The sequence below is a fragment of the Pseudofrankia saprophytica genome (assembly GCF_000235425.2).
Taxonomy (GTDB): Bacteria; Actinomycetota; Actinomycetes; order Frankiales; family Frankiaceae; genus Pseudofrankia; species Pseudofrankia saprophytica.
Window position 1 is genome coordinate 1,868,856 of sequence record NZ_KI912266.1, and the last position, 56,737, is coordinate 1,925,592.

Annotated in this window: 48 protein-coding genes and 1 tRNA gene (2 of these 49 only partly in view); 26 read left to right on the forward strand and 23 right to left on the reverse strand. The window is 72.2% G+C overall.

Translation table 11 applies throughout. The annotated features are described in order from the left end of the window. From FRCN3DRAFT_RS0207880 to FRCN3DRAFT_RS0207890, 3 genes are all read right to left on the reverse strand, one after another. A protein-coding gene (locus tag FRCN3DRAFT_RS0207880) for an NUDIX hydrolase (RefSeq protein ID WP_007512407.1) crosses the window boundary here: on the reverse strand, positions 1–789 show its 5' portion. The gene continues 126 nt to the left of window position 1, outside the view; 789 of the gene's 915 nt are visible here — the first part of the coding sequence; it begins with the start codon at positions 787–789; the stop codon falls past the left edge of the window. Further along, positions 786–1,511: an endonuclease III gene (gene nth / locus FRCN3DRAFT_RS0207885; RefSeq protein WP_007512406.1), complete on the reverse strand. Its 726-nt coding sequence runs from the start codon at positions 1,509–1,511 to the stop codon at positions 786–788. The genes FRCN3DRAFT_RS0207880 and nth overlap by 4 nt, the downstream gene beginning before the upstream one ends. Positions 1,512–1,636: 125 nt before the next feature. Continuing rightward, entirely contained in the window at positions 1,637–1,873 is a 237-nt protein-coding gene (locus FRCN3DRAFT_RS0207890) for a hypothetical protein (protein ID WP_007512404.1), read from the reverse strand. 251 nt (positions 1,874–2,124) lie between these two features. On the opposite strand from FRCN3DRAFT_RS0207890, the gene FRCN3DRAFT_RS0207895 reads away from it, so the two are divergent. Beyond that, positions 2,125–2,814 carry a Crp/Fnr family transcriptional regulator gene (locus FRCN3DRAFT_RS0207895; RefSeq protein WP_007512403.1) on the forward strand — a complete coding sequence of 230 codons (690 nt, stop codon included), beginning with the start codon at positions 2,125–2,127 and terminating at the stop codon, positions 2,812–2,814. A 13-nt stretch (positions 2,815–2,827) separates the two neighbouring features. Here the strand turns inward: FRCN3DRAFT_RS0207895 and FRCN3DRAFT_RS43260 are convergent, their stop codons facing one another. From FRCN3DRAFT_RS43260 to sp36, 5 genes are all read right to left on the reverse strand, one after another. Beyond that, on the reverse strand, positions 2,828–6,643 hold the full coding sequence (locus FRCN3DRAFT_RS43260; RefSeq protein WP_007512401.1) for an ATP-binding protein: 3,816 nt from the start codon (positions 6,641–6,643) through the stop codon (positions 2,828–2,830). Between the two features lie 421 nt (positions 6,644–7,064). After that, positions 7,065–7,952, reverse strand: coding sequence for an MBL fold metallo-hydrolase (locus FRCN3DRAFT_RS0207905; protein ID WP_007512400.1), 888 nt, complete (start codon positions 7,950–7,952; stop codon positions 7,065–7,067). Then, positions 7,949–9,022: an NUDIX hydrolase gene (locus FRCN3DRAFT_RS0207910; protein WP_007512398.1), complete on the reverse strand. Its 1,074-nt coding sequence runs from the start codon at positions 9,020–9,022 to the stop codon at positions 7,949–7,951. The genes FRCN3DRAFT_RS0207905 and FRCN3DRAFT_RS0207910 overlap by 4 nt, the downstream gene beginning before the upstream one ends. A 223-nt stretch (positions 9,023–9,245) precedes the next feature. Further along, complete coding sequence (locus FRCN3DRAFT_RS0207915) at positions 9,246–9,719, reverse strand: RidA family protein (protein WP_027140360.1); 474 nt, start codon at positions 9,717–9,719, stop codon at positions 9,246–9,248. Positions 9,720–9,820: 101 nt separating this feature from the next. Further along, positions 9,821–9,988 carry a Sp36 family protein gene (sp36, locus tag FRCN3DRAFT_RS52790; protein ID WP_007512395.1) on the reverse strand — a complete coding sequence of 56 codons (168 nt, stop codon included), beginning with the start codon at positions 9,986–9,988 and terminating at the stop codon, positions 9,821–9,823. Between the two features lie 335 nt (positions 9,989–10,323). Here sp36 and bagA point away from each other — a divergent pair, with 335 nt between their 5' ends. Both bagA and bagB read left to right on the forward strand, forming a co-directional pair. After that, a complete protein-coding gene (gene bagA / locus FRCN3DRAFT_RS0207925; RefSeq protein WP_035926863.1) occupies positions 10,324–11,355 on the forward strand; it encodes an ATPase BagA in 1,032 nt (343 codons plus the stop codon). Beyond that, the gene (gene bagB, locus FRCN3DRAFT_RS43265; protein ID WP_007512391.1) at positions 11,352–12,800 is read left to right on the forward strand and encodes an ArsA-related P-loop ATPase; all 1,449 of its coding nucleotides are present in this window, start codon (positions 11,352–11,354) and stop codon (positions 12,798–12,800) included. The genes bagA and bagB overlap by 4 nt, the downstream gene beginning before the upstream one ends. Positions 12,801–13,210: 410 nt before the next feature. Here bagB and FRCN3DRAFT_RS0207935 read toward each other — a convergent pair whose 3' ends face one another. Further along, positions 13,211–13,570, reverse strand: a complete 360-nt coding sequence (locus FRCN3DRAFT_RS0207935; RefSeq protein WP_007512389.1) for a WhiB family transcriptional regulator — start codon at positions 13,568–13,570, stop codon at positions 13,211–13,213. Positions 13,571–14,242: 672 nt separating this feature from the next. On the opposite strand from FRCN3DRAFT_RS0207935, the gene FRCN3DRAFT_RS0207940 reads away from it, so the two are divergent. The 3 genes from FRCN3DRAFT_RS0207940 to FRCN3DRAFT_RS53910 all read left to right on the forward strand — a co-directional run bounded on the left by FRCN3DRAFT_RS0207940 (position 14,243) and on the right by FRCN3DRAFT_RS53910 (position 18,061). Continuing rightward, positions 14,243–16,657, forward strand: a complete 2,415-nt coding sequence (locus tag FRCN3DRAFT_RS0207940; protein ID WP_007512387.1) for a transglycosylase domain-containing protein — start codon at positions 14,243–14,245, stop codon at positions 16,655–16,657. A 288-nt stretch (positions 16,658–16,945) separates the two neighbouring features. Next, positions 16,946–17,245, forward strand: a complete 300-nt coding sequence (locus FRCN3DRAFT_RS0207945; protein ID WP_007512385.1) for a hypothetical protein — start codon at positions 16,946–16,948, stop codon at positions 17,243–17,245. A gap of 360 nt (positions 17,246–17,605) precedes the next feature. Next, positions 17,606–18,061, forward strand: coding sequence for a Pycsar system effector family protein (locus FRCN3DRAFT_RS53910; protein ID WP_131803577.1), 456 nt, complete (start codon positions 17,606–17,608; stop codon positions 18,059–18,061). A gap of 289 nt (positions 18,062–18,350) precedes the next feature. Here FRCN3DRAFT_RS53910 and FRCN3DRAFT_RS0207950 read toward each other — a convergent pair. Both FRCN3DRAFT_RS0207950 and FRCN3DRAFT_RS0207955 read right to left on the reverse strand, forming a co-directional pair. Further along, positions 18,351–18,427: transfer RNA gene (locus FRCN3DRAFT_RS0207950), tRNA-Pro, on the reverse strand. A gap of 111 nt (positions 18,428–18,538) precedes the next feature. Further along, on the reverse strand, positions 18,539–19,477 hold the full coding sequence (locus FRCN3DRAFT_RS0207955) for a metallophosphoesterase (RefSeq protein WP_106410153.1): 939 nt from the start codon (positions 19,475–19,477) through the stop codon (positions 18,539–18,541). Between the two features lie 180 nt (positions 19,478–19,657). Here FRCN3DRAFT_RS0207955 and FRCN3DRAFT_RS0207960 point away from each other — a divergent pair, with 180 nt between their 5' ends. Further along, entirely contained in the window at positions 19,658–20,113 is a 456-nt protein-coding gene (locus FRCN3DRAFT_RS0207960) for a GatB/YqeY domain-containing protein (protein WP_027140361.1), read from the forward strand. A gap of 16 nt (positions 20,114–20,129) precedes the next feature. Here FRCN3DRAFT_RS0207960 and FRCN3DRAFT_RS0207965 read toward each other — a convergent pair whose 3' ends face one another. From FRCN3DRAFT_RS0207965 to FRCN3DRAFT_RS0207980, 4 genes are all read right to left on the reverse strand, one after another. Continuing rightward, entirely contained in the window at positions 20,130–20,864 is a 735-nt protein-coding gene (locus FRCN3DRAFT_RS0207965; protein WP_007512380.1) for a response regulator, read from the reverse strand. 49 nt (positions 20,865–20,913) lie between these two features. Next, positions 20,914–22,629, reverse strand: a complete 1,716-nt coding sequence (locus tag FRCN3DRAFT_RS0207970) for a sensor histidine kinase (protein WP_232793964.1) — start codon at positions 22,627–22,629, stop codon at positions 20,914–20,916. A 167-nt stretch (positions 22,630–22,796) separates the two neighbouring features. Continuing rightward, positions 22,797–23,762 carry an ABC transporter permease gene (locus tag FRCN3DRAFT_RS0207975; RefSeq protein ID WP_007512376.1) on the reverse strand — a complete coding sequence of 322 codons (966 nt, stop codon included), beginning with the start codon at positions 23,760–23,762 and terminating at the stop codon, positions 22,797–22,799. Next, positions 23,759–24,751, reverse strand: coding sequence for an ABC transporter ATP-binding protein (locus FRCN3DRAFT_RS0207980; RefSeq protein ID WP_007512374.1), 993 nt, complete (start codon positions 24,749–24,751; stop codon positions 23,759–23,761). The genes FRCN3DRAFT_RS0207975 and FRCN3DRAFT_RS0207980 overlap by 4 nt, the downstream gene beginning before the upstream one ends. 523 nt (positions 24,752–25,274) lie before the next feature. Between FRCN3DRAFT_RS0207980 and FRCN3DRAFT_RS0207985 the strand changes: the two genes are divergently transcribed. The 6 genes from FRCN3DRAFT_RS0207985 to FRCN3DRAFT_RS0208010 all read left to right on the forward strand — a co-directional run bounded on the left by FRCN3DRAFT_RS0207985 (position 25,275) and on the right by FRCN3DRAFT_RS0208010 (position 30,908). Further along, positions 25,275–26,165 (forward strand): putative protein N(5)-glutamine methyltransferase, encoded by an 891-nt coding sequence (locus FRCN3DRAFT_RS0207985; RefSeq protein ID WP_051466183.1) that lies wholly within the window; start codon positions 25,275–25,277, stop codon positions 26,163–26,165. Positions 26,166–26,331: 166 nt separating this feature from the next. After that, positions 26,332–26,994 carry a SigE family RNA polymerase sigma factor gene (locus tag FRCN3DRAFT_RS43270; RefSeq protein ID WP_007512370.1) on the forward strand — a complete coding sequence of 221 codons (663 nt, stop codon included), beginning with the start codon at positions 26,332–26,334 and terminating at the stop codon, positions 26,992–26,994. Between the two features lie 15 nt (positions 26,995–27,009). After that, positions 27,010–28,032 (forward strand): hypothetical protein, encoded by a 1,023-nt coding sequence (locus tag FRCN3DRAFT_RS0207995; RefSeq protein WP_007512369.1) that lies wholly within the window; start codon positions 27,010–27,012, stop codon positions 28,030–28,032. A 184-nt stretch (positions 28,033–28,216) separates the two neighbouring features. Beyond that, a complete protein-coding gene (locus FRCN3DRAFT_RS0208000; RefSeq protein ID WP_007512367.1) occupies positions 28,217–29,059 on the forward strand; it encodes an ABC transporter ATP-binding protein in 843 nt (280 codons plus the stop codon). A 161-nt stretch (positions 29,060–29,220) separates the two neighbouring features. Further along, complete coding sequence (locus FRCN3DRAFT_RS0208005; protein WP_232793965.1) at positions 29,221–29,871, forward strand: ABC transporter permease; 651 nt, start codon at positions 29,221–29,223, stop codon at positions 29,869–29,871. Beyond that, on the forward strand, positions 29,868–30,908 hold the full coding sequence (locus FRCN3DRAFT_RS0208010) for an ABC transporter substrate-binding protein (RefSeq protein WP_007512364.1): 1,041 nt from the start codon (positions 29,868–29,870) through the stop codon (positions 30,906–30,908). The genes FRCN3DRAFT_RS0208005 and FRCN3DRAFT_RS0208010 overlap by 4 nt, the downstream gene beginning before the upstream one ends. Positions 30,909–30,954: 46 nt before the next feature. Here the strand turns inward: FRCN3DRAFT_RS0208010 and FRCN3DRAFT_RS0208015 are convergent, their stop codons facing one another. From FRCN3DRAFT_RS0208015 to FRCN3DRAFT_RS54900, 6 genes are all read right to left on the reverse strand, one after another. After that, a complete protein-coding gene (locus FRCN3DRAFT_RS0208015) occupies positions 30,955–31,236 on the reverse strand; it encodes a hypothetical protein (RefSeq protein WP_007512362.1) in 282 nt (93 codons plus the stop codon). A 124-nt stretch (positions 31,237–31,360) separates the two neighbouring features. Continuing rightward, the gene (locus FRCN3DRAFT_RS0208020) at positions 31,361–32,011 is read right to left on the reverse strand and encodes a TetR family transcriptional regulator (protein WP_007512361.1); all 651 of its coding nucleotides are present in this window, start codon (positions 32,009–32,011) and stop codon (positions 31,361–31,363) included. A 155-nt stretch (positions 32,012–32,166) separates the two neighbouring features. Beyond that, entirely contained in the window at positions 32,167–34,407 is a 2,241-nt protein-coding gene (locus tag FRCN3DRAFT_RS0208025) for an acyl-CoA dehydrogenase family protein (protein ID WP_007512359.1), read from the reverse strand. Between the two features lie 17 nt (positions 34,408–34,424). Next, positions 34,425–35,288: an amidohydrolase family protein gene (locus tag FRCN3DRAFT_RS0208030; RefSeq protein WP_007512357.1), complete on the reverse strand. Its 864-nt coding sequence runs from the start codon at positions 35,286–35,288 to the stop codon at positions 34,425–34,427. Positions 35,289–36,045: 757 nt separating this feature from the next. Beyond that, the gene (proS, locus tag FRCN3DRAFT_RS0208035) at positions 36,046–37,452 is read right to left on the reverse strand and encodes a proline--tRNA ligase (RefSeq protein ID WP_027140363.1); all 1,407 of its coding nucleotides are present in this window, start codon (positions 37,450–37,452) and stop codon (positions 36,046–36,048) included. A gap of 124 nt (positions 37,453–37,576) precedes the next feature. After that, positions 37,577–38,020: a hypothetical protein gene (locus tag FRCN3DRAFT_RS54900; RefSeq protein ID WP_007512354.1), complete on the reverse strand. Its 444-nt coding sequence runs from the start codon at positions 38,018–38,020 to the stop codon at positions 37,577–37,579. Between the two features lie 656 nt (positions 38,021–38,676). Between FRCN3DRAFT_RS54900 and pstS the strand changes: the two genes are divergently transcribed. The 10 genes from pstS to FRCN3DRAFT_RS0208090 all read left to right on the forward strand — a co-directional run bounded on the left by pstS (position 38,677) and on the right by FRCN3DRAFT_RS0208090 (position 51,798). Beyond that, positions 38,677–39,798 carry a phosphate ABC transporter substrate-binding protein PstS gene (gene pstS / locus FRCN3DRAFT_RS0208045; protein ID WP_007512352.1) on the forward strand — a complete coding sequence of 374 codons (1,122 nt, stop codon included), beginning with the start codon at positions 38,677–38,679 and terminating at the stop codon, positions 39,796–39,798. A gap of 207 nt (positions 39,799–40,005) precedes the next feature. Next, positions 40,006–41,217 (forward strand): PstC family ABC transporter permease, encoded by a 1,212-nt coding sequence (locus tag FRCN3DRAFT_RS0208050; RefSeq protein WP_007512350.1) that lies wholly within the window; start codon positions 40,006–40,008, stop codon positions 41,215–41,217. Continuing rightward, positions 41,214–42,275 (forward strand): phosphate ABC transporter permease PstA, encoded by a 1,062-nt coding sequence (pstA, locus tag FRCN3DRAFT_RS0208055; RefSeq protein WP_007512348.1) that lies wholly within the window; start codon positions 41,214–41,216, stop codon positions 42,273–42,275. Before FRCN3DRAFT_RS0208050 ends, pstA begins: the two co-directional genes overlap by 4 nt. Positions 42,276–42,396: 121 nt before the next feature. Continuing rightward, positions 42,397–43,173 carry a phosphate ABC transporter ATP-binding protein PstB gene (gene pstB / locus FRCN3DRAFT_RS0208060; protein ID WP_007512347.1) on the forward strand — a complete coding sequence of 259 codons (777 nt, stop codon included), beginning with the start codon at positions 42,397–42,399 and terminating at the stop codon, positions 43,171–43,173. Between the two features lie 2 nt (positions 43,174–43,175). Further along, positions 43,176–44,066 carry a response regulator transcription factor gene (locus tag FRCN3DRAFT_RS0208065; protein ID WP_007512345.1) on the forward strand — a complete coding sequence of 297 codons (891 nt, stop codon included), beginning with the start codon at positions 43,176–43,178 and terminating at the stop codon, positions 44,064–44,066. Between the two features lie 180 nt (positions 44,067–44,246). Then, positions 44,247–44,708 (forward strand): hypothetical protein, encoded by a 462-nt coding sequence (locus FRCN3DRAFT_RS0208070; protein ID WP_035926886.1) that lies wholly within the window; start codon positions 44,247–44,249, stop codon positions 44,706–44,708. After that, on the forward strand, positions 44,709–46,175 hold the full coding sequence (locus tag FRCN3DRAFT_RS0208075) for a hypothetical protein (protein WP_007512341.1): 1,467 nt from the start codon (positions 44,709–44,711) through the stop codon (positions 46,173–46,175). Beyond that, positions 46,172–47,566: a VWA domain-containing protein gene (locus tag FRCN3DRAFT_RS0208080; protein ID WP_007512339.1), complete on the forward strand. Its 1,395-nt coding sequence runs from the start codon at positions 46,172–46,174 to the stop codon at positions 47,564–47,566. Before FRCN3DRAFT_RS0208075 ends, FRCN3DRAFT_RS0208080 begins: the two co-directional genes overlap by 4 nt. A 90-nt stretch (positions 47,567–47,656) precedes the next feature. Beyond that, complete coding sequence (locus tag FRCN3DRAFT_RS0208085) at positions 47,657–48,772, forward strand: ATP-binding protein (protein ID WP_007512337.1); 1,116 nt, start codon at positions 47,657–47,659, stop codon at positions 48,770–48,772. Further along, entirely contained in the window at positions 48,769–51,798 is a 3,030-nt protein-coding gene (locus FRCN3DRAFT_RS0208090) for a DUF5682 family protein (RefSeq protein ID WP_007512335.1), read from the forward strand. Before FRCN3DRAFT_RS0208085 ends, FRCN3DRAFT_RS0208090 begins: the two co-directional genes overlap by 4 nt. Here the strand turns inward: FRCN3DRAFT_RS0208090 and FRCN3DRAFT_RS0208095 are convergent. Both FRCN3DRAFT_RS0208095 and FRCN3DRAFT_RS0208100 read right to left on the reverse strand, forming a co-directional pair. After that, positions 51,776–52,729, reverse strand: a complete 954-nt coding sequence (locus FRCN3DRAFT_RS0208095) for an HhH-GPD family protein (protein WP_007512333.1) — start codon at positions 52,727–52,729, stop codon at positions 51,776–51,778. The two genes, FRCN3DRAFT_RS0208090 and FRCN3DRAFT_RS0208095, sit on opposite strands and share 23 nt — an antisense overlap. Before the next feature lie 198 nt (positions 52,730–52,927). Continuing rightward, entirely contained in the window at positions 52,928–53,410 is a 483-nt protein-coding gene (locus FRCN3DRAFT_RS0208100) for a CarD family transcriptional regulator (protein ID WP_007512332.1), read from the reverse strand. A 683-nt stretch (positions 53,411–54,093) separates the two neighbouring features. Here FRCN3DRAFT_RS0208100 and FRCN3DRAFT_RS53915 point away from each other — a divergent pair. From FRCN3DRAFT_RS53915 to radA, 3 genes are all read left to right on the forward strand, one after another. Continuing rightward, entirely contained in the window at positions 54,094–54,237 is a 144-nt protein-coding gene (locus FRCN3DRAFT_RS53915) for a hypothetical protein (RefSeq protein ID WP_157845189.1), read from the forward strand. Then, positions 54,234–54,962 carry a copper chaperone PCu(A)C domain-containing protein gene (locus tag FRCN3DRAFT_RS0208105; RefSeq protein ID WP_007512328.1) on the forward strand — a complete coding sequence of 243 codons (729 nt, stop codon included), beginning with the start codon at positions 54,234–54,236 and terminating at the stop codon, positions 54,960–54,962. Before FRCN3DRAFT_RS53915 ends, FRCN3DRAFT_RS0208105 begins: the two co-directional genes overlap by 4 nt. Positions 54,963–55,273: 311 nt before the next feature. Beyond that, positions 55,274–56,737, forward strand: the 5' portion of a protein-coding gene (gene radA / locus FRCN3DRAFT_RS0208110; RefSeq protein WP_007512326.1) for a DNA repair protein RadA. The gene runs 18 nt beyond the window's last position; the window shows 1,464 of its 1,482 coding nt (coding positions 1–1,464); the start codon lies at positions 55,274–55,276; its stop codon lies beyond the right edge, outside the window.

The following is a 56,737-nucleotide window of genomic DNA, read 5'->3' on the forward strand; positions in this document are numbered from 1 at the left end:
GTCGTGGGGGTCGATCTCGCCGGCAGCCTCGGCGTCGCCGGCCTGGGCCAGCTCGCGCGCGGCGCGGGCGATCGAGGCGTTGACGGCCGGGTCGTCGACCGGCGGGCCCTCGCCCCACGGCCGTTCCAGGCCGGCCAGGCGCAGCAGTGCGTCGAGGATGCCGGCGGTGAAGCCCCACACCGTCGTCATGCCGGCGACCCGGAACGCCGGGCTCGGCTTCCCGGTGCGCGGGTGGCGCAGCTGGACCCGCTTCGCCGGGTCGACGAGGTCCGCGACCGGTACCCGGGCGACCGTCGACGTCTCGCCGGGGTCGACCGGGTAGACCGGGCAGGGCACGCGCCACCAGGCCAGCACCGGGGTCACCAGGTAGTTGCTGTGGGGCAGGTAGAGGCGCGGCGCGGCACCGAGGATCTCGACGCCCGCCGGGTCCAGCCCGACCTCCTCGCGGGCCTCGCGCAGCGCCGTGTGGACCGCCGAGTCGTCCGTCGGGTCGGCGGCGCCGCCGGGGAAGGCTGGCTGGCCGGCGTGCTTGCGCAGGTCGGCGGACCGTTCGAGCAGCAGCATGTCCGGGCCGCGCTCGCCCTGGCCGAAAAGGATCAGCACGGCCGCGGGCCGCGCGTCCGGCGGTGGCGGTGGCCAGCCCTCCTCGCGGACCGGCAGGCCGTCGCGGGTGACCACCGCCGCGAGCGTGCGCAGCCAGCTGGGCGGGCCGCCGGCGCTCGGCCCGCCGGCGACGGGGAGGCCGGCGCTGGGGGAGCTGGCGCGCGGGAGGCCGTCGGGAGCCGTCATCTGGCCGCTTCGGCGTCGCCGCGGACCAGCCGGGCCGCGTCCGCGGCCGACGTCGGGCCCTCGCCGAACGACGGGCACAGCTTCGCGACGCCGCAGGCGCCGCAGGCCGGTCGCCTGGCGTGGCAGATCCGCCGGCCGTGAAAGATCATCCGATCGGAGGCGATCGTCCAATTCTTACGCTCGATCAGCGTGGCGAGATCGGACTCGACCTTGACCGGGTCGTCGTTGGTGGTCAGGCCAAACCGTCGGGAGAGGCGGCCGACGTGGGTGTCGACGGTGATGCCCGGCGTGTCGAAGGCGTGCCCGAGCACGACGTTGGCGGTCTTGCGGCCGACACCGGGCAGCGTGACCAGCTCGTCGAGCTTGTGTGGCACCTCGCCGTCGAACCGGTCCACCAGCGCGGCACCGAGCCCCATCAGCGAATTCGCCTTCGCACGGAAGAAGCCGGTCGGGCGCAGCTGCTGCTCGAGCTCCTCGCGGTCCGCACCCGCGTAGCTCGCGGCGGTGGGGTATCTCGCGAAGACGGCGGGGGTGACCTCGTTGACCTTCTTGTCGGTGCACTGCGCCGACAGCACGGTCGCGACCAGCAGTTCGAGCGGGTTGGTGAAGTCCAACGCGATCCGCGCGTCGGGATGCAGCTCGCCCAGGATCCGCACGATCCGCCGAGCCCGCCTGGTCCGCGCCAGCGCGGTTTCGACGGAGGCGTCGACGATGGCCGGCATGTCCTGACCCTATTCCCCCTGCTGGCGCAGCCTCGCGTTACCTGCCTCGATCGGGCGGGCGCCGCGCCGGCGAGGAGTGGTGGCTGCCTGGTGAACGGCCTGGCCGACTGGTCAGGCCATGGCGGCTAGGCCGCCCGGTGCTTGCCGGGCGGCTGGCGGCGTAGGCGCCTGCGGTAACGATCGAGGGCGGCGGCCATGCCCTGGTTGACGAAGGTGTTGACCTCGTCAGGACGGGCGTTGTCCAGGAAACCCTCGATGCCCTTGCGGGTGTCCGCGGCGTTCAGCGGGCGCTCGACCCGCTCCATCGCCAGCAGAAGCCCGAGGAGCACCACAGGGAACGCGATGGCGGCGAAGAGAAACATGACGGGTACATCGTGGACGACGCGCCCCCGCCCGCGAAACCGGGGTCGGGCGTGTCACACACCGTGGGCCGCGGCAGCGTCTAGTGACGTTGGCCACGGTCCATCCAGGCGTGTCGTCGTCCTCCTCCTACTCTTCAGCCTGGTTACTTATTGTGTTTCTTCATCGCTGATCTGGTCATTTTAGGCGGGCACGGGCACGCTCGGGGTGCCCTGGCCGTGCTCTACGCGCGCTGTCCTGGCATGCTCACCCCGTGGACGATCTGCTTGCTCGCGTTCCGCTGTTCGTCGGGTTGTCCGACCTGGACCGCCAGGCGCTCTCCAGCCACCTGGAGCGGAGGGACGTCACCCGTGGTGACGTGCTGTTCCGTGAAGGCGAGCCGGGTGACCGCGTCTTTGTGGTGCTGTCCGGCAAGGTGAAGATAGGACGCCAGTCTGCCGACGGCCGCGAGAACCTGCTGTATGTCATGGGGCCTGGGGACATCTTCGGGGAATTGTCTCTCTTCGACCCGGGTCCGCGGACCGCTACGGCCACCGCCGTGACGGACGCCTCGCTCGTGTCGCTGGAACACTCGGCGCTCCGCCCGTGGCTGCGATCCCGGCCGGATGCCGGCTCGATGCTGCTGCGGGTGCTGGCCGCCCGATTGCGCCGGACCAACGACGCCATGGCCGACATGGTGTTCACCGACGTGCCCGGCCGGGTCGCCAAGGCGCTGCTGGACCTCGCGGTGCGGTTCGGTGAGCCGGCGCAGCCCGGCAACGAGGCCGCCGGGATCCGCGTCGAGCACGGCCTGACCCAGGAGGAACTGGCCCAGCTGGTCGGGGCCTCCCGGGAGACGGTCAACAAGGCGCTCGCCGACTTCGCGACCCGGGGCTGGCTGCGCCTCGACTCCCGCGCCGTGGTCCTGCTCGACCGCGACCGGCTGGCCCGCCGCGCCCGCTGACCCCAGGCAGGGGTCAGGCGGGCGTGACCGTCGTGGCGGTGTCGGGCAGGTCGGTGTCGATCCTCGCGTGGCCGTTGTCGCCGTGCGCCGCGCCGTGCGCTTCGCCATTGGCCTCGCCGAGATGCGAGGCCCGGCCGTCGACGGTGGCGTGGTCCGGGTCGGGCAGGGCGGCCAGCAGCCGCCGGGTCTGCGCCGCCTCGCTGACCGCCTCGGTCGCCGTCGCCGCCCGCAGCGCCCGCAGGTAGGCCTCCCGACCGCCTTCCAGGTCGCCGCTTGCGACCAGCACCGTCCCGAGCGCCCGCCAGGCCAGTACCTGCGCGCGCACGTCCTCGGCGTCCACGGCGACGGCCCGGCGGGCGACCGCGAGCGCCTCATCCGGCTGCCCGGCGTCCAGCAGGGTGCCGGCCAGGTGCGCGTAGGCCTGGCGGCGGGGGAACAGCAGCGTCGCCGGCTCGCTCGCGGCCAGCGCCTCCCGCAGCAGCGCGATGGCCTCGCCCGGGCGCCCGCGCGCCCTGGCGACCTGCGCCGCCAGTACCTTCGCGCCCAGCTGGGCGTGCGGGCGCAGGTCGAGGCCGACCAGCTCGCCCATCGCGCTCTGGGCGGCCTGCTCGGCCTCGTCGACCCGCCCGGCGTCCAGCAGGGTCAGCCCGAGCATCAGCGACGCGAGCGCGCCGACCAGCGCCTGGCCGGCGGCGGCCGCCTCGGCGCACGCGCCGGCGAGGAACTCGGCGCCGGCGTCCGGCTCTCCGGCGCCCCTGGCCGCGAGCCCCTGGGCGACCTTGGTGAGGATTCGTCCCCAGCTGTCGCCCGCGCCCTCGAACAGCGTCTCCGCCCTGCCCGCGTCGGTGCGTGCCGCGCTGATGTCACCGAGCTCCGCCGCCGCGATCGCGCCGATCGTCAGGCAGACGGCCATGCCCCACCGCTCGCCCATCGACTCGGCCGCGTCCACCAGGCCGCGCGCCAGGGCCCGTGCTCGCGCGAGCTGGCCCGACAGCAACAGGACGAGCGCCTCGGTGCCGCTGCACCAGCCGATGCCGCCGGCGTCCTCGAGGCGCTCGAACACCTCCGTGGCCTGCCGCAGGCTGCGTTCGGCCTGCGGATAGTCGCCCCGAGTGGTCGCGCTCCAGGCGAGGTGCTGCAGCGCCCAGCCGACGCCGCGAGGGTCGTCGACCCGGCGGGCCAGCTCCAGTGCCTCGCGGTAGAGCTCCTCGGCCGTGCGGATCCGGGCGGCGCCGTACTCGAGGGTGCCCAGCCGCCGCAGCGCCGCGGCGGCGGCGCGGTCGTCGCCGCCCGCGCGGGCCGCGTCCAGCGCGGTGCGCAGCGCTCGAGTGGCGAGCTCCGCGCGCCCCTGCTTCTGGCGAAGCTCGCCGAGCACGGCGTAGGCGGCCGCGCGCCGTGCCGGGGCGGTGACCCGCAGCGCCGGGCGCAGGGTGCGCTCGGCCTCCTCCAGCCGGCGCAGTGAGACGAGCGCCTCGGCGTGCAGCACCCTGGCGATGTTCTCGTCGTCGGTGTCGATCACGCCGCGGCCGAGCCGGCGGGCGTCGGCGAGCTGGTCGGCGGCCGTGCGATGGTCGTCACGGGCCAGCGCCGCCCTGGCCAGGCGCAGCAGCGCCCTGAAGCCTGGCTCACGCGCCGACCAGGCCGGATCGGCCGGCGCCAGCGCCATCGAGGACGCCAGGTCGAACGCCCGTAGCGCGTGGGTCGCGACGAAGTTCGACACCTCGCGCGACGAGCCGGTCATCGCCGTGACGCCCCAGCGGGCCGCCGTCGAGTGCCGCCGCGCCCGCTCGACCTTCGGCAGCCCGGCGTAGGCGACGTCGCGCGCCATCGGGTGGACGAACCGCCACAGTTGCTCGCCCGCCCGGGGCGGCCGGACGAGCTGGCGCTCGGTGAGCCGCTCCAGCGCCGCCGCGACCTCGTTCGCCGGCCGTTCCTCGACCCACGGCAGCGCCGCGGCCGGGAAGCGGCTCCCGAGTACCGCGGCGGCCCGCAGCACCGCCTTGTCGGTCGGGTCCAGGTCGTCGATCCGAGCCGCCAGGACCGACTGCACGCCGGCCGGCAGCGCCGTTTCGGACAGCGAGCCCTCCAGCACCCAGCGGGGCCCCTCGGCCTCGGCCGGGCGAGTGGCGACGGCCGGTCCCGCGGCGGTGGCTGTCGGTCCGGTGGCTGTCGGTCCGGTGGCGGCGGCGGGCCCACCGCCGACGCCGCCGGGACCGGCCGAGAAGGCGGTTACCAGCGCCGCGACGGGCTGCCGGCGTAGCTGGTCACGGTCGATCAGCAGGTTCAGTAACTCGGCCAGGAAGAACGGGTTGCCGTGCACCCGGGTGAGCAGCGCCGCCCTGGTCTGCGAGCTGAGCGTCTCACCGCTGAGGAAGTCCGACAGCAGCGTCATCGCGGCGCCCTCGGGTAGCGGCCCGAGCGTCATCCCGCGAGCGCCCGGCAGATCCGCCAGCCGTGGGATCTCCCGGTCGAGCAACACCAGCATGATCGGGCCGATCAGCCGGCCCACCAGGCGGCGCAACGCCCCGATGAGCGGGCTGGTGGCCCACTCCAGGTCGTCGACGACGACGATCAGCGGGTGCTCGGCGGCGAGCGCGGACAGCAGCAGCCCGACGGTGTCGACGGCCAGGTCGAAGGACCGCTCGCCGGTGCTCGCCTCGCCGTGCTCCCGGCCGGCCGGGTCGCCAGGGGGCGGCTCGGCGGCGCCGGAGGCCCGCCGGTCGGTCGGGACGCCGAGCATCCCGAGCAGCCGGTCGGCGAGTCCCGCGGGCAGCCGCGCGCCGGTAAGTGGATGGTTCAGCCGTCCTACGGTGCGTCGAACCCGGTCGGCGACCCGGTCCAGGCTGTCGCCGTCGACGACGCCGCAGGCACCGCGGATCACGTCCGCCAGCGGAGCCAGGCTGCGGCCGTCGCCGTGGCGCACGGTCCGGCCCCACAGCACCTGCGCGCCGGCCTCGTCGTGGGCCTGCTTGGCCAGCTCGCCGGTGATCCGCGTCTTGCCGATGCCGGCCTCGCCAGTGATCACGGCGATGGTCGGCGAGCCGGCCTGAAGCGTCTCGGTGAACCAGGTGCGCAGCGTCGTCAGCTCCGTGTCACGCCCGACGAAGGCGGCGTCGTCACCGAGGCCGGGCCTCGCCACGTTCGACGGCCGCAGGCTCACCAGCTCATAGGCCGGCACCGGCTCGCGCTTGCCCTTCAGCGTGAGGTCCGGCAGCTCCCGCCAGGTGGCGACGGAGCGGGTGGCGGTCATGGTGTCCCGGCCGGCGTAGACGGCCCCGACCGCGGCCGCTCCGGACAGCCGGGCGGCGGTGTTCACCGTGTCGCCGACGACGGTGTACGTCATCGACGCCTGGACACCGGCGAGCACCTCGCCGGTGTTGATGCCGACCCGCAGGCCCAGCGGCGTGTCGCCGTCCTCGCTGTCCTCGACCAGGCGGCGGACCGTCTCCTGCATCGCCGCGGCGGCGCGCACCGCCCGCTCGGCGTCGTCCTCGTGCGCGGTCGGCGCGCCGAACACGGCCATGATCCCGTCGCCGGCCAGGTTGTCGACCCGGCCGCCGACGTCGTCGACCTCCTTGGCGAGCGCGGCGAGCACCAGGTCGGTGACCTCACCGACCCGCTCCGGGTCGCGGTCCTCGGCCCACGAGGTGAAGTCGGACAGGTCGCCGAACAGGACGGTGACCACGCGGCGCTCGGCGGACTCCGGCCCCGACCCGGCGAGCGAGGTGAACCGCAGCCCGCAGTGGAAGCAGTAGCGCGCGGCCGGCACCGCCGGTGTTCCGCAGCGCGGGCACCGCAGCGTCCCCGAGTGAGTCGGGACGATCACCATGGCGTCCGTCTTCCGGCTGTGCGCCGTCCGGCCTGCGACCCGGCAGAAGCCACTGGGGTCACCCGCGGCGAACGGGCTGACCCGCCTCGATCTTGGACGTCTCGCACTGGCGGTCCCCCTCTGTCCGGAAAGTCTAGTGGGCTGGGACACGGCCACCGGCCCGCGCGCCGTCGCGGCGTTGTCGGATGTCTGGCAGCGGGCGTCCCGCCGTCGTCGAACGCCAAGGCCTCGCTGCCCGGGCCTGGCGCCCGCCACCCTGCGGGCACAAGGTCCCGGGCGGCCGCGCGACGGGTCTGCCCGCTGTGATGGCGCTCACACTAACAATCTGGCGAGCCGAACTATGCCGCCGAGGCACGAAGCGCCCCGACCGCGTGGTTTCGGTGGCGATGCCGACCCGGGTACCCACGCTGGGTACCCGTGGTCAGCCCTCGTCGCGCAGGTAGTCCAGCTGGGCGCGGACCGAGAGCTCGGCGGCTGGCCAGAGCACGCGGTCGACGTCGGCGTAGACGCGTTCGACGACGTCGCGTGGGGTGGCATCGGCCGGGCCGACCCCGGCGGCGGCGAGCGCCGCCCTGACCTGCTCCAGCCGCTGCGCCCGGTGCGCCAGGTAGTAGTTCGCCGCCCCGCGGGCGTCGGCCAGCTCGGGGCCGTGCCCCGGCAGGACGGCGAGGCCCTCGGGCAGCTCGGCGAGCCGGCGCAGGCTTGCCAGGTAGTCGTCCAGCCGCCCGTCCGGGTAGGCGACCACCGTGGTGCCGCGGCCGAGGATGGTGTCGCCGGTCAGCACCGCGAGCGGCGCCCCGTCCGCCGTCGCCGTGCCGGTCGTATCGCCGAACAGCAGGAACGACAGCGAGTCGGCCGAGTGGCCCGGCGTCGCCATCACCCGCAGCTCGATGCCGGCCACCGCCACGACGTCGCCCTCGACCAGTCCCTCCGAGCCGAGGCGGTGCGCCGGGTCCAGCGCCCTGACCGGCGCGCCGGTCAGCTCGTGCAGCACCGCCGCGCCCTCGCTGTGGTCCGGGTGGCCGTGCGTCAGCAGGATCGTGGTCACCGGCCCCGCCGCGGCCAGCGCGGCCAGGTGCCCCTCGTCGTCCGGGCCGGGGTCCACGACGACGCAGCCGCCGTGGCCGGGCGCGCGCAGCAGCCAGCTGTTGGTGCCTTCGAGCGTCATCGGGCTCGGGTTGGGAGCGAGCAGCAGCGCGGCCAGCGGGTTCACCTGGCGGGGCTGGGGAGACGCCGCCAGGCTCTCGTCGCCCACCGCGCCGGTGGGGGCGGGCCGGCGGCCGCGGCTCGGCTGGGTGCCGGCGGTCATCGCCGTTCCCGTCCCACGGCCGCGGCCGGCGGATTGTCCTCGCCGCCGGCCCACGGGCCGTCGCTGGAGCCGACGGTCAGCGCCGTGATGATCGCGGCGGCGCTGACCGGGTCCGCCGGCGAGACCGGCGGTTCCCGCGGCGGGGACGCGGTGGTGGCCGGCCCGGCGGTCGGGTACTCCGGGTCGTGGGGGAGCAGGAAGTGCACGGCGTCGTCGAAGATCATGATCTTTGGCATGACTGGCGAGATCGCGCGGCCGCCCGCGGCCCCGAGCACCTCGGCGACGCTGGCGAAGCCCAGCAGGTCGGAGAGCATCCAGGCGGTCGGCGGCAGCATCGCCATCCGGCCGGCCTCGTGCCGTTCGAGAGCCTCGGCCGGGCGGATCCAGAGCATCTGGTCCGCCTCGCCGGAAAGCTCGCCGGGCACCTGGCCCGGTGGCAGGGCCGCCATGAAGAACCGGGTGTCGTAGCGGCGGGGCTCGACCTCCGGCGTGATCCAGCGAGCCCACGGCGCCAGGAGGTCCGCCCGCAGGGTGAGCCCGTGGCGCGCCAGCAGCCCGGCGAGTGTGAGCTCACGGCGCTCCATCGCCTGGCGGTCCGCCAGCCAGCCGGGTCCGGTCAGGCCGACCGAGGCCGCCTCGGGACCCGAGGCAGTCGCCGGCCCGACTTGCCCGACTTGCCCGGTCTCGCCGTCGATCGCGGGACCGGCGACCGCGGGGCCGGTGGCGTCGGCGGGGATGGCGAGCAGCACGCCGCATTCCTCGAAGGTCTCGCGCACGGCGGCCTGGACCAGCGCCCGGGCCAGCGCGGCGTCCGGCTCGAGCGCGCTCATGAGCTCGGCCAGCGGCCGGCCGACCCAGGGCACCTCGAAGCCACTGTCGGCCGGGTCCACCCGTCCACCGGGGAACGCGAACACCCCGCCGGCGAAGGCCATGGTCCGCGCGCGCTTCACCAGGAAGGCCTCCAGGCCCGCCGAGGTGTCGCGAAGCAGGACCACAGTGGAGGCGTGCCGCAGGGGCGCCGGAGGGCCGGCGTTCGCGGCCAGCACTCCGCGCGGCGAGGACAGCGGCATCGGCCGCCGCAGCCGGGTGACCAGCGCGGCCCGGGGTTCCTGCCGGATCCGGGGTCCCTGCCCGATTGGCGAAGCCGATCGGGGAGGTCTGGGAGCTTGCGGAGTCGATCTGGGAGGTCCGTGATCAACCACCTGTCCGATGGTAGAGACCCCGCCGACGACGTGCCCCTGATCTGGACCGCGCCGTGGTCCGGGGCAGGGCCGCCGGCGAACGTGGCCCGGTCTACGCCCCGTCCGGTTTGACGACGGCGACCAGCTCCACCTCGACGGGGGAGCCGAGCGGGAGCGCGGCCACGCCCACGGCGGACCGGGCATGGCGTCCGGCCGCCCCGAACACCTGGCCGATCAGGTCGGAGGCGCCGTTGATGACCGCCGGCTGGCCGGTGAAGCCCGGCGCGCTGGCGACGAACCCGACGACCTTGACGATCCGGCGGATCCGGTCCAGCCCGCCGGCCGCCTCGGCGGCGGCGGCCAGGGCGTTCAGCGCGCAGATCCTGGCCAGCCCCGCGGCCCGCTCAGGATCCACCTCGGCGCCGACGAGCCCCGTCTCGGTCAGCTTGCCGGCCACCAGCGGCAGCTGCCCCGCCGTCCACACCCAGTCACCGTCGCGCACCGCCGGCACGTAGCTGGCCTGCGGCACCGGAACCGGCGGGAGCTCGATGCCGAGCGCCTGCAGCCGGGCCGTCGGCGTGGTCACCGAGTCGTCAGTCGGGGTTCCTGCCGGATCGGCGACAGGGTCCCTGCCGGATCGGCGAAGCCGATCCGGCAGGTCGGCGATCTGGGAGGTCGGCGGGTCGGTCACGAGCTGGCCTCGCCCTTCGGCCGTTTGAAGTAGGCGACCAGGCTCTCCGGGTTGGGCCCGGAGATGACCTGCACCAGCTCCCAGCCGTCCTCGCCCCAGTTGTCGAGGATCATCTTCGTGGAGTGGATCAGCACCGGGACGGTCACGTACTCCCACTTCTGCATGCCCGGACCCTATCGGCCTCGTGATGCCGGGGGTCCCGGCAGATCGCGGGTTGGCCCAGGAAGGCTGACGGATTTCGGGCCAGTGCGGGTCCGGCAGGCCGAGAACGGCGGGGAGGGCTGTCCAGGTGGCGACCCAGGCGTCGACCCGCGGCGTCGACCCGCGCGGACGCCACGCGCCTCGCGCCGCGGCGGGCTCCTTGCCGACCAGGGTGTTTGCCGCCGGCCGACGCCGCCTGGAGGACGGGGCCGCGGTCCGGTGCCGGCCCAGTGTGATCAGGATTGTCCGACCGGGTGGCGGCGCCGAGGCGAACGACGGGGCCAGCGCGGGTACGGTCGTGGCCGTGACGGCCTCGGAACGCGACCGAAAAGGCGAGAAGCCCGCCGGCCCGTGGCGGCGCCGGCTGCATGTGGTCACCGGCAAGGGCGGGACCGGGAAGACGACCGTCGCGAGCGCGCTGGCGTTGGCGCTTGCGACCGGCGGGCAGCGGGTGCTGCTCACGGAGGTCGAGGGGCGCCAGCAGATCGCTCAGGTCTTCGACACGCCGCCCCTGCCATACCGGGAGCGGAAGGTGGCCAGTGCCCCCGGCGGCGGCGAGGTGTACGCGCTCGCCGTCGACGCGGAGGAGGCGCTGCTGGAGTACCTGGAGATGTTCTACAACCTGCGCAGCGCCGGAAAGGTGCTGGGCAAGATGGGCGCGATCGACTTCGCGACCACGATCGCTCCGGGCGTGCGCGACGTCCTGCTCACCGGCAAGATCAAGGAAGCGGTGAACCGGCCGGACGGCACCCGGCCGAGCGGGCTCGCCTATGACGCGGTCGTCCTGGACGCGCCGCCGACCGGCCGGATCACCCGGTTCCTCAACGTCGCGCGCGAGGTGGTGGGCCTGGCGAAGATGGGGCCGATCCGCTCGCAGGCCGACGGGGTGCTCGCCGTGCTGCACTCCGGGCAGACCGCCGTGCATCTGGTGACGCTGCTGGAGGAGATGCCGGTGCAGGAGACCGTCGACGCCGTCGCCGAGCTGCGCGCCGCGGACCTGCCGGTCGGCGGCGTGGTGGTGAACATGGTGCGTCCGCCGCTGCTCGGCGCCAAGGAGCTGCGCGCGGCCCGCGCGGGCACCCTCGACGGGGAGGAGCTCGCGGCCGGGATCAAGGAGGCTGGCGTCGAGCCGACGGAGGAGCTGATCGCCGAGCTCGCCAGGGAGGCCGCGCAGCACGCGGAACGGGTGGCGCTGGAGACGGCGCAACGGGTCGAGGTGGCCGCTCTCGACCGGCCCATGTACGAGCTGCCGCTGGCGACGGACGGGATGGACATGGGGATGTTGTACCGGTTCGCGGAGATGCTGCGGGCGCAGCGGATGGTCGGATGACGCCGGCCAGCACGCCGCCGGCCGCGGGAGGCGGGAAGCCCTCGCCCGGCCCGAAGACGCCACCGGGCGCGCGGGCCCAGTCCGCTCCGAAGCCCGGGCCGGCCCCGAAGTCCCAGTCGGCCCCGAAGTCCCAGTCGGCCCCCAAGTCCCAGTCGGCCCCCAAGTCCCAGTCGGCCCCCAAGTCCCAGTCGGCGTCGAGGGGAGCGAGCCTGGCCAAGGACAAGGACAAGACGCGGGCCGCCGCCGCGGCCGCCGGCCAGGCGGGGTCCAGGATCCGGGCCCGGGTCCGCCCGCAGCCGGCCGGGGTGCCGCGCCTGGACGTGGACGAGATGCTCGAGACCGAGCGGATCATCGTGTGCTGCGGGTCGGGCGGGGTGGGCAAGACGACCACTGCCGCCGCGCTGGCCCTGCGCGCCGCCGAGCGGGGACGCGCCGTCGTCGTGCTGACCATCGACCCGGCGCGGCGGCTCGCGCAGTCGATGGGCCTGACCGAGCTGGACAACTCCCCGCGCGAGGTGCTGGGCGTCGACCGGTCGGCCGGCGGGCGGCTCGACGCGATGATGCTCGACATGAAACGGACGTTCGACGAGATCGTCCTCGCGCACTCGACCCCGGAACGCGCGCAGCAGCTGCTCGAGAACCCCTTCTACCAGTCGTTGTCCAGCTCCTTCTCCGGGACGCAGGAGTACATGGCGATGGAGAAGCTCGGGCAGCTGGACGCGGCCGGCGACTGGGACCTGATCGTCGTCGACACCCCGCCGACCCGTTCCGCGCTGGACTTCCTCGACGCCCCCAGCCGGCTCGGGACGTTCCTGGACGGCCGGTTGCTGCGGCTGCTGCTCGCACCGGCAAAAGCCGGCGGCCGGGCATACGTAAAGGTGCTCGGTGTCGGTTTCGGAATGTTCACGAAGGTGCTCACCAAGGTCATCGGCGCCCAGCTGCTGACCGACGTGAGCCAGTTCGTGTCGGCGTTTGAGACCATGTTCGGCGGTTTCCGCCAGCGTGCGGAGAAGACGTACAGGCTGCTGGGCGCTCCGGGAACGTCCTTTGTGGTGGTCGCCGCGCCGGAGGTGGCGGCGCTGCGGGAGGCAAGCTATTTCGTCGACCGGTTGGAGACCGACGGGATGCCGCTGGCCGGGTTGGTGGTGAACCGCATGCACCACGGCGACGGCCGGTCGTTGACGGCGGAGCGCAGCCTGGCGGCCGCGGAGAACCTCGCCGAGCACGGGGAGCATCCGGTGGCCGCGGCCGTGCTGCGGGTGCACGCCGACCGGCTGCGGCTGGCCGAACGGGAGGCGCGGATACGGGAGCGGTTCACCTCGGCGCACCCGGACACCCCGCTCGTCGAGGTCGAGGCGCTGGCCGACGACGTTCACGACCTGATCGGTCTCCGGGAGATCGGGGACGCGCTGGCGGGTGATGAACGTCTCGCCCGAGTGGGCTGAGAGCACTACCGCAGGGGTGACTCGAACGGGCGATTGCCCAGTGAGAAAGTCCGTGCTATCGGGCCAGGCCTAGAGCCAGGGCCCGACGCGGGCGACCTGCTCCTAGGCGAGCGTGCCCGCGCGGCAATCGTCGCGGTACCTGGCCGGCCGTAGGATTTCGCGTTCCGCGTTCGCGGGGCTGCTGACCAGGGAAGATACGGGAATGCGCATCCACGTCGGCCACGGTGCGCGCCCGGCTGTGTGCCATGGGCGCGGGTGGCCGGACGATGCGGGCCACCGGAAAGGCGCCCGCGCGGCGGGCGGTAATACGAATCATGCCCATCGTGACCGAGCTTCCTCGGCGGGCATCAACCGGGATCCCGTGCGCGACGCTGCGCCGGGTTCCGGTTGGAAGGGCTGGCCGGGAGCGGCTAGCCGACAGAGCTGGCGCGGTGATCCGCCTGGGCGTCCGCGAGGAGCTTCCTCCAGGAACGGACATCCGGCCGGCGCCGCAGCAGCGCGCGGCGCTCCCGCTCGGTCATGCCACCCCAGACACCGAACTCCACGTGATTGTCCAGGGCGTCCGCCAGGCACTGTGTTCGCACCAGGCAGCCGAAGCAGCGGGTCTTCACCCGGTTCTGCGCGGCACCCTGGACGAACAACTCGTCCGGGTCGACGTCCCTGCAGGCCGCGACAGCGGTCCAGTCGCCGTCGGCGATGCTGCTGACGACACCGGTGGTACTGCCGCCACGACGAGCAGTGGTGACGGTCGGGGTTGGGCTTCTGGTCATGCCACCTGCCTTTCGAGAGAGACCGTGGTCAAGGGACCCGTGCGGGTGACGTGGCGTCGTTGGCGTCGTGCGAAACCGTACGGAGTGCCGTGGCCACGGCACAGACCCCACTCGGGTGGTTATCGGTATGACTAGTCCGGGCCATTGATGCGAACCAGACTGTAGGACCGTTGATGGCATCCGCATGTCAACCGGATGACAGCACCGTCTCGTTTGTGTCTTGCGCGTTTCTCGGTCAGACCACCTCCGGTTCACCTTCTCGCCGCGCGGCGCGTGCCCGTTCCGCGCCGCCTCGGCGGCCGTCACCGACGACGGCTCGCGCCCGACCTGCGTGGACGCGCGCAGCCTCCGGGCCGCCGACGGGCCGGGCGGTCTCCCAGCCGGGGCCGCGGGCCCCTCTGACGGCCGTTGGGCGGCCCGAGTGAGCGGCTCCACGGGGCCGGGCGCCGACAGGTGGCGGACGACGGCGCTCGTCCGCCTGCCCGCGCCAGCCATCGGCTGGGCGGGCTCACGAGGTAACCTCACCCCGCCACCTCCGGGTAGCGCGCTTGCCCTGTGGTCCGCGTATGGGTGGAACGATGCGTCCGTCGGGCGTCGCTTGGCAAGTGGTGTTAATCCGTGGGGGATCGTGCTGGGGGCGGACGGAGGTTCCGACACCATGAGGGCACGCGCGTGAGCGCCGCGGCTGCCCCCCGTCGGGGGCGCCGGGGCTGGACCTTCGCGGCCAGGAGGCTGGCCGGTGCGCTGTTCGCGAGCATCGCCGCGGGTGTGGTCGTCGCGCTCCTCGCCGTGCCGATGGTCGGACTCGTCGGGCTCACGGCGAAGAGCGGGGCCGACGATTTCCTCTCCCTCCCGGAAAACCTGACCGTCACCCCGCTCGTCGAGCCGTCGAAGATCCTGGACGCCCACGGCAGCGTCATCGCGACGCTGGTGGGCGAGCAGTATCGCGAGGTCGTTCCGCTGTCCCGGGTACCGCTGGTGATGCGAAACGCCATCGTCGACATCGAGGACGCGCGGTTCTATGAACATTCCGGCGTCGACTACCGGGGGATGGTCCGCGCCTATCTCGCCAACCGGGAAAGCGGCGAGGTCAGCCAGGGCGCCTCGACGATCACCCAGCAGTATGTGAAGAACGTTCTTCTGCAGGCGGCGGCAACTCCGGAGGAGCGCAAGGCGGCGACCGCGCAGACGGTCGACCGCAAGCTGCGCGAAGCCCGGTACGCGCTTTATCTGGAACAACACCTCAGCAAGGACGAAATTCTCGAGCGTTACCTGAACATCGCGTACTTCGGCGACGGTGCCTATGGCATCCAGGCCGCCGCGAAACGCTACTTCAACGTGGACGTCGAGAAGCTGTCGCTTCCGCAGGCGGCGCTGCTCGCCGGGCTCGTGAAGAACCCGACGGCCTACAACCCGGTGCTGCACCCGCAGACCGCCGCGGAGCGGCGCGACCTGGTTCTGGACGCCATGCTCGAGCACAAGCACGTCACCGGGGCGGACCTGATGACGGCGAAGGCGGCGCCGGTGAAGCTCGACCAGCCGCCGCACTCCGCCGACTCCTGCGCGGACTCGTACGCGCCGTTCTTCTGCGCTCAGGTCCGCCAGATGCTGCTCGACGACCGGACCTTCGCCCCGACCCAGGACGCCGCGCGCAAGCTGCTGTTCGAGGGTGGCCTGACCATCAGGACCACGCTGGACCCGATCGCCCAGGGGGCCGCGGACTCCTCCGCTCGTGAGATCGTCCCGCCGGGCAACCGGGTCTCGGCGGGCGTCGTCACCGTCCAGCCCGGCACCGGCGACGTGCTGGCGCTGACGGAGAACCGGGACTACGGCGACCCGGCCGACGGTATGTCACCGTCGACGACGGGTGACTTCGTCCATACGAAGCAGGTCTACCCGACCAACGAGACGTCCTTCTCTCCCGGTTCGACATTCAAGATGTTCGCCCTGGCAGCGGCACTGGAGAAGGGCATGCCGCTGTCGACGACGTTCAACTCGCCGGGCTGCTACCAGTCCAAGATCTGGCAGAACCCGGACCCGACGGGGAAGAACTGCTACGGCAACGCGGACCCGAACGAGGCTGGCCTCTACTCGCTGACGACCGCGACCTGGCACTCGGTGAACACCTACTACATCCAGCTCGCCGAACAGGTCGGCATCCTGAAGATCGCGGAGATGGCGCGCCGCCTCGGCGTCAGCTCCTGCCGCGTCCAGGCCCAGACGTCGAACCTGCAGTCCGACTCACCCTGCCACGCCGTCGACGGCGTGAGCTCGGGCGACGGGTCGTTCACGATCGGCTCGAACGAGATCAGCACCCTCGACCTCGCGACGGCCTATGCGACGATCGCGGCACACGGCAAGCGCTGCGACCCGCGGTTCGTCATCTCGATCACGCAGCGCGTCGGCGGCTCGGACCGGCTGCTCGACTACCACAAGCCCGCCGACTGCGACCAGGTGCTCAACCCGCAGATCGCGGACACCGTCTCCTCGGTGCTCGAGGGCGTCATCAACAGCGGCACCGCGACCGGCAACGGCCACATCGGCCGTCCGGCCGCCGGCAAGACCGGCACCGCCGAGGACTTCAGCACCGCCTCGTTCGTCGGCTTCGTTCCTCAGCTGGCCACCGCGGTCACCCTCGCGGACCCTCGCGGCCCGTCGACGCACCAGCTGCGCAACGTGCTCGGCTACCAGCACGTCTACGGCGGCGACCTGCCGACGAAGATCTGGGCACGGACGATGACCAGGACCCTCGACGGCCTGAAGCTGCCCGTCGAACAGCTACCGCCCCCGGACAACACCCAGCCGGTCGTCCCGATGGTGATCGTGCCCAACGTCACCGGCCAGACCGTCGCCGCGGCCGCTGCCGCGCTGCAGTCGCAGGGCTTCACCGTGCAGCTCCTCGGCGACCCCGCCGGCATCGTGCTGGCCACCTCGCCCCCCAGTGGCACGAGGATCCCGCTGAACCAGCCGGTGACCCTCGTCGCGTCAGGCGGCGTCGTCGCCCAGTCAACCCCCGTAAACCCAGGCAATGGCAACGGCAATGGCAACGGCCGCGGCGGCCCCTTCGGAAGTCCCTTCAACCGCTAGCGGTACCTCGCCGGATCGCCGACGACGGTGGTCCGGCGCTCGGCCGAAGCGTAGCCGGCGCGGGTTGGGAGGGGTTCGGCGTGTCGAGGCAGGTGAAATTGGGGCGGAAGGCGCGGCCGAGCCCCCAATTTCGGCTGCCTCGAAGCTGACCACCGCCCAGCTACAACGAGAAATGAGCCGAGCCGGTGACGCGCGCAGCGCGAACCACGGGATGTCGGGGCGGAGGCCCTGACTGTCGGGGTTCTAGCGGGCCAGCGCCCACACCCGGACGGAGAGAGCGGTTCCTCGTTGTCCCCGCGCCTCCTGACCGACCGGAACGCGAAGCCCTGCCGGCTCACACCCGCCGCGCGGCGCTGGCTGGGCCTGGGCAAGGGATACTCCGACTGGGGCTACGCGAAGAACGTCAAATGGAACACCTACGGCGCCATGGTGACCGTGACCTACTACTTCCAAGGCCTCACCGAGACGGTCCAGATCTACCCGAAGGGCAAGAACGGCAGCGGCATCTCGACCAACGGCTACGAGACCTACGCGAACGGCGGCGGCCGCTACCTGGCCCTCGAGACGTACCACCGCTACGGATCCTGATCGCGCTGATATCTGCTCGCGCCCGGCCGTCGATCTCTCACACGGGACGGCGATCATGGCTCTGACCTGTTGGAACGCCAATATTCGCCCGACGGGAAGCGCGTGCGACCACACATCGTCCGCGCGGTGCGACGCCTCGACGGGCGCGGGCGGCTGCGTGGCGGGTCGCCGGGTCGCCGGGTCCTGGCCATGCACGGCGTGAGCGGCTCGCCACGCCTTCGACCTTGCCAGCGGCCCGCCGCTGAACGTGTCGTCGCTGTGCTCAGGTATCGGCGCGTTCGACCACTCGGGTAGTCGGAGCAACTGGACCCCGGCGACCTGTCACCCCCGCTAGATTCGGCCAAAGGTGAGGGGGACGCAGTGGCTTCCGACATGCAAGATCGCAATCTGAACGTCGCCGAAGCGACGCTCACGGGCACGCTCGACCGATGCGACAATAAGGCGAGCTTCCTGCTCGCCCTCACGGGCGCCGCAGTTACGGTTGTGCTCTCCAACCTTCCCAAAGCGATTCATCACACAGTCGCACTGTCTATCTATATTTCTGGTATTGGCGCTTGGGCTACGGCCATCATTTTCTTGCTACTGGCAGTACGACCACATCTAAAGAATGATGACGGGGCTAGCTGGCCGCATTGGTCACGGTTATCGTCGGCCGATATTCGTGAAAGAATGACCGAAGATCGCAGGTCTGCTCGAATAAGAGTTCTGTCGCGAATGGCCCATCACAAATTCTTCTTCATTCGTTGGGCCATAGATCTCATCCTTACGGGCATCGGGCTCATGATAGTCGCCACACTATGTATAGCTGTTAGCTGACTTTAACGACACGCACCAGGTGCCTTGAATCGAGGCCCGTGCGGCACCTGGAGTTCCGAGTGCCTGGCGCTCATGGCTGGGGCGAGCGTGATCCCTTCGGCGTGCCGGCGGGAGGTTCGGGGGGCGGAGCCCCCTGAGGTCTTCCCGCCCGGAGGGCGGGTCTCGATCGGGATGAGGCACCGACGCCGACAGCGGCGGAGAGAACGCCGAGGAGCCGGACGAATGGTCTACTGCTGTACTTCGCTGCTGTACGACGATGGGGACGTGATCGTCGATCACGTCCCCATGCTGGTCGGGGTGGCGGGATTCGAACCCACGGCCTCTTCGTCCCGAACGAAGCGCGCTACCAAGCTGCGCCACACCCCGGCGCCTGACGATGGTCAGCATACCCGACGGGTGCGGGGCTGCGGCGGCCCGGTTCCGGCGAATCTGACCGGCATGATCGGTGGGCCGCCCGGCCGCGGCTCCGCCGCGGCGCTACCTGATGGCGGTGAGGGTGAGCAGGGTTGCTTCGGGGCGGCAGCCGAAGCGGATCGGGGCGAACGGGGAGGTGCCGAGGCCGGCCGAGACGTGTAGCCAGGAGGAGCGGACGGTGCCGGTTTCGGGTGCGACGTGCCAGCGGGAGAGGCCACGGGCGCGTCTGCGGTCGAGGCCGCAGTTGGTGGCGAGCGCGCCTACGAAGGGGAGGCGGATCTGGCCGCCGTGGGTGTGGCCGGACAGCGTCAGCTGTACGCCGCTCGCGGTGAACGCGTCGAGTACGCGGGGCTCGGGGGTGTGGGACAGGCCCAGGACGAGGTCGACGCCGCTGTCGGGCGTTCCGGCGACGAGGTCGGCCCGGTCGCGGCGCAGCTTGGCGTCGTCGACGCCCCGGGTGTCCAGGCGCCGGCCGCCGATCGTCAGGACCTCGTGGACGTGGGTCATGTCCCGCCAGCCCGAGTCGGTGGCGAGGTCCTTCGCGAAGCCCGACCAGTCCAGGGCCGGCCCGGTGGGCTTGGCCTCGTTGGCGCCGAGGACGTAGTGGTGTGGGCTGTGTGGGCGTGGCACGTAGTAGTCGTTGTTGCCGGGGACGAAGACGCCGGGGAACCCGTACAGCGGCGCCAGGGCCTGGCGCAGCGGGCTGGACGCGTCCGCGTGGGAGAGCACGTCGCCGGTCAGGGCGACCAGGTCGGGCATCACCCGGGCCAGCTCGCCGAGCCAGCGCAGCTTGCCGGCCTGGCGCGGCAGCACGTGCAGGTCGGACAGGTGCAGGATTCGCAACGGCGCGGAGCCCGGCGCGAGCACGGGCACCTCCCGCCTGGTCAACGTGTAGGAGTCGCGTTCATACAGCCCGTACCCGACCGTGGCAGCGCCAGCCGTTCCCAGCGCGGCCACGGCCCGCAGGGCCAAGGCTCGCCCTCCCGGCATGTCCCCTCGCATTGGTCCAGTCTCCCCCTCGCCACCGACAGGAGAACCAAGCCGGCGAGGGGAACCAGGGCGGCGAGGGGAACCAAGGCGACAGCTGGCGTGCGGACGAGGCCCGCCCCGCCTACCTTCCAACGAGCCGCGACGAGAATGCGGATGACCGAACCACTTGACAGGACCTAGGCTGCGATGACCATGAGCACTCTGAAAGAGCGACTGCGCGCCGACCTGACCACGGCGATGAAGGCCCGGGACGAGCTGCGGACGTCCACGCTGCGGCTCGCGCTCGCGGCGGTCAAGGAGGCGGAGGTCTCGGGCAAGGCGGCGCATGAGCTCTCCGAGGCCGAGGTCGAGAAGGTCCTGACCCGGGAGGTGCGCAAGCGCCGCGAGGCGTCCGAGGCCTACGCCGCGGCCGGGCGCGCCGAGCAGGCCGCCCGGGAGGGCTCCGAGGGTGACGTGCTCGCCGACTACCTGCCCAAGCAGCTCGGTGACGACGAGCTCGCCGCGATCGTCGAGAAGGCGCTGGCCGAGGGTGGTTTCGCGGGGCCGAAGGCGATTGGCCCCGCGATGAAGGCCGTCCAGGCCGTGGTGGCCGGCCGCGCCGACGGCGGCAAGGTCGCCGCCCTGGTCAAGTCCCGCCTCGCCGCGTAGGCCGGGTCGGCGGCGGTCAGTCCGGGTGGCGGGGCGGGTTCGCCGACGGGCGCACGAGGCCGGTCTCGTAGGCGAAGACGACGGCCTGGACGCGGTCGCGTAGTTCCAGCTTGGCCAGAATGCGGCCGACGTGGGTCTTGACCGTCGCCTCGGAGAGCACGAGACGAGCGGCGATCTCCGCGTTCGACAGGCCGGCGGCGACCTCGCCGAGAACGTCGCGTTCCCGGTCGGTCAGGCGGGCGACCCGGTCGGCGCCGGCGGCACGGGCGCCCGGTGCCGACCGGCCGCCGGCCGCGCCCGCGCCGCCGTCGGATTCCGGGTCCGGCAGGCGGTGCGCGAACGCGTCGAGCAGCCGTCGGGTGACGTTCGGCGCGACGACGGCGTCGCCGGCGGCTACCGTGCGGATCGCGGCGAGCAGGTCCGCCGGCGGCACGTCCTTGAGGAGGAAGCCGCTCGCCCCCGCCCGCAGGCCCGCCAGCACGTACTGGTCCAGGTCGAACGTGGTCAGGATGAGCACGCGCGACGCGCCGTCGGTGGCCACGATGCGCTTGGTCGCCTCGATGCCGTCGACGCGGGGCATCCGCACGTCCATCAACACGACGTCGGGCGCCAACTGCGCGGCGAGCCGCGCGGCCTCGGCGCCGTCGCCGGCCTCGCCGACCACGGTGATGTCCGGCTGCGAATCGAGCACCATCCGGAATCCCATCCGCAGCAGCGGCTGGTCGTCGGCGAGCAGGACTCTGATCGTCATCGTGGCTGGATGCCAGGGATCTGGCTGGTAACGGGCACCGTCACCGTCCTTACCTTCGGAGGGGCGGAGGGACATTCAGGGAAGCCGAGGGCCCGGATGGAGCCGCGTCGTCGTGATCCGGGCGGTCCGTAGCCGGTGGTCGGGTGGCGGCGATCGTCGGCTGCCGCGCCGCCGGAGCGTTGATCCGCGCGGCGACGCGCCATCCGCCGTTCGGCCCAGCGACCGGGCCGGCGACCAGGTGGCCGCCGTGGAGGGCGGCACGTTCCCGCATTCCCTCGATACCACGCCCGTACGGTCGACGAATCTCCGGAGGATCGGTGGTGGGGCGGTCCCGCCGCTCCTGTGCCCCAGTCCCAGCCTCAGCCCCGGGCTCGGCCGCACCCGCTGCCGTGGCTGGGCTGGTGTCGGTGACCTCGATGTCGACCCCATTGGGGTCGAAGTTCAGCCGAACGAGGGCCCGAGCGTGCGGTCCCGCGTGCTTCAGCACGTTGGTCAGCGATTCCTGGACGATCCGGAAGATCGTGAGTTCGGCGTCCGCGGGCAGCTCGCGCCGGTCGCCAGAGACGAGGAGGCCGACGGTGCGCCCAGCGTGGCGAACCTGGTTGACCAGGCGTTCGAGGTCGGCGACCCGCGGCTGTGGGGCCGTCGCGACCTCGCCGCCGAGGTCACTCGGACCGCCGGTGTAGTCGATGTCCTGCGCGCCGCCGTCGTCATGGCCGTCGTCGAACGTCTCGGGCGTCTCGCGCGCCTCGAACGTCTCGCGCCGGACGGCGGCCCGCGCGGCGTCATGCGGAGCCGGCGGGTGGTTGGCCGCCGCGCCGAGGTCGATGGTCGGCGGCCCGGCGGGAGCGTGGTCGTCCCGCAGGACGCCGAGCAGGCTGCGCATCTGCGCGAGCGCCTCCCGGCCCGTCGCCGACACGGATTCGACCGCGCGGACCGCGCGTAGCGCCCGCTCGTCGCCGCCCGCTGGCACCTCGGTCGTCGCACCGTGGGTCGCCGGCGCCTCGGCCGGGGCCGCGATCAGGTCGCGCAGCGTGTAGCTCGCGCCGTCCGCAAGCGCGATCATGACGGACAGGTTGTGCGCGACGATGTCATGCATCTCCCGCGCGATGCGGGCTCGTTCGCCCGCCGCGGCGAGCAGGGCCTGCTGGTCACGCTCGCGTTCGGCCCGTATGGCGCGGTCGGCGATGGAGGCGACGTATGCGCGCCGGGTGTTGGCGTTGACGCCGAGAACACCCGCGGCGATGGCGGCCGGCAGGAAGACCAGCATGACGCCGAGCCGGTCGACGTCACGGACGTGGGGAAGTCGGCCACTGAACCAGACGATCCAGATCGTGATGATCAGTGCGGCCCCTGCCGTCGCCCGCCGCCGGGACCATTTCGCCACGGTGTAGAACGCGATCAGCATCGACGAGAACGTGCCGAAGGACGGCACCCACAGCAGGATCTGCGCATAGGACGCGGCCGCGCAGACGATGAGCGCACCGACCGGGTATCGACGCCGTAGGCAGAGTGGTGCCACCGCCACGCAGGTGAGCAGCACCATTCTGGCCGACGGGCCGCTTGACAACGTGAGCGGTACCAGCGCAAAGAGACAGACCATCAGCGCGAGAGCGGTGTCGACGAGAACGGGACGGGCGCGCAGGGTGCGGCCGATCCGGCCGTACCGCATCCGGCCGAACACCACGCCGGGCACGTCGGGCACGTTCGGCTGGCTGGGCCGGCTCGTCCCACGGCTCGACGTCGCCATGAGCCTCGTCGCCATGAGCCTCATAGTGCCCCCTCCGGGCCGATTGGGGATGCCGGGACAGGACCCCCGCGAAGCCCCCGGGGCGTGCGATGACGACCTGACGGGTGTCGCCTCGCGCGCCCCGAGGGCTCCGCGGGGAAAAGCGATCCGCGGGGAAGGTGATCCGCGGGGAAGCGGTCGGATCAGACGTCGCGCCGGGTGAGGACGTAGGCCGAGGCCACGCCCAGGAGGGCGATGTAGAGGCACAGCATCACGAACGCCCTGCCTGGGGAGACCAGGTCGGTGAGGCGGGCGGGGCTCGTCGACGAGATGGCGTTACCGAGGAGCGCGGGCAGGTACCGCTGCGCGGACTCCAACCGCTCGCCGAACATCGAGAAGATGAGCGGGAGGCCGAGCACCGCGCCGAGCAGCGCCGTCACCGCGCCGGCCGTGTGGCGGATCAACGCGCCGAGGGTGAGCCCGAGCAGCGCGATGGCGGTCAGGTAGAACGCGGCGCCCAGGATCGCGCGCGCCGCGCCGTCGCTGCCGAGGGAGACGCCGACGTCGTGCGATCCGAGGATGGCCTGGCCGATGAGGAAGGACACCAGCGACGCGACGAGCATCGCCACGAACGTGACACCGGCGAGGACGGCGGCCTTCGCCCACAGCACCGGCAGCCTTCGCGGCACCAGGCCGAGCGTCGCGCGGATCATGCCGGTCGCGTACTCGCCGGTCATGGTCAGCACCCCGAGGACACCGACCGCCACCTGGGCCAGCAGGAGACCGGCGAGGGACTGGTACACCGGGTCCTGGCTGCCAGCCTGGACATCCGCGACGGTCCAGTTCTCCGACGCGGAGACGCACAGTGGGATGGCGAGCCCGATGAGCAGCAGGACAGCCAACCCCATCGTCCACTGGGTGGAACGGAGCGACCGGAGCTTCGTCCATTCGGACCGCATCACCCGCGCCTGCGTCACGTCGCCCGCGATGGCGCCGCTCGGGGCGTCGCCCGCCCTCGCCGCGCCGGACCCTCGCCTGGACCGCGCCGATGCCCCGCGCTCCAGCGTGGCCGTTCCCGGCTGCCGGCCGGGTGCCGCCGCGACCGTGGCCGGCAGGGCGGACACGGCGGACGCGCGGTCACGGGACTGGCGGTCGTGCATCTCGTTCATCGGGTTCCCTCGCTGGTCGCGGGCGCCGCGGTGTTGAACTCGACCGCGTCGCGGGTGATGTCCATGAACGCCTCCTCGAGGGAGGCAAGGCGTGGGGTGAGCTCGTACAGCGCGATCCCGTAGGCGCGGGCCAGCTCGCCGATCCGTTCCGACGGCAGGCCCGCCACCTCGATGGCGTCGGCCTCCGAGCCGGGTGCGGCCTCGAAACCACTGGCGGCCGCGGCGGAGCGCGCGCCGGCGAGGGCGGCCGAGTAGGTGACCGTCGCGCCCTCGCGGGCGGCCAGCTCGGCGAGCTCGCCCGCCTGCGGGGAGCGGACGTGCACCCGGTTGCCCGAGGCGCCGCGGACGAACTCCTCGACCGACGTCTCCTGGATGAGTCGGCCGCGGCCGACCACGATCAGGTTGGTCGCGGTCATCGCCATCTCGCTCATCAGGTGCGAGGAGAGCAGGATGGTGCGCCCCTCGGCGGCAAGGCCGCGCAGTAGGTCGCGGATCCAGCGGACGCCCTCCGGGTCGAGCCCGTTGACCGGCTCGTCGAGGACGAGCGTCCCGGGGTCGCCCAGCATCGCGGAGGCGATCCCCAGCCGCTGGCCCATGCCGAGCGAGAAGCCGCCGGCCCGCTTGCGAGCCACGTCCCGTAGCCCGACCAGGTCAATGACCTCGTCGACGCGGCCGCGCGGGATGCCGTGTGTGTGCGCCAGGGCGAGCAGATGGTCCTGGGCCGAGCGTCCCGTGTGGATCGCCCTGGATTCCAGCAGCGCGCCGACGTGGCGTGCTGGCGAGGCCAGGTCGCGGTAGCGGCGGCCGTCGACGAGCACCGTGCCCTGGGTCGGCCGGTCCAGGCCGAGAATCATTCGCATCGTCGTCGACTTGCCGGCGCCGTTCGGCCCAAGGAACCCGGTGACCACTCCGGGCCTGACCGTGAAGGAAAGGTCGTCTACGGCGACCTTCCTGCCGTAGCGCTTGGTGAGCCCGCGCGCCTCGATCATCGTCAACCTCGCGTCTGTCGTCAGGTACCGGCGGTGGTCGAGTCCCGGGTGGTCGACTGCCGGCTGGACAACCAGAACGTTAGGGATCTTCGGGCCCGCCGCCGACGCCCGCGCGGCCGATCTTTTCCGGCCGCGACGTACCGCTGACGGCGTAGGCGTACGCCTTGAGAGGTACGAGGTACGTGGCCGGACTCGCGGCCCCCGCGTGGGCGAGCGGAAACGCGCGGCCTCCGAACGCGGCGTTCGAACGCGGCTGCTCCGAACGCGGCTGCTCCGAACGCGGCTGTTCCGAACGCGGCGGCTCCGGGCATGAGCCCGTCGACCTCGGGCAGGCCGCGGTCCCGCGAGTCCGGGATAGTGTTGCGGGACCAGCAGCGACAGCCGGAGGAGGTGAGACCCATCAACGCCAGAAAAGGCTTGGTGCGTTCGCCTCGCGGCCACGCTGTTCGTCAGTAGCGGTGGCCGCGCGAGCGCCCTTCGGTGCTCCGAAAGGCTTCTGATGTCGCTTTCTCCCGCCCGTGGCGTGAGCTCGTCGAATGACGACTCATCCGTCGACAACCGCGCATCCGCCGATGAGACAGTCACAACGTCTGGCATTGTCGAGACACTGCGAGCCGCCGGCTGCGTCTTCGCGGAGGACGAGGCCGCGCTGCTCCTCACGTCCGCCGACGGGCCGGCCGATCTGGCCGACATGGTCGCCCGGCGGACCGCCGGCATCCCGCTCGAGCACATTCTCGGGTGGGCCGAGTTCTGTGGGCACCGGATCGCCGTCGAGGACGGCGTCTTCGTTCCGCGCCATCGCACCGAGTTTCTCGTCGAACTGGCGACCGGCCTCGCCAGGCAGGCCGCGGCGGCCCACCTCGCGCGGGCGGTAGGCCCGGCGGCCGACCTCGCGCGCGCGGTCGTCGTCGACCTTTGCTGCGGCTCGGGCGCCCTTGGCCTCGTCGTCGCCCGCCTCGCCGCCCAGGTCGAGCTGTACGCCGCCGACATCGATCCGGCGGCGGCGCGCTGCGCCCGCCGCAACGTCGCGCTCGCCGGCGGCCAGGTCTTTGAGGGCGATCTCTATGACCCGCTGCCGGCCGACCTGCGGGGACGCGTCGACGTCCTGATCGCCAACGCGCCGTACGTGCCCACCGAGGAAATCGCGCTGATGCCACCGGAGGCGCGGGAGTACGAGCCACTCGTCGCGCTGGACGGCGGTCCGGACGGGCTCGACGTCCTGCGGCGGGTCATCGCCGGCGCGAGCGCCTGGCTCGCCTCGGGCGGCCACCTGCTCGTCGAGACCAGCATCAGCCAGGCACCCGTGCTGGCTGGCGTCGCCGGCCGTCATGGCCTGACGGCACGCGTCGAAGGCTCCGACGACTACGAAGCGACCGTCCTCATCGTGACCAGACCCGGCGCGGCCGGCCGATAGCCGCCACCTCCCGCGACGAGGCGTCGGGACGTGAAATCAGCTGCGAGGCGGCCGGGCTGGGACGGGTTCGTGGCATGAGCCCTGGCCGAGACCGTGCAACAGGGCGGGCGGCTGGCGCGTGTCTGGGGGTGAGACCTCCAGGAGGCCACCATGACGAGTAGATCCGATGACGAGTGACGCGGACGAGTTCGCGGCGTTCGTCGCCGAGCACGGCGACGGGCTGCTCCGGTTCGCCCGGTCGATGACCGGGGACCGGCACCGCGCCGAGGACCTGGTCCAGTCGGCGTTGACCAGGACGTATGCCCGCTGGCCCAGCGCGCGCCGCCGCGATCCACTGGCCTATGTCCGGCGCGCGATGGTGAACGGCCGAATCAGTGGGTGGCGGCGCCGGTCGTCGTCCGACGTCGTCGGTGCCGTACCCGACCGGCCGGCGCCGGATCGGCCCGAGGACGACGTGGTCGAGCGCCTCCGGATGCGTTCGGCGCTGGCCGCCCTGCCCACCCGGCAACGGGCGGTGCTGGTCCTGCGCTATCTCCTGGACGCGCCGGACGGCGAGATCGCCGCGGCCCTGGGCACGAGCGAGGCGACGGTGCGCAGCCAGGCCCATCGCGGCCTCGCCAAGCTGCGCACCCACCTGGGCGACCCGCCGCGGGCCGAACTCGCGGGCGGATCCACCACCGCCACGTCCGACACCGCCAGGTCGGCTGCCGCCACCTCGACCGCCGCCGGATCCGCTGGAGAGACCCGGTTGTCAGAAACCCGATTGTCGGCGGCCCGCGACCGGGCGCCGGCACCTCATCCCCTTCGTATTCCGTACGAACCCATCTGACCGAGGACGGACCGCGTGCTAGCTCCAACCGAAGAGGCGACCGTGCGCGCCCTGCGCGCCGCGCTCGCGGACGACGACCTCGGCGCCGCCGACCCGGCGGCGCTCACCAGGCTCACCGCCCGGGCGGTGCGGCACGGACGCACGATGCGGTTCCGGCGGCGCGCGGGGGTCGCGGCGCTGCCGATCGGCGTGGCCGCCGCGGTGGGCGCGACGGTGTTGGCACCGGGCGGCGGTGCCGGCGGCCCGGTGGTTGGCCCGGCTCCGTCGTCGACCGCCGCCGAGACGCCCCCGGCCGGTCTGGGGGGCGGCGGGTCGGCCACGGATCTGTTCCTCGCGGCCAGCGTGCGGCGGCTGAGCTCGCCGGCGGGCGACGGGCCGGTGTTCTGGTGTCGCGAGATCTACCAGGCTCACGTCGTCCCGGCACCTGGCGGTCAGGCCCAGGAGAATCGCGCGGAGCAGTACTGGGCGCGGTCGGATGACGGGAAGCTGCGGGTCGTACTGACCACCGACGGGAAGACCAAAACTCACGACCTCACCGGCCTGGACGCCAAGTACGCCCTCACAGGCCTCTACAAGGCCGGGTACGAGCGCAACGGTCCCGAGGGTATGGCGGACTTCGTCCGGCTCTACACGAAGGCTGAGATCCGCGCGCTTCCGGCCGATCCCGGGAAGCTCGCCGCGATCATGGACGACGGGCTGGCTTCCGACGTGCCGGAGGCCGCTCGGGGCGCCAACCGGTTGGGCGTGGTCGTCAGCCTGATGCAGACCCCGGCGACGCCCGAGGTGCAGGCGGCCGCCTTCAAGGTGCTCGCTCAGACGCCTGGCATCACGGTGGTCGGCGCCGCGACCGACCCACTCGGACGGGTCGGAACCGCGTTCGACGCGACGCTGCCGCCCGACATGGGCGCGACCACCGCCCGCCTGATCCTCGCCGACGACGGCAAGGTGCTGAGCCTCCGGACCGACGACGTGGCCGGCGGCTCGTGGCAGTGGACGGCGTACGTCGACTGTGGCTACCGCGACGACCTCGGGCCGTGACATCAGACGGTCGCCCGGCGCGATCCGGGCGACCGTCGCCCCAGCGAGCCGTGGCGACGGCCTTTCGAGGGACGTGACCGGGACGTGATGTCGAACCCGACGGCTTGACCGGGAACGCCGCTGGTGGGTTGTATCGGCCACCGTGGCATGGCGTACGCGCGGTACATCGGTTCCGCTCGTACCGGTGCCGCCTTCTGAGCTCGCCACCGGTGGTCACCCCGCCGAAAGAGGCCAAGATCAGCACGATGCGGATGGCATCCGGCTGGCCGGTGTTACCCGCCGCTACGGCGACGTCGTCGCGGTCGAGCGGGTGGATCTGGCCGTCGCGCGCGGACGGCGGCTCGCGGTCGTCGGGCCGAGCGGCTGCGGGAAGTCCACGCTCCTCGGGCTGATCAGCGGGCTGGACGAGCCGGACGAGGGCGTCGTCGACGTGCTCGGCGCCACCGGACCCGCCGGTCGGCTCGCCCGATGTGCCCTGATGCCGCAACGCGACCTGCTGCTGCCCTGGCGGTCGGCGCTGGCCAACGCCGCGGTGTCGTTGGAGAACCGGGGAATGTCCCGCCGGGCGGCGCGAGCGGCGGTGCGGCCGCTGTTCGCCCGGTTCGGGCTGGCTGGGTTCGAGGATCATCGCCCTCGCCAGCTTTCCGGTGGCATGCGCCAGCGGGTGGCGTTCCTGCGCACCTTCGTCGCGGACAAGGAGATCCTGCTGCTGGACGAGCCGTTCGGCGCGCTCGACGCGATCACCCGCGCGGAGGCGCAGGACTGGCTGCGCTCCACCCTGGACGCCGAGCCGCGTACGGCCGTGCTGGTCACCCACGATGTGGAGGAGGCGCTGCTGCTTGGTCACGAGGTGGTCGTCCTGACGGGCCGCCCCGGCCGGGTGGCGGCTCGCCTGGCCGTCGATCTTCCCCCGGCCGGCTCCCGCCGCGAGCTGCTCGCGAGCGCCGAGTTCGTCGGGCTGCGCGACGCGGTCCTCGCCGCGCTGGAGCGGCCGCCGTCGACATCGACCGAGCAGGTGCGCTCGTGACGCCGCGCCCGGCTTCCCGGCGCGGTGCCCAGGGCCTTGGTGGATGGGGCCTTCGGCGATGGGGGCCGCCCGCGGTGGTGCTCGTCGCGGTCGTCGCCGCGTGGGAGCTGGCGACGGCCGTCCTCGGCGTCGAGGACTACATCCTGCCCGCGCCGAGTGCCGTGGCCCGTGCGCTGGTGCATCGTTGGGACTCGACGCTGGCGAGCGCCACCTGGGTGACGCTGACCGAGGTGGTGGCGGGTTTCGCGATCGCGGTCGGCGCCGGGCTGTTCATCGCCTGCGGGTTGCATTTCTCGCGGATCGCCCGGTCGGCGCTCTACCCTTGGCTGATCGGCTCGCAGACCGTGCCCGTGGTGGTGATCGCGCCGGTTCTGGCGATCATCTTCGGTTACTCGCTGACGCCGAAGCTCATCCTGGTGGCACTGCTCTGTTTCTTCCCGATCGTCGTGGGCACGCTCGACGGTCTGTCGGCCGTCGACGCCGACCTCAGGCGGACGATGCTCACCCTCTACGGCACGCGCTGGTCGATCTTTCGGCGGGTCGAGTTTCCCGCGGCACTTCCGTCGATGTTCACGGGGCTGCGGCTGTCCGCCGCGTATGCCTCGACGGCGGCGGTGTTCGGCGAGTACTCAGGCTCGTCCGACGGTCTCGGGCACGTGATGCGCCAGGCCGTTCCACAACTGCAGAGCGCGCTGGTCTTCGCTGCGATCGCCCTGCTGTCCGCCATGTCCATCGCCTTGTTCGTTCTGGTCACTGCCTTGGAGAGGGCACTGGTCGGCTGGGCTCACGAAGGGAAGAGCACCAACAGATGAGGGCTCACCGATCGACGTTCGGTCTCGGCGGCGGTGCTGGCTGCGCGCTGATGGCGGGAGTACTGGTCCTGTCCGCGTGCGGCGGCGGGAATCACGACGCGAACGGGGCATCCGCCGGCGGCGAGAAGACCCGGAAGACCACGGTCCTGCTGGACTGGGATCCCAACCCGGACCACGTCGCGCTCTACACGGCCCGCGACGCCGGCTACTTCAAGGCCGCCGGGCTCGACGTCACCCTGCAGCCGCCGTCCGACCCGTCGGACCCCACGAAGCTGGTCAGCACCGGCAGGATCGACCTGGGCATCTCCTACGAGCCGGAGACCGTGATCGCCGGTTCACAGGGCCTGGACGTGGTCGCCGTCGGGGCTCTGGTGCCCACCGCCCTGACCTCGGTCATGGCCACGGGCAAATCCCGGGTGCACGCCATCGCGGACCTCGCCGGCGCGAAGGTCGCCACCGCGGGCCTCGTCACCCAGGACGCGTTCCTGAAGACGATTCTCGCCAGCAACCACGTCGACGAAGGCTCCGTGACGAAGGTCGACGTCGGCCAGGACCTGCTCGCCGCGATGGTGACCGGCAACGTCGACGCGACCCTCGGCGGGTTCCGCAACGTCGAGGCCGTCCAGCTGGCGGCCGAGGGCCTGAACCCGACGGTCATCCCGGTGACCGAGGCCGGCGTGCCGGACTACGCCGAGCTCGTCGTCATCGCCCAGGCCAGCCGGCTGAAGAGCGATCCCGCCTACCAGAAGCTGGTACGCGACTTCCTCGGCGCGCTGGCCCGAGGCAACGCCGCCGTCCTGGCCGACCCGGCGAGCGCCGCGAAGACGATCGCCACGGTGGCCGAGGGATACGACCCCGCGGTGCTGCCGAAGATGGTCGACGCGACCGTGCCGCTGCTGCGCAACCCCGCCGGCTTCGGCCGCCAGGACACCGCTGCCTGGCAGTCGTTCGCCGACTGGATGTCCGCCGGGCATCTCATCGACAGGCCCGTGAAGGCCGCCGACGTCGTCACCAACGCCTATCTCCCCGCCAGCTGACCGGGGCCCGGGGGCGCGTGGTGGCCGGCGGCCCGCTGGCTCGAGGCTATCTTCCGTTCCCGGTGCACCGAGGGTCGTTCGGCGCGATCGCGACCGAGCCGTAGGCGGCGTCCGAGTGGTAGACGACGTACACCATGTTCGGCCCGTCGCACTTCGCGGACACGTTGCTAAAACCGTCCGGCATGTTGATGACCCGGGCCGGCTTGTCGTCGTGGCTGGCCACGGGCGCGTCCCGCCCCGGTTCCCGGGTCTTCTGCGAACAACCCGTCGCCGTGACGGCGATCGTCGCCGCGGCGAGCGGGAGCGCGACAGCCAGGCGAATCTTCATGCTGTTCCCCTCCACTGACTGCCCGTCGGTCGGGTCATCGTGGAGCGCGGCCGGGAGTCTGTGACCCCTTTTGTCTGGTTCTTGTCAACCGCGTGGTGGCCGGAGGGCTGCCGAGGTGCGGGGATCAGGCCGGTTGGGGGTTTTCGTAGGGGCCCAGGACCAGCCGGGCGACGTCCTCCAGCTGGCGGACGAGGTCGGGGAAGGTGAGGCGGCCGGCCGTCCAGGCACCGAGCCCGGAGGCCAGGGTGGCGTTCAGGGCGATTATGGCGGGCCTGGCGACGTCGGGTGGCACGTCGTCCATGAGAGCGGTGAGGACGGTGCGGTTGTCGTCGCCGAGGCCGGCCAGCTCCTCGCTCGCGAACGGGTCGCTGGAGCCTTCCACATGGGTGACGAGGCGGGCGAAGTTCGGATGCCGCTGGAAGGCCCGCAGCTCGCGGTGCAGGAACGCGGTGACGCGCGTGCAGGGGCCGGCCGGCGGGGTGCCGCTGTTGCCGCCGCGGGACTGGTCGCGGGAGACCTCGGCGCGTACCCGGTCGGTGAGCCGGCGCTGCCAGTCGGCCCAGGCGGCGGCGAGCAGATGATCCTTCGAGGAGAAGTAGCGATAGGCCGTACCGAGCGCGACCCCGGAGCGCTCGGCGACGTCCCGCATCTGCAACTGGTCCGGGGGCACCTGGTCGATCATCTCGATGACCGCGTCCGTGAGCCGACGCCGGCGGGCCAGCTGCGCCGGCGTCATCGTGCTGACCGGCTGCGGCAGGGTTTCCTCTTTCGCCACCTTTCCAGGCTACCTGGAAGCGGGTTTCATTTCGTATACCATTGGTGATCTTCGTCTACGCACCTGGCCTTGCTGCAAAGTTGTGAGGCCAGCCTCACAGTTGAAATTCCGTTCTACTGCGAGGATGGCTGTCGTGGTCGGCCGGCCGGCCCCGGTCAGCCGCGAGGGAGACCGAGGACGCGCTCGGCGATGACGTTGAGCTGGATCTCGATGGTGCCGCCGCCGATCAGGTGCGGCGGAACGCTCAGGTACTGGTGCACCGCCGCGGCGCCCGGGCCCTCGGCGCTGGCCGCCGCCGGGCCGAACCAGCGCAGGGTGCGCGTCGCGACGTCGGTGTTCAGGAAGCTCGCCGCGACCTTCGCGACGCTCGCCTCGGCGCCGGGACGAAGGCCGGACAGCGTGCGCAGCGTCCCGCGCAGGCTCATCGCGGACAGCGCGTACGCATGGGCGTACAGCGCGCCGATGTCCCGGTGGACGTCGTCGGCGCGCGCGGCGAGCTCCCCGGAGGCGGCCATCGCCGGCATGTCCAGCCTCAGCTCGCGCATCCCGCCCATGGCCACTCGCTCGTTGCCGAGCGTGGTGCGCGCCAGCGCCCAGCCCTTGTCGACCTCGCCCACCAACCGGTCGTCGGGCACGAGGACGTCGGTGAAGAAGACCTCGTTGAACAGGTAGTTGCCGTTGGCCTCGCGCAGCGGGCGCACCTCGATGCCGGGCGTGCGCATGTCGAGCAGGAAGTACGAGATGCCCCGGTGCTTGGGGGCGTCCTGGTTGGTCCGCGCGAGCAGGATTCCGTAGTCGGCCCGGTCCGCCATGGAGTTCCAGACCTTCTGGCCGTTGATCCGCCAGCCGCCCTCGGCCTTTTCCGCCCGGGTCGACAGCGCCGCCAGGTCGGAGCCGGCGCCCGGCTCGCTGAACAGCTGGCACCAGGTGATCTCGCCGCGCAGTGTCGCGGGGACGAGCGTGCGCTTCTGTTCCTCCGTGCCGTGCGCGAGGACCGTCGGCATCGCCCATTCGCCGATGACGGTCCTCGGTTGGGCCACGCCCGACCGTTCGTACTCCTGCTGGATGACGATCTGCTCGACGGGGGTGGCCGCGAGGCCGTAGGGACGCGGGTAGTGCGGCAGCACGAGCCCCTCGTCGGCGAGCCGGCGCTGGCGCTCGCCCTCGGGCAGCGCCGCCACCTCGTCGAGGATGCCGGCGATCCGAGCGCGGAACGCCGGGTCCGCCTCGGGAAGCTCGAGATCGAAGTCACGAGCCTGGCCGGAGGTGGCGACCAGGTTGCCGAGGCGGTGCTCGAACGTGGCGACCGGGCCGAGCAGGCTCTCCAGTGTCATGGCGCGCCGCCAGTACAGGTGGGTGTCGTGCTCCCACGTGTAGCCGATGCCGCCGAGCAGGGTGACGGTCTCCAGCCCGAGCTCGGTCGCGCCCGCGAGGCACAGGATCGCGGCCTCGGCGGCGGCGAGCGCGAGCTGCTCGTCGCCCTGCTCGACGGCGCGGGCCGCGTCCCAGGCGGCGGCGGTCATCGTCTCGGTTCTCACCAGCATCCGGGCGCAGCGGTGCTTGACGGCCTGGAACGAGCCGACCGGCCGGCCGAACTGCTCGCGCACCTTGACGTACTCGACGCCGGTGGTCAGCAGCCAGCGCGCGATGCCGACGGCCTCGGCGGCGAACAGCACGGCGGCCAGGACGCGCACCTGCTCCGCGTCGATCGCGACGACCTGCTCCGCGCCGACGGCGACGGCGTCCAGGTGCACCCGGGCGACCCCGCGGGTCAGGTCCACCGCGTCGGCGGGCTCGACGCGGACGCCGGGCGCGGCGGCGTCGACGACGAACCACACCTCCCCGCCGGCTGCCGCGTCAGTGGTGGCCACGGTGCCCACGGTGTTGGCGGCGGCCGTGCTGGCGGCGACGCGCGCCCCGAGCAGGAGCAGCTCGGCGCCGGCCGCGCCCAGCACCGGGACCGTCACGCCGGACACGGTGTGGCCGCCGTCGGATCCCGGCGTGGCGCGCGGGCCGGCGGCGGTGAGCGCGCTGGCGGCGCGAGCACCGGCGGCGAGCCCGGGCAACGTCCGCTTGCGCAACTCGTCGCTCGCGTTCCTGGCCAGCAGCCCGCTGGTCAGGACGGACGGCAGCAGGTGCCCGGGCAGCAGGGCGCGGGCGGTCTCCTCCAGCGCGACGGCGAGCTCCAGGTACCCGGCGCCGGCGCCGCCGTGCTCCTCGGGCAGGTGCAGCGACGTCAGGCCGAGCTCGACCAGCCCGTCCCAGCCGGGGAACGGGCCGCCGGCGGCGTAGGCATCGAGATCGGCGCGGATCGCGGCGGACGGGGCGTGGCGGGCGACGAAGCCCCGTATGGACGAGGCGAGCGCCTCATGGTCCTCGGTCAGGCCGATCGACACGACGACTCTCCTCGCGGTCAGGCGTCGAGCTTGAGGACCTTACGGGCGTTCTCGTGCAGGAACTTCGGCCAGACGTCGTCGCGGAACGGCACGTTCGGCATGTCCGTCATGATCCGCTCGAGCGAGAGGCCCATCGGGAAGTAGCCCGCATAGAGGATCTTGCCGGCGCCGCGGGTGTTGGCGAAGTCGATGATCGCCTTCGGGTAGTGCTTGGGCGCGAACGCGGACGTCGAGTAGTACAGGTTCGGCCACTTGAGCAGCAGCTTCACGGCGAGGTCCGTCCAGGGCTCGCAGCCGTGCCGGGTGACGAAGACCAGGTCGGGGAAGTCGAACATCACCTGGTCGATCAGCTCGACCCGCTGCGGCTCGAACTTCAGCCGCGGGCCGGGGACGCCAGTGCAGCAGAACACCGCGATTCCCAGCTCCACGCACTTGGCGTAGGCCGGGTACATCTTCTCGTCGTTGATCGCGACCTGCGGGAAGACTCCGGAGGGGAAGGCGCCCACCGCGCGGATGCCGAACTCCTCGTAGTCCCGCGTGATCGATCGCACCGTGCCCATCACGTCGTTCGGGTCGCCCAGGTTGCCGCTCGGGACGAACCGGTCCGGGAACTGCTTCAGCGCCAGCCGCGCGGACTCGCCGGCACAGCCGATCATGCCCTTCTCGATCCCGAAGCGGTCCATCTCGCGCAGCGTCACGCTGACCGGGTCGTCCGTGGGCAGGTCGTGCGGGACGTTCTTGAACATGTACTGCGCCGGGAACTCGAACGCCTTCGACTCGTCGTCCTTGAGCTGGCGGCGGATGAAGTCGTACTGCGAGGTACCCGGCTGCGGGAAACCGATCATCGTGTCGATGATCGGGACTCCGGTCGGAAAGGCCATCGCGCGTCCTCCACCTGCTCTCGATCAGATCTCGTCGCCCAGTCTGAAATTCGGTTTCACGAGAGTCAAGGTGTTCGGGCCGAAGCGCCGCGTCCCCTGGTGCTAGCGCCGTCGCTTCTGGTAGAAATGATGTTCTACCTGCCGCCGAGCTCGCGACGCTTGGACGTCACCAGCTTCACGTCGGGCGGGAAGGTCGTCGCTGGTTCGCTCCGTCCGGGCGGCGCGCTCCGGTCCCGTGCTCGCTTCGCTCCCACGGGACCTCCGCGCGCCGTCCTCCTCCGCTCACGGGTCCTCCGGCGACCTCCGCTGCTGCCCAACCCACTTCGCTTCGCTCGTGGGCCGGGCCTCCGCGGAGGCGCGCCTCCGGGCCAGCTCGGTTGCTTGGCGCTCGGACAGTGTGGGACCACAGGACCCTGTCGCGGGGCCACGTCGCTGCGCTCGTGGGGCGAAATTCGCTCCCGACCAACCGGTACGGGAGCGCTCAGGCTGTCACCAGTCCAGACACTCACGAGCGAAGCGAAGTGAACCTGTGGATCGGGTCGTTGTGGGTTGGTGGCGTTCAGCGGCGGGTGACCGCGCTGGGCGCGGAGGCGCGCCTCGCGGAGGCGCGGCCCCGGAGCGAAGCGAACGGGGCCGGGCCGCAGCGAGGTCGCCGGAGCGCCCGTGAGCGGAGGAGGACGCGGCGCGGAGGTCCCTTCCCGAAGCGAAGCGAGGGAAGGGACCGGAGCGCCGTGCCCGGACGGAGCGAACCAGAAACTCAGTACGAGCGGGCCACCAGGCAGACGAGGTCGTCGGTGTCGTCCGTGCCGTCCGGGAAGGTGCCGTCCGGGTTCTGGATGCAGCGGACGGTGAGGGCCTCGGCGGCCAGGCGCGCCTCGCCGTCGTCGCCGACCAGCCGCCACGGCAGGCGAGCGAAGCCGGTGGCGGCCGCCTCGACGGCCTCGTCCAGGGAGGTGACGTCGGCGGTGCGCGAGTCGCGCAGCGCCAGCGCCTGCTGGTACAGGGTGTCCTGGACGTCGTCGAGCAGCGCCGGGACCCGGCCGGCCGCCTCCGACAGCGGCACGGTCACCTTCTCGCCGGTGTCGCGGCGAGCCAGCGTGGTGTTGCCGGCGGCCAGGTCGCGGGGGCCGACCTCGACCCGGACCGGCACGCCCTTGAGCTCCCAGTCGGTGACCCGCCGGCCGAAGGACAGCCCCGGCCGGGCGTCCAGCGACACCCGCACCCCGGCCGCCCTCAGCTCGTCGGCGATCTGGGTGGCGGCGGCGACGACCTTCTCGTCGTCGCGGACCGGGAGAACGACCACCTGGGTCGCCGCGAGCCGCGGCGGGATGCGCAGTCCGCCGTCATCGCCGTGCGCCATGATCAGGCCGCCGACCATCCGGGTGGACGAGCCCCAGGAGGTCGTCCAGGCCAGGTGACGAGCGCCGTCGGCACCGAGGAAGTCGATGTCGAAGGCGCGCGCGAAGTTCTGGCCGAGCTCGTGGCTGGTGGCCATCTGCAGCGCCTTGCCGTCGCCCATCATGCCCTCGCAGGTGAGGGTGTTGATCGCCCCGGCGAACCGCTCCTTGCGGGTCTTGCGTCCGACGAAGACCGGCAGCGCCAGGGTCGACACCATGAAGTCCTGGTAGACGTCCAGCGCGATCCGGCGGGCGTAGGCGGCGGCGTCAGCCTGGTCGGCGTGCGCGGTGTGCCCCTCCTGCCAGAGGAACTCGCTCGTGCGCAGGAAGAGGCGCGGGCGCAGCTCCCAGCGGACGACGTTCGCCCACTGGTTGAGCAGCAGCGGCAGGTCGCGGTAGCTCTGCGTCCACTTGGCCATGTACTCGCCGATGACCGTCTCGCTGGTCGGGCGGACGACGATCGGCTCGTCCAGCTCCTTGCCGCCGCCGTGCGTGACGACGGCGAGCTCGGGACTGAACCCCTCGACGTGCTGGGCCTCCCGGCGCAGGTAGCTCTCCGGGATGAACAACGGGAAGTAGGCGTTCACCGCGCCGGCGGCCTTGATCCGGGCGTCGACGTCGGCCTGCATCCGTTCCCAGAGCGCATAGCCGTACGGTCGGATCACCATCGTCCCGCGGACCGGACCGTTGTCGGCCAACTCGGCCTTGGCGATCACGTCCTGATACCAGCGGGGGAAGTCCTCGGAACGAGACGTCAGCACTGCCACGCCTCCACGATATTGCCCTGGGTAGTTGTTTCGACGGCTGCCCTCGTCGGCGGTTCCGCGACGGGGCCGGCGCGGTCCCTCCGGGGGAGCCGGCGCGGGCCCGCCGCCGCCTGCCGGACCGCCGCTAGCTGGGCTGTCTGGCCGCCGGGGTGTACCGGCTCCGGTCGTCGCCACCCGATCGAGGGTGGCCGCCCGATCGAGGGCCGCCGGCCGTGGGACCGGCGTCGTGCGGCCAGACGGCCGCGCCGGCGGACGGGTGGGTGGGCTCGCGGAAGACGAGCAGGATGTCGGCGTCGGCGCGGTGGCTCACCAGGGCGGACGCGGGCGGCATGAGGACCATCGCCGCGGTGACCTCGGCGGCGGTCGCTCCCGGGGAGAGCAGCAGCCGGTACTCGGCCACATCCCCGTCGTGGACGCTGGTCACCTCGGCGAGCGAACGCGGCAGCTCGGCGAGCGGGCCCGGCTCCGGCGCGGGGTCCATGGCTTCGGACCCTCCGGCGCCGCCGAGGTCCTCGCCGCCGAGGTCCTCGGGGCCCAGGTCACCGACGTCGATGGCGGTGTCTTTCATGCACATCCTCCTTCTGCCTGGCTGACGCCAGCCGCTGGCCGCGACCGGCGGGTAGCCGAGGCCATGCGAACGCTCGCGTTCAGTTCCGGCTCCGATGCCGGGCGCGAGCCTGGACGGGGTCAGCCATCACCCATGACCCATGGCTATAGGACGAATGCTGTCAGCAACCGTGGCTTTGCTGAACAGCAATCGGACGGGACGAGCAAGGGGTGAAGGGTGATCCCCGGGCAGATGGGACATCGAGCAGCGCTCGACTGACGGTCGGTTTCGTTCCGTAGTTGTCCGACCACTTTCCTGTTGGCCTGACGCGCGAGCGTGGAGGGCTACCGGATGGTGGTGGGTTGTCGCTCCGGGATGGGGGGTGAACGGAAGGGGGCGTGGAGGAGACGGTGCGGCGGCCGGAGCCGGCGTAGTTGTCGCGTAGGCCGTCTGTGTACCAACGGGTCAAATGCCATCACGGCTCGTAGCCATGCCTGGGATCCCCGAGCCTGTTGGCTCCGGATCAACCTAAACGGGTAGCTGTTCCAGTGTGTGTCCGGTTTGCGTTCGGGTTTGTTCATTCCCGGTTCACTATGGGCCGCTTCGATGATTCACCGGTGGTCCGGACGGGACCGCTGGGGGCAGGCGCCTCGCGGCGCCACAAAGAAGGGCTACTCGTGAAGGTAGGCAAGCGCCAGTCCGCCGCCGCCGGCATCGCCGTCGCGGCACTGCTCAGCGTCGCGGCATGTGGTTCGGACGACAACGGCGACACGCCGAGCACTCCGGCCAGCGGGTCCGCATCCGCTGGGGGCGCGGCGGCGATCGACTGCGCCACCGGCAGCATCAGCGGTGGCGGCTCGTCCGCGCAGAAGAACGCGATGGACGAGTGGATCAGTGCGTACCAGGACGCCTGCAGCGGCACGACCGTCGCCTACGCGTCGTCCAGCTCCGGCACCGGCCGCCAGTCGTTCATCGACAAGCAGGTCGACTTCGCCGGCTCCGACTCCGCGATCAAGGACGACCAGAAGACGGCCGCCGCGGCCCGCTGCACCGGTGGCGAGGTCGTCGACATCCCGATGGTGGTCGGCCCGATCGCCGTCGTCTACAACCTGTCGGGCGTGAGCGACCTCAAGCTGTCGCCGGGGACCGTCGCCAAGATCTTCTCGGGTGCGATCACCAAGTGGAACGACCCGGCGATCAAGGCCGACAACGGCAGCGCGTCCCTGCCGGACACCGCCATCGCGTCGGTGCACCGCTCGGACAGCTCGGGCACCACCGACAACTTCACCAAGTTCCTGGCCGGCGCCGGCGGTTCGGACTGGACCTTCGACCACAGTTCCGACTGGAAGGCGACGGGCGGCCAGGGCTCGAAGGGCAGCGACGGCATCGCCTCGACGGTCAAGTCCACCCCGGGCGCGATCGGCTACGTCGAGCTGTCGTACGCCGAGAACTCCGGCCTGTCGACCGCCCAGCTGAAGAACGCTGCCGGTGAGTTCGTCAAGGTCAGCACGGACGGCGCCTCCAAGGGCGTCTCCACCGCCACCGCCAAGGATGGCAACGACCTGGTCCTGACCTTCGACTACAAGACCGCGACCCCGGGTGCCTACCCGGCGTACCTGGTCTCGTACGAGATCGTCTGCACCAAGGGCCTCGACCCCGCCAAGGCTGCCCTGGTGAAGTCCTTCCTGACCTACACCTCGTCCGAGGCCGGTCAGGCCTCGATCTCTGACCTGGGTTACGCGCCGCTGCCTAGCGCGGTGGCCACCAAGGTCCAGGGCGTCGTCGCCACCCTTGGCTGATCTTCGGCCTTGAGGTGACCTTCCGTCCGGATGCCCGTGGCCGTGCCGATGGCTGGTCGGGCAACGGGCATCCGGCGGGAGGACCGGGCCGGTTCGGCCCGTGCGTGTGTTGATGCGGCCGCGGCCGGGGCGTTCGGCCCGGCCGCGGCTCGCCACGTTTGTCGGTCCTGATGACAAGTCTCGGAACCAGATGATCAGGAGGGGACGATGACCACAGAACCGGCCGCCCAGACGGCCGGCCCGGCGCCGTCCGAGCCAGGGGGGACTGGCGGTGGTGAGTCCCCTCCCAATACCGATACCGATACCGCTCCACGCGCCAAGGCGAAGGTCAGCTTCGCCGACGCGGCCTTCAAGAACGTGACGCGCCTCTGCGGCTTCCTGCTGCTGGCGCTCATGGCGGCGATCGCGCTGTTCCTCGTTCTCAAGGCGACGGACGCGCTGGGCGCCAACAAGGCGAACTTCTTCACCACGCAGACGTGGTTCCCGAACGAGGCCGGCAACCCGCGGTTCGGCATCGCCGCGCTGCTGTTCGGCACGGTCGTCACGGCCGCGGTCGCGATGATCATCGCGGTGCCGGTGGCCGTCGGGATCGCCCTGTTCATCACGAACTACGCGCCCCGCCGGGTCGGTGACGCGCTGGGCTACATCGTCGACCTGCTGGCCGCCGTGCCCAGCGTCGTCTACGGCCTGTGGGGCCTGGCCATCCTCGCGCCACACATGAACGGCACCCAGAGCTGGTTGAGCCAGTACCTTCCCTGGTTCCCGTGGACTCCGCTCGGCGGGGCGATCCTGGGCCTGGCCTTCGGTCTGATCCGCCGCGCCACGGCCACGGGAAGCAACTCCGTGGGCACACCCATCACCGCGGGCGTGGTACTTGGCGTCGTCGTGTCTCTGATCGCCGGCATCGCCGACGCACCGGATGACATCGGCATCTTCAGCACCGCGAGCGGCTCGGTCGGTCGGTCGATCTTCGTGGCGGGCGTCGTTCTCGCCATCATGGTCCTGCCGATCGTCGCGGCCATCTCGCGCGAGGTCTTCAAGCAGGTCCCGATCGCGCACAAGGAAGCGGCGTTCGCGCTCGGGGCGACCCGCTGGGAGATGATCCGCACGGCGGTGCTGCCCTACGGCCAGCCCGGCGTGATCAGCGCCTCGATGCTGGGCCTCGGCCGGGCGATGGGCGAGACCATCGCGGTCGCGATGGTCCTGCCCGCGTCGTTCGGTATCTCGGTGCACCTCCTCGAACCGGCCGGAAACACGATCGCCGCGAACATCGCGAACGGCTTCGGCGACTCCAACGACACCGGCCGCGGCGCGCTGATCGCGTCCGGTCTCGTGCTGTTCATCGTCACCATGCTGGTCAACATCGCCGCGCGGGCCATCATCGCCCGCCGGGCCGAGTTCTCGGGGGCCGCGGCATGAGCACCCTGACAGTGGCACCCGAGGGCGCCCCCGCGGCCGACAAGCTGCACCTTCATGGCAACAAGCTGCCCGCCTTCGCGCTGCCGGTGATCGCCGTCGCGTCCGTCGGCATCTCCCTGTTGCTGTATTTCGCCACCCCGATGGACAGCGAGATCCAGATCCTTCTGCTCTCGCTGCTGTTCTTCGCGGCCGGCCAGACGATCGCCTCCGTAGTGGTCGAGGGCGGCCGGCGGGCCAGGGACCGGTTCGCGACGACGCTGCTCATCGGGGCCTTCCTGCTCGCGATGGTCCCGCTCGTCGCCGTGCTGGTCACGGTGATCAGCAAGGGTGCCGCTCGCCTCGACGTCGAGTTCCTCACCCACTCGATGCGGGGCGTCAGGGCTCGCGACCACGGCGGCGGCGCCTATGCGGCGATCATCGGCACCCTGGAGCAGATCGCCCTCGCGAGCCTCATCGCGGTGCCGTTCAGCGTGCTGGTCGCGATCTACCTGGTCGAGTACGGCCGCGGCCGGATCAGCCGGACGATCAGCTTCTTCGTCGACGTGCTGACCGGTCTGCCGTCGATCATCGCCGGTCTGTTCATCTACGCCTTCTACCTGATCGTCCTGGGTGCCCCGCAGACCGGATTCGCCGGTTCGCTGGCGTTGATCATCCTGATGATCCCGACGGTGGTCCGCTCCACCGAGGAGATGCTCAAGCTGGTCCCGAACGAGCTGCGCGAGGCGAGCTACGCGCTCGGGGTCGCGCGGTGGCGCACGATCCTGAAGGTCGTGGTTCCCACGGCGCTGCCGGGCATTGTGACGGGCGTCATGTTGGCCATCGCCCGAGTGGCCGGCGAGACCGCGCCGCTGCTGCTTACGGTCTTCGGGAACGACTCCATCAACAACGACCCGTTCTCGGGCCACCAGGCGGCCCTTCCGTTGTACATCTTCTCCGAGGCCGCGAAGCCGCAGAGCTGGGCCATTGACCGTGCCTGGTCGGCCGCGCTCGTCCTGATCATCATTGTCATGCTGCTGAACCTGATTGCGCGCTTCATCGCGCGCCGGACCAGGGTCTGACCGCCTCGATGAGCAACGTCTCCGCAAACCGAATCACGAGTTCCCAGGCCGGCGAAGCCGACCTGGGAGGGACCCCGTTCGCGTCGACCGAGCCCCGACGGCTCAGGTAGCAGAGGTAGCAATGGCCACCCGAATCGACATCCAGGGGCTGAACGTCTTCTACGGCAAGTTCAAGGCCGTAGCGGGCGTGAACCTCGCCATCGAGCCGAAGAACGTCACCGCGTTCATCGGCCCCTCCGGCTGCGGCAAGTCCACCGTGCTGCGCACGCTGAACCGGATGCACGAGGTCATCCCGGGCGCGAGCGTCGAGGGCAAGGTCCTGCTCGACGGCGAGGACCTGTATGGGGCCGGGGTAGACCCGGTGAACGTGCGTCGCCAGGTCGGCATGGTCTTCCAGCGGCCGAACCCGTTCCCGACGATGTCCATCTACGAGAACGTCGTCGCCGGGCTGAAGCTCAACGGCACCCGCAAGAAGTCGCTGCTCGACGAACGCGCCGAGGAGTCGCTGCGCGGCGCCAACCTGTGGGACGAGGTCAAGGACCGCCTCGGCCGCCCGGGTGCCGGCCTGTCCGGTGGCCAGCAGCAGCGGCTCTGCATCGCCCGCGCGATCGCCGTCGAGCCGCAGGTGCTGCTCATGGACGAGCCCTGCTCCGCGCTCGACCCGATCTCGACGCTGGCGATCGAGGACCTCATCGCGAAGCTGAAGAACAGCTACACGATCGTGATCGTCACCCACAACATGCAGCAGGCTTCCCGGGTGAGCGACGCGACCGCGTTCTTCTCGCTCGAGGCGACCGGCCAGCCCGGCAAGCTGATCGAGTACGACAAGACCACCAAGATCTTCACCAACCCCGGCGAGAAGCGCACCGAGGACTACATCTCCGGGCGGTTCGGCTGAGCATGCCCCAGGGTGCCGTGCAGGCCGGTCTACCTCAGGTCGGCTCGGTCCAGGTCGGTGCGGCGGCGGCCGGCGGTCTGGCGGCGCGCTCCGCGGTGGTGCTGATCGCCGACGTCGACGTGGACGACGAGCTGGTCGCGGCGTTCGGTGCCCGCGGCGCCGAGGCGCGGGTGGTCGGCGACGGGGCGCTCGCCCTGCTGGAGGCCGGCCGGCTCGGGCCGTCCACGGTGCTCGTCAGCGCCACGCTGCCGGTCCTCGACGGCATCGGCGTGGTGCGCGCGCTGCGGGCCATGCGTGGCCGCGGCGAGATGACCATCCTGCTCGGCCTCGGCCCGGAGGACCGGTCGCAGGCCGCGGCGGGACTGGAGGCGGGCGCGAGCGCGTGCGTCGCCAAGCCGTACCTGGCCAGCGAGGTCCTCGCGCTCGCGGGCCTGCCGGTGGCGGAACCCGTGGCCGTGGCGGGGAGCCCGGTCGCCGCCGTCGGCGGTCCGGGCGCGGCCGTCGGCCCAGGCGGACCGGCCGTCGCGGCCGGTCCGGTGGTCGGCTGGGTCGCCGGGCGACCGGGACCCACCGTCATCGGTGAGCATGATCCGGAGGTGCTCAGGGTCGGCCCGGTGATGCTCGACATCGGCGCGCACCAGGTGCGGGTCGACGGCGTACCGGTCGCGGTGCCGCCGCGGGAGTTCCGGCTCCTGCGCGTCCTGCTCGAGCGCGCCGGCCGGGTCGTGCCTCGCGAGAGCCTGCTCGAGCTGGTCTGGGGCACCTCGCAGATGGACTCGAACACACTCGCCGTCCACGTCCGCCGCCTGCGCCGCCGCCTCGGCGACACCGCCGACACCCCCTGGTCGATCGAGAGCGTCCGCGGCGTCGGCTACCGCTACCGCCTGCCCTAGCGATCTGCCCGGATCTGCCCGGGATCGTCCGCCGAGAACTGTCGGACCGCCGCGATACAAGTAGCGGCAGACGGGACGAGTCGTCGGGCCGGCGGAGGTCGATGCGCGGTGGGTGCTGGCGGTGCGGTGGGTGCTGGCGGTGCGCAGGGGCGTGACACGCGCCGGCGCGGTGTGGGGCGGGTGGTGCCGCCCGTCGAGCCGCGGGCGCTGGCGAAGGTGCCCTTCGTCGAGCTGGCCGACGGCCGGCTGCGGGGAGTCGTGTCGAGCGGCTCGGACATCGGGCGGGTGTACGTCTCGTCGATCGTCGCGGGGACGCACGAGTACAGCTGCGGCACGAACAACAACCGCCCGTGCGGCGGGCTGACCAGTGCCGGGCTGTGCAACCACCTGCGCGCCCTGGTCGACGCCGCGGTGCTCCAGTACGGCGGCGGGCGGGTGGCGCGGTACCTGCGCGTCGACGGCGCCGAGGACGCCATGTCCGCGGACGACGTCGTGTCACGCCTGCGGGGCCAGCGCGCCCGGCTGGAGGCGGCCTCCGTGTTCAGCGGGTTCCTGCGCCACCTCGGCTACCTGGAGCTGCCGGACGTCGCCCTGCCCGTCCCCGAGCTGGACTGGTTCCCGGCCGGGCGGGCGGTCCTGTAGATGCTCGCCACGCAGCTCCACGCGCTCGCCGGCGCCGCGCCCGCCGGGGTCGCGGAGGCGTTCGCCCTGGTCGACGGTTTCGACGACGTCCTGGTGGAGGGCCTCGGGCGGCTCGACGCGGCCCGCGGTGACGCGCTAGGTGCCCTGGCGGGCGCGGTGGCGGCGACGCCGATGGGTCCGGCCGCCCGCGACGCCGCCGAGAAGATCGTGGCGGGCTCGGTCACCGACGAGGCGCTGGTCGCGCTCGCCGGCGCGCGGGCCGCGGTGCTGGGCGCCGCGCACGATGCCCTGCTCGCCAGCTTCGACGCTGCCCTGGGCCGGGACAGGCTGACCGGGGAACCGGTGGGAGGACCCATCGCGCCGCCACCGCCGCCGGACTGGGAACCGGCGCTCGCCGGATGCCGCTCCTGGCTGCGGGACGTGGCCATCACCGGCTGGCGTGGCGTCGACGAGGACGTCGTCTCGTCGTCGGCCCAGGCCCGCCAGGCCGCGCTGGCCGAGCCGCGGCTGCGCCGGCTGGCGGTGCTGCTCGACGGGCTGGCGGCGGAGCTGCGCGCGTCCGGCCAGGTCGGGACGGCCGCCGGCCCGCCGGTCCGGCGCTGGGCCGATCTGTGGGCGCGGGCGCTGCTGTTGGCCTGGCGTGGCGACTGGTCGCCACCGGCCGGGCCGGCCGGCGGCGAGCCCACGGGCCTGGTGTCCGGGCGGCTCCTGGTGCTGGGCGCGGAGGTGGCCGAGCACGACACCGCCGCGCGGGTACAGGTCCACGCCATCCTGGAACCCGCCGCGGAAGGCGGCGCCGGCGGTCGGCCCCGGCTCGTGCGTACCGGCGTGACCGTCGCGAAGGTCGACACCCTGGTCGGGCCGGCGCTGTGGCGCCTGTTCGCGGACTACCCGGTGCTGCTGGGCGCGCTCGCCGAGCACCGGGTGCTGGAGGTCGCGGACATGGTGTCGCTCGACAGCGGCGATCTGGTCTGGCGGGAGGACGCCGCCCGTCTCGGTGACGCCGCGGACCCGTTCGTCACCGCCCGGGTACGGCTGGCGGAGACGGTGTCCTCGGCTCCCGCGCCGCTCGACCGGCATCCGGTCCGGATCACCGAGCCCGTTCTGATCGAGGGGTACAAGACCGCGTTGGACGAGGTCACCCGGACGCTGACGTTCGACCTGGCCGGAACGGCGCTGGTCGTCGAGGCCGACCCGGCCGTGGACCCTGCGTCGAGCCTCGGTCCACTGACACCGGCGCTGCTGGCCGCCTCGTCCGCCTGCCTGGGGCTGCTGCGCTGGGACGACGACCGGTGGTGGCTTCGGCCGCTGGCGGCCCAGGCCGTCGTCAGGAAGAAGCCGGTGACGGCCCACGCCGGCGACTGGGCTCTCGGCGCCCCCGATCCGAAGATCGCGAAGACGCGGGCCAAGAACGGTGACGCCGTCGCCGTGCTGCGCGAGCGGGCCGGACGGTTGCTGCGCCGATGAACCCGATCCCGAACCCGATCGGCGAGGAGTCCATGGACCTCGACGTCGCGGCGCTCGAGAACCGTCGCCAGGTCCTGTACTGGCGGCTGCTGGCCCGGATCTTCGCGCCGGACGAGCAGCCCGCGTTGGAGTCGGCGAGCGTCGCCGTCGTCGAGGATCTCGGCCTGCCGCCTGCGCTGCTCGACCCGGCCGTGTCCATCGACACCATCGTGCAGCGCTTCCCGGCGCTGGCCGATCAGATCCCGGGCCTGCTCGAACGGCGGGGCACGACCGGCGACGAGCCCGCGTCACCCGGGCACGAGGCCGCCGACGTGCCCGGCGCTCCCGTCGGTGAGGCGGAGGTGCGCAGCGCGGCGTTGATGTCGAAACTGCTTCTCAACGTGTTCGCGACCGGGTCGGGCGGCGTCACGGCCGGTCGGCTCGCCGGCTGGCAGAGCGACGCCGGCTGGCTCAGGCAGGCGCTCGGCGGGCCGGGCACCGGCGACGGCGACGCGACGGCCGGGCTGGGTGGTGTGCTCGGCGACATCGAGGCCGACCTGGTGCGCCGGATGCACCTGCGCGAGGTGCTGGCGAACAACGCCCTCGCCAGCCAGCTCACGCCGAGCATGTCCCTGATCGAGCAGTTGCTGCGGGACAAGAGCAACCTGTCGGGTGTCGCGCTGGCCAACGCGAAGTCCCTGATCCGCCGGTTCGTCGACGAGGTCGCCGAGGTGCTGCGCACCCAGGTGGAGAAGGCGAGCGTCGGGACGATCGACCGTTCGGTGCCGCCGAAGCGGGTGTACCGCAACCTGGACCTGGACCGCACGATCTGGCGGAACCTGACCAACTGGAATCCCGACGACCAGCGCCTCTACGTCGACCGGCTGTACTACCGGCAGACGGCCCGGCGGACGACGCCGGCGCGGATGATCGTCGTGGTCGATCAGTCCGGGTCGATGGTCGACTCGATGGTGAACTGCACCATCCTGGCGTCGATCTTCGCGGGCCTGCCCAAGGTGGACGTCCACCTGATCGCGTACGACACCCGGGCGCTCGACCTCACACCCTGGGTGCACGACCCGTTCGAGGTCCTGCTGCGTACCAGCCTCGGTGGCGGCAACGACGGCCCGGTCGCGATGGCCATGGCCCGCCCCAAGATCGTCGATCCGCGGAACACGGCCATGGTGTGGATCTCGGACTTCTACGAGTTCGACCGGTCCCAGCCGCTGTTCGACGCCATCGAATCGGTCCACCGGTCCGGTGTGCGGTTCATCCCGGTCGGATCGGTGAACAGTTCCGGCCGCCAGAGCGTGAACCCCTGGTTCCGTGACCGGTTCAAGGACCTGGGCACGCCCGTGATCTCGGGCCACGTCCGCAAGCTCGTCTTCGAGCTGAAGAGCTTCCTCGCCTGACGTGCTCGTTCTCCTGGTCGTTCTCGTCTCGTTCTCGACCTCGTTCTCGACTTCCCGTATCCGTACGCCGACACCCGTGGAGACCCACGTATGACCGCCGAGATGCTGCGTGCCCCCGCCGAGGTCAAGTACGCCGACGAGCTGGACTGGCTGGAGTCCGTCGACGACGGGCCCAAGCCCTTCTCGTGGCGCCTGAGCCCGCGGATGGTCCGCCTGTTCGTCCTCGGCTCCCAGCGTTCCGACCGCCTGGACCGCGGCGTCGACCAGAAGTGGTTCGGCGAGGCGAGCCTGGTCGAGCGCGCCATCGTGACGCTCGCGTCCGACCGTGGCCTGCTGCTGATCGGGGACCCGGGGACCGGCAAGAGCTGGCTCGCCGAGCTGCTCGCGGCGGCGATCAGCCGTGACTCGACGCTGGTCGTCCAGGGCACCGCCGGCACCACCGAGGACCACATCAAGTACTCGTGGAACGTCTCGATGGTGATCGCGCAGGGGCAGTCCAGGAAGTCGATGATCCCCTCGCCGATCATGACCGCCATGGAACGCGGCATGATCGGCCGGTTCGAGGAGCTCACGCGGTCGACCAGCGACGTCCAGGACGCGCTGATCTCGATCCTGTCGGAGAAGTACGTCTCGATTCCCGAGCTCGACAGCGACAACACCGTGTTCGCCCAGCCGGGATTCTCGATCATCGCGACAGCGAACAGCCGTGACCGGGGTGTCAACGACCTCTCCTCGGCGCTCAAGCGCCGGTTCAACTTCGTCCGGATCCCGGTGGTGACGAACAAGCGCAGCGAGGCAGACATCGTCCGGTTCCGCACCACGGAGCTGCTGCGCCGCCACCAGATCGAGCTGGACGTCCCGCCGACGCTGCTCGACATCCTGCTGCAGAGCTTCGCCGACCTGCGGGCCGCCGCGGCCTCGGCGACCAGCGATGACGAGAAGCTCGAATCGGCCCTCTCCACCGCCGAGCAGATCGGCGTGCTCGAGGACGCGATCCTGCACAGCCAGTTCTTCGGGGAGCGGGTGCTGGGCGCGGGCGCCCTCGCGAGCTCGCTGGTCGGCTCGCTCGCCCGCCGCAGCCCCGAGGATCTCGCCATCCTCAACAAGTACTGGCACGGTGTCGTCGAGCCGCGCAGCAAGAAGGACGGCGGGCTGTGGCCGGACTTCCTCGAAGGCGGCCGTCAGGCGATCGCGACCCTGTCGTGAGCCCGGCGCGCGTGCACGGCGGACCGGCCAGCGGCCTCGACGCGGATCGCGCCCACGGGCACACCAAGGTCACGAACGGTTCCGCCGGCTCTGCCAGCTCGACCGGCTCTACCAGCTCCGCTGAGCCCTTCGGCGTGCTGCGGGAAAGGCTCGTCGACGCGGCGGCGGCGTTCGCGGCGGATTCGACCGCGCTAGCCGAGATCATGGCCGGCCTGGTCGATGACGTCGGTTGGGCGCTGCGCGAGCCGCTCGAGATCTTCCCCGTCTGCCACCACTCGCCGGCGTCGGCACTGGCGATGGCCAGCCGGTTGTGGGAGAAGCGGCCGAAAGTCATCTACCTGGAGCTGTGCGAGGATCTGCGGCCTCTGCTCGGTGAGCTACGCAACTGCCGGCTGCCGGTGGCGCCGCAGGCGTTCGCCCACGAGCTGGCCGGGTTTCCCGCCGGCTGGGGCCCACTGAGCATCGTCGCGCCGATCACCGAGGCCTCCGCCGAGTACCAGGCGATCGCCTACGCGCTCGAGACGCCGGACGTCGAGCTCGTGCTCGTCGACTGGTCGACCGACCACCTCTTCCAGTGGGAGGAACGCGCGGCGGCCGAGGCGGCGGCCAGCGCCCGCCCGGCACCGCGGGACGCGCCGGACGGGGGCGGGGGGGCCGCCGAGCCCGCGGACCCCGACCGCGGCGACGAGGCGGCGCTACACGGCGACGCGGTCGGCATCGAGATCGGCGACCTGCGCCCCCGGTTCGCCGAGCTGGAGGAGTTCCTGCTGCGGCACGGGCGGGTCCGGCACTGGTCGGAATGGTGGGACCAGTACGTCGAGCAGCCACTGGCGGTCGCCGACTACGACACCTACCGGCAGGCGATGACGCTCATCGGCAGCCTGTTCCGGCGGATGACGCCCGCGGGCGGTGGCCACCGGCTGGCCCGGGACGAGGAACGCGAGCGCCACATGTGGACCCGGATCCGGGAGCACCTGGCCCGGTCCGGCGTCGACCGGTCGGAGTGCCTCTACGTCTGCGGCGCGTTTCACGCCGTCAGCCGCGTCCCCGAGTTCGGCACGCTCGCCGGTCCGCCCGGGTGGGAGCCGCCCCGCCGGGAGCCGGCTGTCGAGCCGCCCGGCCAGGAGATCCACGAGATCCACGAGACCTACGAGATCGGCCCGGTGACGGCCACCCGCTGGATGTATGGGCTCATCCCGTCCAGCCACTCGGCCATCGAGGCGCAGTTCGGCCTCGCCGGCGGATCCGTGTCGATCGCGCGGGCCACCTGGGCGAAGGCGCTGACCCGCTCGGGCGTCACCCCGTTCCAGCTCACCGACGGTCGCGCCACGGGCCGCCGCGCCCGGCCCGCGAAGGTGGCCAGGACGGGCGGGACGGGGCCGGGCAGGACCGGTCCCGACGGCCGCCAGGCCGGCGGCGCCGAAGGCCGGGACGGGCCGGGCGGCGCTGCCGAGCCCCTGGTGGGCTTCCTCGAACGGCCGCCGGCGCTCGATGGGCTGGACGAGGCCGAGCTGCTCGGCTGGTCCGTGGACATCGTCAGGCTGGCCCGCCGAAGCGGTTACCTCGCCAGCACCGCCGACGCGATCGCCGTGTTCGAGACCTCGATCCTGCTCGCCGGGCTGCGCAACCGGGCCCGCCCCACGCCGTACGACTTCCAGGACGCGGCGGTCACCTGCATCGAGAAGGACGTCGTTCCCGGCCGCCGTGACGTGCGGCGGCTGTGCGAGATCCTGCTCGGCGGAGACCGGATCGGCCAGGTCGGCTACGACGCGCTCCCGCCGCTCGCCCAGGACGTCTACGACCGGCTTGCCCCGCTTGGGCTCGATCTGGACAAGCGCACCGTGCAACGGGTGTTGATCGACCTCGCGGCGAGCCCCGAGCTGGCCGAGTGCTCGCACCTGCTGTGGATGTTGCGTTACCTGCTGCCAGATGGGGCGATCCGTCCCATCCTCGGGGTACGGCGGCTTGGCGAGCGTTCCGTCCAGGAGAGCTGGGACGTGGCGATCGGCCGGCACCAGCGAGTGCTGATCGAGCTGGGCTACGAGGCGGTCACCATCGAGCAGGCGGTGGAGCAGCGGCTGCGGCGCGCCGCCTGGGCGCCGACGGCCACCGCGGCGGTCGCGCTCGCCGCCGTCGAGGACGCGATCGTCTATCTCGACAGCCGCCGCCTCGCCGAGGAGCTGGGCGCCCGCGCCGTCGAGCTGCTCACCACCGAACGGACCGTCGACGACGCGCCCGAGGTGCTGCGCCGCATCCGCCGCCTGCTGGACTACTACCGGGTCAACGAGCCGAGCCTGCCGGCCTGGTGCGAGCAGTTCGTCAAGGGCGGGTACGCGCACTACTGCACGCTGCTGCCGACCGCCTTCACCGCCGAGGACGTCGGTGTCCGCCAGGTGGCCTCCATGCTCGGCTTCCTGCTGACCCTGGAGAACCTCGCGCTGTCCCTCGGCTGTGATCGCGCGCAGCTGGAGCTGGCCGTGCGCCAGTCCCATCCAGAGGAGCCGGCCCGGGTCGCGCTGCTGTGGGCCGCCCAGACCCGGCTCGGTCAGTTGCCCATGGCCGAGCTGCGAGCGCGCTGCGACGACCTGCTCGCGGGCCCGCTCACCGTCCCGGCGTTCCCGCGCTATCTGGCGGGTCTCGTCCAGGCCCTGGAGCCAGTGCCGACGCTTACCCCGTTCGCGGTCGAGATGATCTCCAAGGCGTTCGCGCGGCTGCCCGACCCAGTCCTGCTTCCCTGGCTGCCGACACTGGTCACGACACTGCGTGACCACGCGGGCGAGCTGGTACCGACGCTCGTGCGCGAGGCGGGCCGTACCTTCCCCGGGAACCTGGCGGACCTGGACGCGTGGGTCGCGCCCTGGTCGGACCGTCCGGCCTCCACCGTGCCCGCGGTGGACCCGGCCGATGCCGGGCGTACCTATCCGGGTGTTGCCGAGGTCGCCCGGTTGCTGGCGGATCACCCGGCGACCGCCGACGCGGTCCACGACCTGATCGCGCCGCGGGTCAGACCGACAGACTCGCCGTGACATCGCCGGGCAGCGCGTACCTGCCAGGCCCGACGGCGACGGCGAGGCCGTCGTCGAGGAGGCCGCGCAGGGCGCGCTCCCGCTGGACCGGCTCGTCCCAGACGGCGTCGAGCAGGGCCGCGTCGACGGGGCCGTCCGCGTCTCGCAGCACGGCGAGCAGCCGGCCACGCACCTGGCGGTCGGTGCCGGCGTAGCCCTGCGGGCGCCGGGCCGGGCCGTCGTGGGGTGGGCTGCCGGCGAGCAGCCACGCGCACCGTTCCCGGACCGGGCAGCCGTCGCAGCGGGGTGCCCGGGCGACACAGACCAGCGCGCCGAGCTCCATGAACGCGGCGCTGGCCCGGGCGGCGGTCTCCGGATCGGCCGGCAGCAGGTTCTCGACGGCGGCGAGGTCGCGACGGCTGACCGTGGCGGGACCCTCGGCGGCGCCCTCGACCGCGCGGGCGAACAGACGCCGGACGTTCACGTCGACCACCGCATGGCGCTGCCGGAACGCGAACGCGGCGACCGCGCGGGCCGTGTAAGTGCCGATACCTGGGAGGGCGAGCAGATCGTCGAGGCCGTCCGGGATCGCGCCGCCGTGCCGCTCGACGATGGCGGTCGCCGCCTGGTGCAGGCGCAGCGCCCGGCGCGGGTAGCCAAGACGCCCCCACATTCGAACGGCCTCGCCGGCCGGCTCCGCCGCGAGCGCGGCTGGGTCGGGCCAGCGCGCGAGCCAGGCCGCCCAGACCGGCAGCACCCGGTTCACGGGCGTCTGCTGCAGCATCACCTCACTGACGAGCACGCCCCAGGGCCCGGCCTCCGGCCGCCGCCAGGGCAGATCCCGCGCCACCAGCCCGTACCACTCGAGCACGACGTCGGCGAACGGACGCCCATCGGTCGCCCACGTGTCCGCCGTGCCCGCCTTACCCTGCTTCCCGTTCATCACCGCCATCGTGCCAGCCGCCCGGCCAGGGCCGTCCCACCGGGCCGGCCCTGCCTCGTCCGACTGGCCGGCCCTGATCCGCGCGGCTGGACCGACCCGCTGGGCCCGACTCCGGGCATGGCAAAGCGGGCCGTCCCAACACCTGCGTGCAGGCGAGACGACCCGCTTCGTCTGACCCGGAGGGTCAGCGAGCTAGCTGAGACGTGGTCAACCGGCAAGGACCTCGTCGAGCATGGCCTCGGCCTTGTCCTCGTTGGTGCCCTCGGCGAGGGCAAGCTCACTGACGAGGATCTGCCGAGCCTTGCTGAGCATCCGCTTTTCGCCGGCCGACAGGCCGCGCTCCCGGTCACGTCGCCACAGGTCGCGAACGACCTCGGCCACCTTGTTCACGTCGCCCGAGGCCAGCTTCTCGAGGTTGGCCTTGTACCGGCGCGACCAGTTGGTCGGCTCCTCGGTGTGCGGCGCGCGCAGCACCTCGAAGACGCGCTCCAGGCCGTCCTGGCCGACGACATCGCGCACGCCAACCATGCCGATGTTGTCGGCCGGTACGCGCACGGTCAGGTCGCCCTGAGCCACCTTGAGCACGAGATAGAGTTTCTCTTCACCTTTGATGACGCGCGTTTCAATCGCATCGATGAGAGCAGCCCCGTGATGCGGGTAAACGACGGTCTCGCCGACTTGGAAAGCCATGTGTCACGTGCCCCTTCCGCCTCTACCAGCGTAACACGCACGCATCGCTGCAGGTCAGACGCATGCGGGGTCGCGCGCGGTCGACGGGGCCGCTCTGGTCCGCCGCAGCGGAGCGTTCTGGCCACGCTCCGCCAACCACGAACACCGCCCGGCGTCGGCTTGCGCCGCTTCGGTCAAGCCGTCCGGCTGGTCTGACCGAACTGTCCGACCCGCGTCCCGACCTGCTGAAACGCTCGCCACACTCGCGCGGCCACACCGCCGTCATGTCCCGGTCGAACGGCGCCCGGCGGACCGTTCATGAACACGCCGCGTGGCCCCGCACCGAAGGCCGAGACGCGCGGCGGCTCAGTTCCGCCGGCCCAAACCGGACCGAGACTTCGGCGCGTCGCATTCCGTCGCCGCACGCGGTGACCGGCCCGTGTACTCCGCGCCGACAAAACGGTGGCATGGCGTAGCGGAGTAGTTGGCAATCGCGAGATTCCGACCGGTGTCGGCACCGGAGCTGACGCACCGGTACCGCCCTGATCCATGGCGGGGTCGCGGACCTACCCGACCCGGGCGGCGACCTCCTGCGACGGAGCACTACCTGAACCGCCGCCGGCCTGGCCTGGCGGATCGCCGGCGAGGCAGCGGTCACACCGCACCCGGGCTCGCCGCCCGCGCGAGGCACGTCCGCATACCAGGTGGCTAGTCTTAGCGCCGAGCAGCCCAAGGCGCCCCCGCGCGGCCGTCGCCGTGCCCGTCTCGTCGTCCGGCTGCGCTACTGGACCAGCGCGGGCGCCCTGTTCGGGTGCCGCGCCCGCACGACAGGAGTCACCGAGCCGTGAGCCGCCGTCCGGGGGCGCGCAGCGCAGCCATTTCGCGCCGTCCCGCCGTCACGTCCGCCCCGCCCATCTCGCGCGCCGCGGGCGTCGCCCCGGCCCGCTCGCTGCGCCGCACGGCGGCGGCGCTGGCCGCCGCCGCGCTGCTGTCCGCTCCGGCGCTCGCTGCCTGTGCCAGCGGCACTGACGCGATGACGGGCCTGGCGCGCACGACGACGAACACCGCCAACGGCGCCGTCGGCACCATCGACCTGCGCAACGTCTACGTCGCCGGCCCGGTCAGGGCCGGCGAGGACGCCCAGGTCATCTCGGCCCTGTTCAACGGCGGGAGCCAGGCCGACGAACTGGTCAGTGTCTCGTCACCGGACGCGGCCGGGGGCGCACCCGGCAGCCCGGCGACGCTGCCCCCGGCGGGCGGCCAGATCTACATCGCCAACGGCTCGGCTCCGAGCCTCACCGGCCTGAAGAAGGACCTGCCGGTGGGCTCCGCGACGAAGGTGACCTTCACGTTCGCCAAGGCCGGCGCCGTCACCCTGGACGTGCCGGTCGAGGAGCCGCTGCCCGGCGCCTCCGGCACGCCCACCGCCACGCCGTCCGCGTCCGCGACACCCACCGCGACCCCGCCGGCGGCGACGTCCGCGACACCGTCCGCGGGCTCCACCGCCACCCCGACGGCCGGCTCCACCGCCACCCCGACCGTGGGAACCAGCGCCACCTCCACCGCCGGCTGAGCCGACGGCGCGCCCAGTCGAAAGAACCTCCGGCTGCAAGGCGCGTGATCAGCCCGCGGACGCTCTAGCGGTGATCTTGCCGTTACAGCGGCGGGTGACCGTGCGGGCGCGGAGGCGCGCCTCGCGGAGGCCCGGCCACAGAGCGAAGCGAACGTGGTTGGGCCGCAGCGAGGTCGCCGCAGCGCCCGTTCGCGGAGGAGGACACGGCCCGGAGGTAGCCCGCGAGCCGCCAGGCGAGCGGGCTGCCGGAGGGCCGTGCCCGCACGGAGCGAACCAGCAACATTGTCGCACCCGCTGGCTACCGTCGGGCCATGGCGGTTTCGCGGTCCAGCGGGAACGAGACGGCCGGCGGGCGGGCCAACCGGTCGCGGGCCGACGGTGGGTTTCGGTGTAGCGAGTGCGGCACCGAGTCGATTCGCTGGGCGGGGCGCTGCGCGCGCTGCCAGGCGTGGGGGACGCTCGAGGCGCAGCGTGCCGCGCCGCGGCGGGCGGCCGTGCCAGGCTCGGGTGCCACCGCGGCCGCCACGGTGACCGTTCCGGCCCAGCCGGTCACGGAGGTGGACCCAACACCGGCGAACCGGCGGGCCTCCGGCGTCGACGAGCTCGACCGGGTGCTCGGCGGCGGGATCGTGCCGGGCGCCGTGATCCTGCTCGCCGGCGAGCCGGGGGTGGGCAAGTCGACGCTGTTGCTGGAGGTCGCCGCGCGCAGCGCGGAGGCCGGTCACCGGGCGCTCATCGTCACCGGCGAGGAGTCGGCCGCGCAGGTCAGGCTGCGCGCCGGGCGCACCGGCACGCTGCACCCCGACCTGTGGCTCGCGGCCGAGACGGACCTCGGGGCGCTGCTGGGCCACGTCGAGGAGGTCAAGCCGACGCTGCTGGTGGTCGACTCGATACAGACGATCTCCGCCGCCGGCGCCGAGGGCGTGGCGGGTGGCGTGACCCAGGTCCGCGAGGTCGCCGCCGCGCTGATCCGTACGGCCAAGGCGCTCGGCCTCGCCACGGTGCTGGTCGGGCACGTCACCAAGGAGGGCACGGTCGCCGGCCCGCGGCTGCTGGAGCACCTCGTCGACGTGGTGCTGCATTTCGAGGGCGACCAGCAGACCGCGCTGCGGATGATCCGCGCGGTCAAGAACCGCTACGGGCCGACGGACGAGGTCGGCTGCTTCGAGATGAACGAGAACGGCATCTGGGGCATCGCCGACCCGAGCGGCCTGTTCCTGTCCCGAGGTGCGACCGCGAGCGCCGTTCCGGGCGTGTGCGTCACCGTGATGGTCGAGGGCCGTCGGCCACTCGTCGCCGAGGTCCAGGCGCTCGTCGCTCCGCAGAACGTCGTCGCCAGAACCGGCGGGGGCGGCGGGTCGGGCGGCGCGGGGCCGGCCCCGTTGCCGCCGCGGCGGGCGGTGTCCGGGCTCGACGGCGCCCGCGTCGCGATGATCACCGCCGTGCTGCAGAAGCGGTCTGGATTCACCAGCCTCGGGGGGAGTGACATCTTCGCGGCCTCCGTCGGCGGCGTGCGGCTGTACGAGCCGGCCTCGGACCTGGCCGTGGCGCTGGCGATGGTGAGCTCGGTGCAGGAGCGGGCGATCCCACCCGACCTGATCGCGCTCGGCGAGGTCGGGCTGACCGGCGAGATCCGCGCCGTCAGCGGCGTCGAGCGGCGGCTGGCGGCCGCGGCCAGGCTCGGCTTCCGGCGCGCGCTCGTGCCCCGCCTGTCCGGGATGACCCCGGAAGGGATGACGGTGACGGAGGTTACCGATCTGCCCACCGCGATCGGC

Excerpts from the sequence above, each read along its gene's own strand:
- nth (WP_007512406.1), bottom strand. The coding sequence starts at position 1,511 with ATGCCGGCCATCGTCGACGCCTCCGTCGAAACCGCGCTGGCGCGGACC.
- FRCN3DRAFT_RS0207890 (WP_007512404.1), bottom strand. The coding sequence starts at position 1,873 with ATGTTTCTCTTCGCCGCCATCGCGTTCCCTGTGGTGCTCCTCGGGCTT.
- FRCN3DRAFT_RS43260 (WP_007512401.1), bottom strand. The coding sequence starts at position 6,643 with ATGGTGATCGTCCCGACTCACTCGGGGACGCTGCGGTGCCCGCGCTGC.
- FRCN3DRAFT_RS0207905 (WP_007512400.1), bottom strand. The coding sequence starts at position 7,952 with ATGACCGCCGGCACCCAGCCGAGCCGCGGCCGCCGGCCCGCCCCCACC.
- FRCN3DRAFT_RS0207910 (WP_007512398.1), bottom strand. The coding sequence starts at position 9,022 with ATGCCGCTGTCCTCGCCGCGCGGAGTGCTGGCCGCGAACGCCGGCCCT.
- sp36 (WP_007512395.1), bottom strand. The coding sequence starts at position 9,988 with ATGCAGAAGTGGGAGTACGTGACCGTCCCGGTGCTGATCCACTCCACG.
- bagB (WP_007512391.1), top strand. The coding sequence starts at position 11,352 with ATGACGCCGGCCAGCACGCCGCCGGCCGCGGGAGGCGGGAAGCCCTCG.
- FRCN3DRAFT_RS0207935 (WP_007512389.1), bottom strand. The coding sequence starts at position 13,570 with ATGACCAGAAGCCCAACCCCGACCGTCACCACTGCTCGTCGTGGCGGC.
- FRCN3DRAFT_RS0207955 (WP_106410153.1), bottom strand. The coding sequence starts at position 19,477 with ATGCGAGGGGACATGCCGGGAGGGCGAGCCTTGGCCCTGCGGGCCGTG.
- FRCN3DRAFT_RS0207960 (WP_027140361.1), top strand. The coding sequence starts at position 19,658 with ATGAGCACTCTGAAAGAGCGACTGCGCGCCGACCTGACCACGGCGATG.
- FRCN3DRAFT_RS0207965 (WP_007512380.1), bottom strand. The coding sequence starts at position 20,864 with ATGACGATCAGAGTCCTGCTCGCCGACGACCAGCCGCTGCTGCGGATG.
- FRCN3DRAFT_RS0207970 (WP_232793964.1), bottom strand. The coding sequence starts at position 22,629 with ATGGCGACGAGGCTCATGGCGACGTCGAGCCGTGGGACGAGCCGGCCC.
- FRCN3DRAFT_RS0207975 (WP_007512376.1), bottom strand. The coding sequence starts at position 23,762 with ATGAACGAGATGCACGACCGCCAGTCCCGTGACCGCGCGTCCGCCGTG.
- FRCN3DRAFT_RS0207980 (WP_007512374.1), bottom strand. The coding sequence starts at position 24,751 with ATGATCGAGGCGCGCGGGCTCACCAAGCGCTACGGCAGGAAGGTCGCC.
- FRCN3DRAFT_RS43270 (WP_007512370.1), top strand. The coding sequence starts at position 26,332 with ATGACGAGTGACGCGGACGAGTTCGCGGCGTTCGTCGCCGAGCACGGC.
- FRCN3DRAFT_RS0208010 (WP_007512364.1), top strand. The coding sequence starts at position 29,868 with ATGAGGGCTCACCGATCGACGTTCGGTCTCGGCGGCGGTGCTGGCTGC.
- FRCN3DRAFT_RS0208015 (WP_007512362.1), bottom strand. The coding sequence starts at position 31,236 with ATGAAGATTCGCCTGGCTGTCGCGCTCCCGCTCGCCGCGGCGACGATC.
- FRCN3DRAFT_RS0208030 (WP_007512357.1), bottom strand. The coding sequence starts at position 35,288 with ATGGCCTTTCCGACCGGAGTCCCGATCATCGACACGATGATCGGTTTC.
- FRCN3DRAFT_RS54900 (WP_007512354.1), bottom strand. The coding sequence starts at position 38,020 with ATGAAAGACACCGCCATCGACGTCGGTGACCTGGGCCCCGAGGACCTC.
- FRCN3DRAFT_RS0208050 (WP_007512350.1), top strand. The coding sequence starts at position 40,006 with ATGACCACAGAACCGGCCGCCCAGACGGCCGGCCCGGCGCCGTCCGAG.
- pstA (WP_007512348.1), top strand. The coding sequence starts at position 41,214 with ATGAGCACCCTGACAGTGGCACCCGAGGGCGCCCCCGCGGCCGACAAG.
- pstB (WP_007512347.1), top strand. The coding sequence starts at position 42,397 with ATGGCCACCCGAATCGACATCCAGGGGCTGAACGTCTTCTACGGCAAG.
- FRCN3DRAFT_RS0208065 (WP_007512345.1), top strand. The coding sequence starts at position 43,176 with ATGCCCCAGGGTGCCGTGCAGGCCGGTCTACCTCAGGTCGGCTCGGTC.
- FRCN3DRAFT_RS0208075 (WP_007512341.1), top strand. The coding sequence starts at position 44,709 with ATGCTCGCCACGCAGCTCCACGCGCTCGCCGGCGCCGCGCCCGCCGGG.
- FRCN3DRAFT_RS0208080 (WP_007512339.1), top strand. The coding sequence starts at position 46,172 with ATGAACCCGATCCCGAACCCGATCGGCGAGGAGTCCATGGACCTCGAC.
- FRCN3DRAFT_RS0208085 (WP_007512337.1), top strand. The coding sequence starts at position 47,657 with ATGACCGCCGAGATGCTGCGTGCCCCCGCCGAGGTCAAGTACGCCGAC.
- FRCN3DRAFT_RS0208095 (WP_007512333.1), bottom strand. The coding sequence starts at position 52,729 with ATGGCGGTGATGAACGGGAAGCAGGGTAAGGCGGGCACGGCGGACACG.
- FRCN3DRAFT_RS0208100 (WP_007512332.1), bottom strand. The coding sequence starts at position 53,410 with ATGGCTTTCCAAGTCGGCGAGACCGTCGTTTACCCGCATCACGGGGCT.